A 56675-nucleotide genomic window follows, 5' to 3' on the forward strand; every position below is an offset into this window, starting at 1 on the left:
TCCAGGAGGGCGAGGCGGGCGGTGATGCGTTTGCCGACCGGTTCCCGCTGCGCCTCGAAGCCCTGGGCGACGGCCAGGACGATCTCCAGGCCGTGGCGGCTTCCCAGGCGGGCTGGCGGCCACCGGGAAAGCGGCCCGGGAGCAGGGGCGGTTTGCCCAGGGCGACGAGAAGGTCGTGGGCGAGGCCGGTTTCGCTGGTGGTGCCCGGGCCGGGGTGCAGGGTGATCCGGCCGGACGGCGGATGGTGGGCGGCCAGAGCGGTGTGCGTGTGCAGCGTGTCGTCGTGACGGTCGAGAACCACGGTGACGGACGGCAGCGGCGGGGCGGGAGGCATGGACGGTGTGGTCAGGCGAGGCGGCTGAAGGCCCAGCGCAGCAGCTCTTGGTCGACGCGGGGGCGGCCGGTGCGTGCCAGGGCGGTGCGGGTGTGGGCGGTCAGCTGGGCCCAGGCGCGGAAGTTGCCGTGTGCGGCGTGGCTGTCGGCGAACGTGATGTCCTCGGGGTCGGCGTCGGCCCAGACCGGGTGGAACAATCACCTCGAGGACCTCGCCGGGAGTCAGGCGGGTGAACTGCTGCCAGATGAAGACACGGGAGGACAGCATCGGTTCGCGGCGCAGCACGGTGTGGCAGCCCGCGCCGCCGACGAAAATGATGGCGAGCTGGGTTGAGGGTTCGTCCCAGAGGTAGCGGAAGTATTCGAACGCCTCCCCGTTGAGCCACTGGGCCTCGTCGACGAGGAAGGTACGGGGGCGTTCGGCCAGGGCCGTCTTCAGCAGTCGGTCGAACTCGCTGGGGTGGCGCGGTGGCTCGCCGGCCAGGTCGAGCGCGGTGAACAGCTCGTAGCGCACCGCTCGGGCGCTGGGGCGGGCCCGGAAGGTGATCTTGCGGACGTCCTCGCCGCCGGGTTCGAGTGCGCGCAGACAGGTGTTGACGGCGAGGGTCTTGCCGAAGCCGGCGCCGCCATGGATGCACATCATCGCGCGGGCAGCGACCGTGTCGGTGATGTTCTCCCGGGCAGTGAGCAGGGCGCGGGTGGTGACCACGGAGGCGTCGGGCAGGTCGACGTACTGGTAGGTGGCCGCAGTCATGAGGCGTCTCCGTCTTCGTCGCTGGAGGGAGGTGCGGCCCGCCCGCCCGGGCCGTCGAGGGCGGAAGCCCCATAACAGCCAGACTGGAGCGGGGCGGGCGGGCCTGTCGTGGTCAGCGCGGCCAGGGAAGCAGGGGTGCGCCAGTCGGCCGGTGGCGCGGCGGGCGGGATGACGTCCGGCAGCGCGAGCTGCGCGAGGTCGGAGTCGGCAGTCTGGGCGAGTTCGGCCTCGGCCTGCGCGGTGGTCAGCGCGCCGAGCCGCCGAGGGGGCTCGGCCTGGGTGGCGGCGGCGTAGCGCTCGCGCTGCGAGGCCTCCAGGTCCTTCTTCAGGCGGCGCGCACGGGCGGACCGTGCCCGCCGTACGACGCTGACCTGTTCCTCGGTGGCCTGATCGGCCAGATCCGCAGGACCCAGGTAGCGGCCGGTAGCGGCGTGGTAGACCTCGATGCGGTGGTCGGGGTGGGGCATGAAGCGGATACGGACCTGGATCCCGGCCTGACCGGTCATCCACGACCCCACGTAGTCGCGTTTCCTGAAGCGGATGCCGCGGGTGGTCAGCGTGCGGGTGCCGGCGTCCTCCAGGGTGAACGTCCACAGATCCGCCGCGGGCACGTCCCGCAGCGGGGTGGGATCGTCCTGCCACGCCTCAAGCGGAGTCCTGCCCCGCAACGGCGCCGGGCGGTGCTCGGTGTTCCACCACAGCGTCCAATCCAGCAGCCGAGCGGTGAAGTCCTCGAAGCCCAGCAGCACTTCGTCCTTCGGACGAGAAGCCCGTTTGCCGGGGCGCGACTGGCGGGCGTAGCCGGGCAGCGAGGCCAGGAACATGCTCTCCACCGCCCGGTTCAGCCCCTCTACGGTGCCCTTGAGGTGAGGGGTGTAGGCGGGCAGGTCCTCCACCGTCACTTCCAGGAGATCGAACGCGGCGGTCACCGTCCGGGACAGGAAGTCCTTGCCACGGTCCACCCGCACCTTCTCGGGCACGCCGCCGAACGGGCCGTAGGGTTCCTCACGCAGGACCGCGGAGCGCAGCGCAGCCAGCACCGACTCCCTCGACGGATCCCCCGGCGTGACCGCGACGCCGGTGACCGCGTTCGTCGCGCAGTCGGTAAACCAGGTGATCCACGGCCTTCGGGCCTTGCCCTCGACGTCGACCAGAACCGGGGCCTGCATGTGGTCGGTCTCCCACACCTGGTTGCGCCAGCCCCGCGGCCGGGCCAGGAACACATCATGTTTGCGCGCCGCCCGCTCCCCACCCGCAAGCCCCGCCCGCTCCCCCGGCGCCAGATCACGGCGGATCGCCCGGTGCAGCGTCGTCAACGACGGCGCGTCGGCAGGCGGAGACTGCCTGGCAGCACGCAGGACCAGCTCGCGATGGACCGCCCGCACGTTCCCCTTCCACAGCGCCAACAGTCCACGGACCTCGGGCGTGACCGTGAACCTCGCATCGACTCGAGAGCGTGCGCCGGGGTGGGCGGCCGCGGTCTCATCGCTCTGAGCGGCGACCAGCCATCGCCACACCGTGCGCTCTGACACCCCCAGCGCGTCTGCAGCCACTCGTACATGTCCTGCTGTCAGCTTTTTCCCTGCCCGCAGTGCGAGCAGCCGCCGCACGGCCGGACCGCGCAGTGCCGTCCTCGACGCCGCAGGCAGCCCGCCGCCTGCGCGGACCGCGTCACCGTCCTCCATGTCAGCTCCCCTCACGCGGGTGGGACGTCGTCTATTGCCAGGTGCCGGGACCGTACGATCGCCCTCCCGTCCGTGCAGAGCGCTCCGGTCACAGCGGCGGCGCGACCCGCTTAAACAGCCGCCCCAGCAAGGCCCGGTCGATGGATGCTTCAGTGGTGGTGAGCAGAGCGTTCTGCAGGTGCGCCGTCAAAGCGGCCCATGTGCGGAACGTGCCATACGCGCACGACCGGTCGATCCACGTCAGGTCCGGGGCCGGTACGGTGCGCCACAGCGGATGGAAGCCGGTCACCACGGTCGCCACTTCCGCTCCGGCCAAGCGTGGAACTTCCTGCCACGCGCCGATCCGTGATGCCAGCTGCGGCAGCCGGGACAGCGCCCGCTCGCTGCCCGCCCCGCACCAGCGTGATCCGCGTATCTGGGTGGTCCCACAGGCTCTGCAGGTACTCCAGACACGGCACCGGCAGGCGCTGTGCCTCATCGACCACCAGCACCCGCGCCTCACTCAAGGCGTCCGTGACCGCGGCGTCGGCCAGCGCCGACGTGTGCGGGAAGCGGCCCGCCAGCGCCAGAGCGTCGAATACCGCCCGCCTCATGCCGGCCACCGACGGGCGCACCGGCACCGGCACCCACGTCACCTTCCAGCCCGGAGGCACTGCGCTGAGCACCATCCGCACGGCGACGGTCTTGCCCCGGCCCGGATTGCCAAAGACACACACCGCGCCCTGGGCCGCCATCGCCTGCCCGACCGCCTCGGCCACCGCCCGCACCGACGACGTCCGCACCAGCTGCGCGCCCGCCGACAACGCCACACCCGCCACCGCACCGTTCTCCCCCACCGGCAAGCTCCCGGTCGCCTCTGGTACGAGACGCGGCAGCCGGAGCGCAGCCACTTTCGCCGCGCCTGCCTCACTCGGTCCGGCCAGAGCGAGGTCAGCCAGTGCCTGCCGCGTTTGCTGTTCTTCCCGCTCCCGCCGCGCCACCGCGCGGTCCGGCAGGACCCTGCCGACCTGAAGGTCCCGGCGCACCGCCCGGTGCAACGACGCCAGGGAGGGCACCTCGCCCCCGGCCGCCTTCAGGTGCCGGTGCAGCGCCGCAACGTTCCCGCCCGCCTGAGCCAGTGCCTCCCACATCTGGTCGGACAATTCCAGCCGGGCCCGCGGCCTGCGCTCGACGCGGCCCTCCGTCCGCGCCGCATCCAGCCAGCGCCACACCGTGCGCACATTCACCCCGCCGACCTGGGCGCCCGCACGCACATGCGCCGTGGTCAACGCCCCGGCCGCCTCGAGCTCCAGCAGCCGCGCAACCAGCACCGGTCTGGACACCCTTAACCCGCCGTGACCTCACCCCACGCGCCCGACTCCCCCACCCCGCCCCCTTCCGCCCGCGCAAGACCGACACCGGCCACCGTGCCGCCGCGCAGCCCTCGAAAGGATCAGAAGTGCCGTTCTCAAGACAGTGGAGCGGAGTGGGGTGTACCACCCCATGACAGCCGCGGCCGCCGCACGCACCGCCCCACGTCAGTGATCCCGCCCTTACTCAGCACCCCACCAGCGAAAACGCCCAGCTCTGACGTGCCGTCACTGACACCCACCCACTGACACCAAACCGGCACATCGCAGGAGCGAGCACGCTTGGGCGAGGACCAAGCCCGCCTCCTTCGAGACCTTGCCGAAGGAGGAGCGCTGGAGGCTCTGACGGCCCTGCAGACAGCCCTCGGGCGTGAAGAGGCCGCTCTCCAGGCGCTGCGTCACCGATTCGAAGCGGCGCAGACCCTCGAAGCGAGCGCCCGGCAGATCACCGCGAAGAGTGTGGAACTGCAGCAGGCCGTTGACACCGATCTCCAGGAGCGCCGCCGACAGACCGACGAAGCCATCCTGCTGTTCTCTCACTACGCCCAACGCCTCTACGGAGAAGGGCGCGAGGCCTACCTCGCCATCGAGGCCGGCCGCAACAGCCTGACCATCACGCCGCGCATCGACAGCGACGGCAGCCGCGGCATCAGCAACATGGGTCATCTTCTGCTTCGACCTGACCCTCGCGGTCCTGGCACACCGACACGGCCGTGGCCCCGACTTCCTCATCCACGACAGCCACCTCTACGACGGCGTCGACGACCGGCAAGTCGCCGCTGCCCTGAAACTCGCCGCCGAAGTCACCGAGGAAGAGAACCTGCAGTACATCGTCACGATCAACACCGACAGCCTGGGTATGGCCGCACAGCGCGGCTTCGATCCCGAGCCCTACACCCGCAGCCCCCGCCTCACCGACGAACATGAAACCGGCGGCCTCTTCGGCTTCCGCTTCAAAACCACCGGCAAGAGATAGACGAGGTGGCCGACACCAACAGGATTGCCCCCGGCTGCAGTCCCGCACCGGGGATCTTCCGTGTCGCTCCCCTCTCCGGGGAAACGACGTCGTCACTGATCTTCCGTATCGCGCGCCGCTACGGGCTGGAAGCGAAGGTGCTGCGGTCCTGCTGGCACTGGCGCAACTACCAGCCCGGGCACGACGGCGGGGGCGCGCGAGCAGATGCCGAGGTGCTGCTGAACACAGCCGGACGGCAGCTCCTGGCAGGCCTGTGCGGCGTCAAGGAAGACGTGCTGGCGCGGGCACTGCCGTCCTGGGGACAGGAAGACGCCAAACTGCCCGCCGAAGAGGACGGAGCGCCGGCGGCGGCGTGGCGGATTGGCGGGGCGCGCCGGGCCGGTGGCGTTCGGCTGCCGCCTGTGCGCCGCCCGGCGTACCGGGACTGCCGGGCGGGTCATGCAGTACGCGCCGCTCTGGTCCCGGGTGTGCGTCCGGCACGGACGGTGGCTCCTGGACGCAGACGCCGACCAGCCCCTCGAGTATCTGGACGTGCGGCACCTGCCGGAGGTGGTGGCGGCGCAGCGGCGGTGGGCCGGTGTGGCGCGGCGGGCGGTGCGGGCCGGGGCCGAGCCGGAGCGGGTGTTCGCGCTGGCGCATGCGGTGGTGGCCCGGTGGTGGGAACGGCCCTGCACTGGGAGCAGGAGAAGGTGTGGCCGCGGCGGCTGCACCAGGTCGCGGGCGGCGATGCCGGGGGTGATCTGGAGCGGTGGCGGATCGTGGGGCGGGACGCGGTCGTCTTCCCCGAGGTGGTGGCCGTCGCCGACGCGCTGCTGGACCCGGCCATGGCTCACCTGGTGTGGATGGACAGCGGTGCCGGGCGGCCGCGGGCACTGCCCGCCGACGGGATGTTCTGCCGCCGCCTCGGTGAGCGACTGGGGCGGGGATGGCTGGGGCCGCTGGCCGCGACCGACTACGGCGGCCCGCTGACCTCCTGGATGGGCGCCGTCATCCGCATCCGCCGCGGCGCGGGCGGGCCGCCCGGATACGACAACGACCCCTGGTGGCTGCGCCAGGAACACCAGAGCGCGACCATGGCCGGACAGCTGCGGGTGCTGGGCAAGGAGAAGAAGGCGCCCGGCACGGGCAGGATGTGGCGCGCGGCGGTGCCCGCCGAACAGTGCACGCTGATCACCCGGACGATCGAGAGCGCCGAGGAACAGCTGCTCCAGCTGCGCGGGGTGCAGACCGGGCCTACCGCCGACGTCGCCCAGCAGCTCCTGCGCGGGCTCGGTCACAGTGCCGACCTGATCGAGAACGCCTGGAAACGGACCGCGGTGGCGGCGGTGAACGGCGGGGTGCCGCTTGAGGAGGTGGCCCAGTGGGCGGACATGCCCGTCGAGGTACTCCGGGAGATGCTGACCGCGACCAGGCGGGAGAGCGGCAGCTGAGCACGATGCGCCAGGGAGGGGTCGGCTGTTAGCTGATACGGCACTCGTTCGTGGCAGGAACACTGAAAACGGCGGTCCGGACGAGCGGGAGCGGCTTGGCTGGCGCGGGTGACCAGCACAGGAGCGGCCCGGCCCCGCCGCCGGGCAGGGCGAGTGGCCATTGACCAGGGCGGCGGGTTCGAGGCGGTGTTCCTCGACCCGGTGGGACAGACAGTGCAGCAGCGGTGGGCGGATGCCGCCATGACCGTGGCGTTCGAGGGCTTGCCGCCGGTGTCGGCGTTCCCGGTGGTCCCGGGCAGGCGCTGAGGGCCGGGCCTGTGGTGGTCGGCGACCACAGGGCGGCACGTGGCCGCCGGGTCGAACGCGATGCGTGTCCAGCTGATGGTCCTGGACCGCGATGCGGACGTGACAGGCCTGGCGGGGCGGCCGGTACGGCTGCTGTGGCGTGATCCCCGCGGCCAGGTGCGTTCCTGGGTGCCGCAGCTCTTCGCCCGCCGTGCCGACGGCACCGCGCTGCTCGCCGACTGCCCCAGCCACCCCGACGCCGGCGGCGAGCGGGCGGTGACGGCCGCCGTGGCGGTGGCGCAAGCGTGCGCGCACATCGGCTGGACCTACCGGCGCCTCCCACCGCTCGACGACGTCCTGGCCGCCAACCTGAAATGGCTGGCCGGTTACCGCCACCCTCGCAACGCCGGCCGCCTGGGCCTGAAGGCGGCGGTCATCGAGGCGTTCACGCGGCCGCGGCCGCTGATCGAGGGCGCAGAAGCAATCGGCGACCCGGTCGAGGTCCTCCCCTGTGTCTTCCACGCCCTGTGGCACGGCGAGCTGACGGCTTGCCTGGACACGCCACTGCACGAACGCGTCCCGGTCGGCCCGCGGGGCTGGAGCGGCCCCGAGACGGGAGATGCTGGGTGACCGCGCGACGGAATGCCCGGCCGGCCGTGAAGGTCGGTGCTCACGTCCGGTTCCGTGGCGTGAAGTGGCAAGTGGTCGCCCTTTCGGGGCAGGACATCCGCCTCGTCGGCCCGGACGGCGGGGGTGAGGCCGTGCTCGCCGGGCACCTGTTCGCCGACCCCGGCTTCACCGTCATCGGCGCCGATGCGCTGCAGGCGGCCCCGCAGTGGGGGCTGTTCGAAACCGCCCCCGCTGCGGCACGCGAGAAAGCACTGGCCTGGCAGCGGCACATCAGGGAAGTCGAATGTGGCCTGCCCGGCGGGCCCGGCAGCGAAGGAGCCGTGCGGCCGCAGTACGACCCCGAGCAACACACGCTGGCCGAACGGGAGCAGGCCAAAGCCCAGGAGCTAACCGCGCTCGGGTTCGGACGAGTCTCGCGCACCACGGTGCAGCGCATGCGCCTGGCCTACCGCAAGCAAGGCCTGTGGGGGCTGCTCGACCACCGCACCACCCGCACCTCCAGCCCCACCGGGCGTTCCGACGAGCGGGTCGTCGCCGCCGTCCGCGAAGCGCTGCGCCGCCGCCGAGGCCGCTCCAAGGGCACCATCAACGGCCTGTTCCCCCTGATCAACCAGATCCTTGAAGACCGACACGGTCCCGGGACGGTGCCGGTGCCGTCCCAGGCCACGCTGTACCGCCTGGTCACCACCCTGGCCCGGCCCGGCGAACTGCCCTCCGGGCCCGTCCGGCAGGTGCCCGCGAGCGTCGACGGACGGGCCTTCACCCCCGCCACGGCGCTGCGGCCCGGCGAGCAGGTCCAGGTCGACACCACCCGCCTGGACGTCCTCGCTCTCTTCGACGACGGCCGCCTCGCCCGCCCCGAACTTTCGATCGCCGTCGACGTCGCCACCCGCGCCATCCTCGCCGCCGTGCTGTGCCCCAGCGCGACCAAGGCCATCGACGCGGCCCTGCTGCTGGCGGAGATGGCCGTCCCGCACCCCGCCCGGCCGACCTGGCCGGACATCCTGCGCATGGACCACGCTCCCGCACTCCCCCACCAGCGGCTGGCCACGCTGGATGAGCGCCTGGCCGGCGCGGCGGCCCGGCCCGTCGTCCTGCCCGAGTCGATCGTCGTCGACCGCGGCAAAGTCTTCGTCTCCGCCGCTTTCACCGCCGCCTGCGAGCACCTCGGCATCAGCGTCCAGCCCGCCCCGCCCTTCGCTCCCACCGCCAAAGGCATCGTCGAGCGCGCCTTCGGCACCATCAACCACCTGTTCTGCCAGCACCTGCCCGGCTACACCGGATCCGACGTCACCCGCCGCGGCCCCGACACCGAGAAAGATGCCTGCTACAGCGTCCCCCACCTGCAAGACCTCCTCGACGAATGGCTGGTCCACTACCACCACCGCCCCCACGAAGGCCTGCGCCACCCGATGATGCCCCGCAAAGCCCTCACCCCGAACCAGATGTGGGCCGCGCTCGTCGCCGTCGCCGGACACGTCCCCGTCCCGCTCACCCGAAGCGACTACCTCGAACTGCTGCCCGTGCGCTGGCAGGCCATCACCGCCTCCGGCATCCGCATCCACCACCGCACCTACGACGCGGACCTCCTCGCCCCCTACCGCGGCCAGCCCTCCCCCGTCGCCGGCCGAGGCGGCAAATGGGAGATCCACTACAACCCCCACGACGTCCGCCAGATCTGGATCCGCCTCCCCGACGGTGACCTCACCGAGATCCCCTGGATCCACCGCGACCACGTCCACCAGCCGTTCAACGACCACACTTGGCAGCACATCCGCACCCTCGCCGTGCACGGCAACCACAATGATGCCGAGCACTACGAAGCCGGCCTCGCCGACGCCCTCGACCAGCTCATGCGCCGCGTGACCACCGGTCACGCCACCAAGGCGGAACAAGCTCTCGTCGCCCGCGCCACCACAGCGCCGATCCCCGCCGCCCGACATCTGCAGCACGACACCGACCCCACCACCGGCGAGTCGGCGCAGCACGGCGAGGACGACAGCATCGACGATCTCGACGACGCGCCCGACGGCGACTTCAGCCCCGCCCCTGCCACCGGATTCGGGCTCTACGACGCACACGAGGAAGCCGACAGATGGTGAACCCGAACCCGCAGAGTGCGGGCAGCACACCAGTCGGCGCCGGCGACAGTGATGCGGCCGAGCCGTCCTGGCCCCTGACCACCTGGCAGGGCTGGCACCGCTTCGCCACCACCGACCCGCCCGCCCCGCCCCAGCCCGACGACCCGCCCCGCAGCACCGAAGAACGCCTGGCCTACCACTCCGCCTTCGTCACCATCCGCACCCCCGCCATCAGCCAGCTCGCCACCCAGGTCCGCACCCTGATGATCCTCGGCCGCCACCAGCAGACCACCGCACGGCCCTCCCTCATCGTCACCGGACCCGCCGCAGCCGGGAGAACCACCGCCTTGCTGAACGTCGGCCGCACCTGCCACCTCGCCCACATCCGCAAAAACCCGCCCCCGCCCGGATCAGCCCACGCCGCGGCACCCGTGGCGTACGTCCTGGTCCCGCCCGCGGCGCCACCGCGAAAACCCTCATCACCGAATTCGCCCGCTACCTCGGCATCCCCGTGGCCACCCGCATGACCCAGACCCAGATCACCGACGCCGTCTGCCACACCTACACCCAAGCGGGCGTCCAACTCATCCTCATCGACGAAATCCACCGCCTCAACCCCCGCACCACCACCGGCGCCCAAACCGCCGACCTGCTCAAAGACCTCACCGAACGCCTGGCCGCCACCTTCGTCTACGCCGGCATCAACGTCACCGACACCCTCTCTTCAGCGGGACACGGGGCGCTCAACTCGCCGGACGCGCCACCCTCATCACCTGCGGCACCCTCCCCGCCCGCCACGGCACCCGCCAACCCTTCCGCGACGTCATCACCGACATCGAAAACGCCCTCGACCTCGAACAACACAAACCCGGCACCCTCCCCCGCCACGCTGCTTACCTCCACCAGCGCACCGCCGGCCGCATCGGATCCCTCACCCGCCTCATCCGCCAAACAGCCATCACCGCCATCCACGACGGCACCGAACGCATCACAAAAGCTGCCCTCGACGCGGTACAACTCGACCACCTCGCCGAACAACACAGGCGCCCCACCCGCAGCCGCTAACCCCTGCCCGCCGACCAGGCAAAACAGCGCTGACCAGCACAAACACCAACCGAGCCTTTACACGCTAGCGAAACCCACAACGAGCCCGGTCCCACTCAGCGCACATGACACAACCCCAGCTCACACCCCGAACTGCCCGCTGGAACCATGCACCCGGCCTCTCTCAACGAACCCACAACACACCAGGCCAGCAAGCCCGCGATACACCAACAAGCCCCCCTCCGAGCGTCATCCTCGGCCACGCCCACATCGGCGTCACAGCCGGCATCTACGCCCATGTCCGACTCCGCCTCCAGCGCCAGGCCATAGACGCTCTGGGCGATGCCCTCGGCCGGACCGAGGACGACCCACCCGCAGCAGTTGTTCGCTGACGTTGCCGTCAGCGTTGCCGTCAAGGTACCCGAAAGCCCCACCGGCGCCAAAACCGGTAGGGCTTTCGAAATCCCACTCTGCAACTACCCCCGCGGCATCAGGAGAACATTTCGAACGCCTTCATCGGAAAACCACTCCTCCGCTTCGTGGAACTCCACGAGTGCGCGCATTTCTCCTTGAACACTCGACTCGGATGCCTGGATGGCCTCGTTGAAGCTATTCACGGCGACGGCACCCGCACGCGCCAGGATCAGGAGAACGTTACCGCTGCCATCCTTCGGGATGGAGACAAGCCCTCTCGCCGCCAACGCCACCCCCTTACCGAGGTCCGAACGAGGGAAGCGGGACAGGGCCGCGTGTGCCGCCTGGTATGCCCCGTAATCCTCTTCGGCCTTCAGCGAGGAAACGATTGCAGCGACGCCTTCCGCTCCTTCCTCTCCGGTCACGGAATCGGCCAACTCGACGTACCGATTCCAGCGCCGCGCAGCCTCCTCCGGGGGTGTGGCCTCGTCATCGTCTTGCACGAGGTCGCCGCACTCGACGATCTCAACTTTCCAATCCGCCGACATGTGACCCTCACTCTGTTTCCGCGCCAAATCTACTGACTCCGCTCCGCCGCCCATTTCCGCAGGGCCTTATTCGAACTGAGACTCATCCACATCTCTACGATCGCCTCGTCATACCGTGGTGCCCGTTCACGTGCTTACAAACAGATCGGTGTCTTCGCGGCCCTACGCCGCCGGCCATGGCAGAGCCCGCGTCGACCGCGAGCTACCTGCCCAAGTCCTGGACCAAGGATCGAGAGCGGTGCCGGGAAGCGAAGGTCCCCGACGAGCGCACCTTCGCGACCAAGGGCGAGCTGGCCAAGGGCCTGGTCCGGCGCTGCCTCGCCGCGGGCCTGCCCGCCGCGTGGGTGACTGCCGACGAAGCCTACGGACACGACTGGTCCTTCCGCCGCCTGCTCGAGCAGCTCGACGTCGGCTATGTCGTGGCGGTGCCGAAGTCCCAACAGATCAAGTCCCTGGCCGGGATCTGGCGCATCGACCAACTCATCGAGGAAGCACCCGCCCACGCCTGGCAGACCCTCTCCTGCGGCGACGGAGCCAAGGGCCCGCGCGTCTACGGCTGGGCCGCGGCCAAACTGCCCGCCAACATCATCTTCGACCCGGACCTACCCACCCATCACCGCTGGGTGATGGCCCGACGCAGCCTGTCCGACCCCAGCGAACTCGCCTACGCACCCGTCGGCGTCGAGATCGCCGAACTGGCCCGCGTCGCCGGCTCACGCTGGGCCATCGAAGAGTGCTTCCAGGCCGCGAAGAGCCAGTGCGGCCTGGACGAGTACGAGGTCCGACGCTACGTGGGCTGGTATCGCCACATCACCCTGGCCATGCTCGCCCACGCCTTCCTAGCAGTCCTCGCAGCCCGGGCCCTGGCCACCGCAAAGGGGGGCAGCAGAAACGACACCACCAACCTCATCCCCCTCACCGTGGCAGAGATCCGGCGCCTACTGGACACTCTCCTGCCCCACCCCCAGACCCCACCAGGACCGACAACTGCACGCTCTGAACTGGTCCCACTGGCGCAGACACCACCAAGCCATCGCCCGCCGCTGCCACTACCGAAGAAGAACCAGCTCAGGACACGATTAATGACTGGAGTACTAAGCCTGAGGAGACCCTCGTCTTCGTAGTCGACCTGCTCGCAGTCAACTGACCCGCCCGCCGCCGTCGGCTCCTAGCCGACGGCGGCCACAGGAGCTCCTCGGAGCAACTGGCCCATGGCCGCGCCATGCCCCATCGCAGGCCCGGGGGACACCGGCGCGCCTCGCCGGGGTGGCTCTCGAATCCGTTGCCGGACTGGCTCCCGAACCACCCGCCAAAAACAACCCGACCCAGGCATGAACACTCGGAACACCGGATAATCCCCCTCGGGGCAAGCAACACAAGCACGAAGGCCGGAAGACCGAGACCTATCCCGGACATCCGGCCTTCTGCTAGAAGCCCGTGGTTCCTGACGCAGACCGCGGGCTATTCGACGTTGATGTCCTCGAAGGTAAGCGTGATTTCCTCACCCTCCGCATCAACCGATGCGTTGGCGAGCTTGAGGACATGCACCGCCTCGCCCTCACCGTCGGAGATCGTCAGGACGGCGTCCTCAGAGCCGCCCTCAGCTGCCGCCGCAAGAGCCTGAGCCTGATCGGGCTCCAGCACCAGCTTGATCTGCCCGGGCTGCACAACCCCGGACCTCACCTGACTGATGGGCAGGTCCCTCGGACCCGGGACCTCACGGATGAGAAGGTCCCCCTTTGGAGTGTTCTGCTTCACCTCGATTGACTCTTGCCCGGATGCAATGCCGCTGACCGACTTGATGGTCCCCACCCGGAGATTCCCGAACTCAAGTGCGAACTTGTCGGCACGCGAGGCGTCACCAAGCATTTTCGTTCACCGCTCTTCCGTCTCATGCCCAGGGGGAGATCAGTCCCTTCCTGGACGCCGCGAAGCAGTCGAGGCCGGCCATGCCCGCCTGGCATCTGGCCATAGGGCCCTGTCATCGTGCATAACGCGCGAGCGTGTCCTGTGACACGAGGCTTGTGGACTGCCGCAATCGAGGCGCCGAACCCATCGCATCTGCGGCCTCAGAACCCACGGCCACCGACTGGTTCCGAGACGAACGGGCTCAGGAATCCAGGAACCCGTCGGCTTCAGGTAGGGCCGACTTCGACTGGATGGTGCGGCTCGGCTGGGGCCGCTCCCCGTAATCGATCGAGGTCTGCTTCGGCACGAGCTGGGCCGGGGCCGTCGACGTCGAGCTCTACACCACGGTCCGTCGACAAGGTCATCCCCGCACACCCGGAGGTCGACTGGAAGCACTTGTGCGCGGTGGAAAATGGCTGGCGCTCCCCACTCGCCGCGCTGGCGAAGCAGGCCGCCCCGGCCTGTCCCGGGCCGCTGCCGTCGGCGCCACCTCTCCCCCGTGTCCGGCGGGAGGGGCAACGTCGCCTGTGGGTTCAGCCGCGGCGGCGAAACAGACTTCGAAGCTTGCACGGCTCCTGACCGTGGTCGTGCTGCTATTCCAGTGGCGTGGCGGCCTGGAATCGAGCGGCTTCGGCGGCAGCTTCCTTGCAGGCGATGTCGTCGGCGCGACAGTTGCCGCACACGGCCCGCCTCCCCGGCCGTCCAGGCGCCACCGCACGCGGTGGTCTCTTCCCAGTGCTGGCCAGTGCACTTCTGCTCGCACCGCTTGTACACCAGCCGCCGCGCCTCCCGCTCAGCGGCTCGGCGCCGTTCTTCTTCCGCTTCGGCGCGGGCGGCCTTGCGGCGGTAGAGAGCGTCGCCGTCGGGGTGGTCGGGCGCGGCGGTCGGTATCTGTTCCTCCGTGTGCTCCGGGCCCCGCCATGCCGCCGTGTCCGCGCCGCGCTCCTGGAGCTGTTCCAGGGTGATGAAGACGACCGGCACAGCCTGGCTGTAGTACCTGGCCGTGATCGCATGGTGGTAGTAGGTCTCGTACTGTTGCGGCGGCCGGCTTCCTTGGGGACCTTCACGGTGTTATCGATCCTGGTTTTGGGGGTGTCGGCAAACAGGAACGCCACCGGCAGCAAACCCTCCGGCCAGTCGGCGGGTAGCCCCGGCTTCACAGCCGCTTCTCGTGGTCGATGCTGGCGATCGCGTCCGGGTGCCCAGAATCGGGCCGGGCCGGCCGCGCACCCGGTGGCGGCTTCCTGCGCCAGACCGGTGCAGTCGGCGAGCAGCCGTTCGCGCTGTGCGCGGTGCAGACCGCGCCGGGCGAGCAGCGGCAGCAGATCGACGGCCGTGGCCATGCCTTCCACGGCCGCGTCCCGTTCACGCCGAGCCGGATCGCCAGCCCGCCGCACGAGATGGCCGCCGCGATCCGGTCGGCCGCCGCAGCAGTGGACAGCCGCGGCGCTGACATGGCTGGTGAGGGGAAAAGAGCTGGAGGTGGTGCGGGCGCAGGTGAGAGCGTGACCCTTATGAGCATGATCGATGACGTCATCGCCCTGGCCGCTGCCCACGGCCCGCGCCTGTCCGCGCAGGGCGCCACCGTGAACGAAGCGGGTCTGGACTACCGCGTCGTCATGGCCTCCGACGCGACCGGCCAGAGGTGGGTGCTGCGCATACCGCGCCGCGCCGACGTCTCCGAGGGCATGGCCGCCGAGACGCGCGTCCTTGACCTGGTCGCTCCCGTCCTGGCCGAGGACGGTGTCGCGGTCCCCGACTGGCAGATCCGCTCCCCCGAGCTGATCGGCTACCCGGCCCTGCCCGGCTCCCCGGGCCTGACCCTGACCGACGCCGGGGAGCCTGACTGGCACATGGACCCTGCCAGCCCGGACTACGCCGAGCGCCTGGGGCGCCTGCTGGCCCGTCTGCACTCCATCACCCCGGAGCAGGCCGAAGCCGCGGGCGTCGAGGTCCGCACCCCGACCCAGGTGCGTCAGGCGTGGCAAGACGACATCGCCCGTGTGAGCGAGGCCTTCACCGTCCTCCCCGCCCTGACCGAGGCCTGGCAGGACTGGCTCGAGGACGACACCTGCTGGCCTGAGCAGACCGTGATGACCCACGGCGAGATCTACCCCGCGCACGTACTGTTCGACGAGAAGGGCACGGTCACCGGGGTCCTGGACTGGACCACCGCCCGCGTGGACGACCCCGCCCGTGACCTGACCGCCCAGTACGGCGCCGCGGGCGAGGAGATGCTCCAGGCCACACTCACCGCGTACGAGCAGGCGGGCGGGCACGTCCACCCCGGCCTGGCAGCCCAGACCAAACACCTGTGGAACGCTTCCCCGATCGGGTACGCCCTCTACGCGCTGACCACCGGCGCCGAGACCGACCTGGCCACCGCGGCAGCCATGCTCAACCCCCAGGCCTGATGCTCAGCCGCGGGCCCGACCCGCTTCACCCGGCCGCCATCATCGGTATCAGCGCTGGCTCCCCCATCCACTACATGGACGCGGCGCGCTCTCTCCTCGAACAGGACCAGAGGGTGCAGATCGCACATGGGTGAAGGGAGCTGCAGGGCCGACGGCCGCCGAAGACGGTGTCGGAACGGACGGCGGCGCGGCTGCGTGCTGGAGCACTTGGCCGCCACTTGGCGCCTACCTCTGCCCCCACGCTCATGTTTCCGCTCCCAGTGCCGGCGCCGGGAGTGCGGCAACAGTTCGCCGGGCAGGCAGGAACTGCAGAGGGTGGCTGATGCCCGGCCGCGGAGCGCAGGCGCTTACTGGCGCGACACGGCCGGGTGAGTGACACGGCCGTGCCACCCGGGGGTCGCGCAACGGTGCCTCGTGCGCTAGGGCCTGTTGTGAAAGTGCTGGTCACAACCACTCGTTGATGGCTGCGACCAGCACTGTCGCTTCGTAGCGGACGGCGAGTTTGTCGTACCGAGTGGCAACGGCCCGGTGGCGCTTGAGCCGGTTGATCCCGCACTCGACCGCGTGCCGTTGCTTGTAGTCGTCCTTGTCGAACTTCGGCGGCCGCCCGCCACGCGATCCACGCTTGAGGCGGTTGCGGACTCGGTCCGCCGGAACTGGAATGGTGGCTTTGATCCCGCGTCTGCGCAGGTAGGAGCGATTGCCGCGGGAGTCGTACGCCTTGTCGGCCCGCACACAGTCCGGGCGCTTGCGCGGCCTGCCGAGCCCCAGCCTCGGAACCCGGATGGCTTCCAAAACCGCTTCGAACTGCGGGGAGTCGCCCCGCTGCCCGGCCGTGATCACGACGGACAAGGGCTTCTGCCCCTGTTCGACTGCAAGGTGGATTTTGCTGGTCAGCCCACCGCGGGAGCGTCCGAGGCCGTGGTCCGCCGGCTCGACGAAGATCCCGCCGGGCGGTTCCTTCTGGAGGTCCCCTTTTTCGCCGCTCCCGCGGCGTGCTGATGAGCCCGGCAGACGGTGGAGTCGACGTTGACCTCCCAGGTGATCAGGCCCTTCGCGTCCGCCTCGGCCTGGAGCTGGGTGAGGATCCTTGCCCAGGTGCCGTCCCGCTGCCAGCGCCGGAACAGGTCATAGACCCGGTCCCACGGCCCATAACGTTCGGGCACGTCCCGCCAGGGAGCACCGGTCCGGGTCCGCCACCGTATGCCGTCTATCAGCTGCCGCCGCGTCCACACCTGCGGCCGACCCGGCTTGATGCCCGTCGGCAGCAGAGGCTCCAGCCGGGCCCACTGGCTGTTCGTCAGATCCCCACGTCCCACAGGAGGTGATCATCAACGAACAAGATCCACTTTCGCAACAGACCCTACCGGAGTCACTTGCTGTCAACCGGAGTCGCCGGTTTCAGGAGAGGATGCGGCCGATCACGGCGCGGGCCCTCTCCGGCTGTTCCTCAAGCCATGTGCCAAGGTGTTCTCGGACGGCCGCTGTGACGCAGTAGTGCACCACGGTGCCGCCCAGCCTGCCGCGCGTGGCTCCTTGAAACTCGAGACGCTCCAGCTTCACCGACACGACCGCCGTCAGGCCTTCACCGATACGGTCGGTGGACAGATCAGGGTCCTCCTCTGTCAGCAGCCCCCGCTTGCGGGCATAGGCGTTGACTGCGGCCGCCAGCCCTCCGCGAAACCCCGCCTCATGCGTGCCGCCCTCTGGGGTGGGCCAGCTATTGGCGAAGCTACGCAGTCGTTCCTCCTGGGAGCCGTACCACCGCAGGGCCACGTCGACCGTCCCCGCCATCCGCGCATCCGCCCGCTCGAAGCCGATGACGTCGTCCTGCTCGATGGACGTCCCCGGCATCCCTGCCCCCGCCGCCGCTTCCTCGTCGAGGAAGGTAACGAAGTCCCTTACCCCGCCCGGGAACCGGAAGCGTTGCGACCGCAGCCGACCCGGTGTGCGCTCGTCGGTCAGCGCGATGTCCAGTCCCCGGTTGGGAAAGGCGAGTTCCCGAAAGTAGCGCTCCAGTACATCGTAGGAGAGCTCCGTCGTGGTGAAGATGTCGGCGTCGGGCTGGAAGGTGATGGTGGTCGCGTTTGCTCTCGCCGGCCCTGCAGCAAGACCCACAACCTTGGCGAGCGGCTGACCGACGAGGAGTCCCTCGCCGCGGTGGCGGCGGAGCAACTCTTCCCCCCCGAACTGTGATGACACCTTCTCGACCCTGAGCATCCATGTTGACCGGTGTTGTCCTTGCGGGCCCACGTGCGCAGCGTCTCCCCGGTGATCCCGAGTTCCGCGGCCACCGCCGCGTGCATGCGTTTCCAGGCTCAGCCTCAGTTCACGGCGGCACGCGCAATGAGCATCGCCACCAGTGGGGCCGTGTCGGTCTGACTGTTGTTCTCCATGCCTGCTCCCCTTTCCTCGTAGCGAGGGGAGCCGATCCAGCCGTATCGTCACGGCCCGTGCTCCCGAGCAGGCTATGCTGCGGTACCCCAGCGAGAGGCCCTGACATCAGAGCAAGACAGCTGCTGTCTCAGCTCAAGCAGTAACCGAGCAGCGCGAGGCCGGCGGGCAGCGTCATCACCCTGCCTGGTTTTGTTCATGAGTTGGGGCAGCGGTTGTTCAGCTCTCTGGGAGGCACCCGAACTCTGCCGTGTTCGATGTTCACGAGAAACGACAGCATCCTGGCTCAAGGCATCCGACGACTGCTCGAGGCATGAGGGTGACGCCTACGGAGCCGGCACGGCCAGCCAGTACCTCGGCCACCGCCCAGTCGGTGACCGCGAACACCATGTGACCCAGGCCGCGTTCACCGGTCGACCCGATATACATCCCAGGCCGCCTGTGGACAGCTTCCCTCCCGTCCAACACCTGGATGCATGTGGCGTCGTACTTGATAGCTTCCTCACTCATGAAGTCCCCTCTCGATGACGTCTCGCAGCGCTTCCAGCGTAGGAGACCAGTCGGAAAACACCAGGTCAGGGCCCACTTCACGACGGGCTGCGAGAGGGTGTGGGGTGCTGGCCGGGACACGGGTGGCCCCTTGGGGCAGACTCCGAACAAAGTCGCAGCCGAGGGCTTGCCAAAGCCATGCAGAAGGGCGCTCCCGGCAGCCCCAAGGTCCCCAATTTCGGGCATTCAACTTCTTCAGCACACGACGTCCGGGGCCAGGTCGGGCGCGCCCGGTGGGCGCGTACGAGGTGACGCCAGCGGCCGGCAGCGTCGTGGGCGACGTCCACGGCGACCTCCACCACCAGCTGCGGATCGATGAGCGCGACGTCCAGGACGCCGCGGCTGCCCCACCCTGCGGTGAACCTGCGCCCCGCCCACGGATGCCCGCTGACGGCCGGCGCCAGCGCGTCCGCACGGGTGGCCGTCACGGTGCGCGTCGGTGTCAGACTCGGCGTCGCCGGGCCGTCGACCACCACGAAGCCTGCTGCCTAGGTCAGCCCCGCCCGGCACACGCCGGATGCGGCGGGAGTGTCCGCGAGACAGATCCCCAACTAGACCCTGGGCTGCGATAGGACCATCCACAACCTGCCCGTCCAGCGCCTCAAGACTGCGCGGGCCCGCAGCGGTTACTGAGCTTGAACTCGTGAAGTCTAAGGGCTGACGAAGCCTCGCCCCTGCGGTATCACCGGAGCATGCGGTATTCACAAGGGGGCGGGCTGACCGCCGAACGGCAGCACCGCGAGGAGTTACGGCTGAAGGCGGCCGAGAGGTTCGCCCAGGGCGAGGCGAGCTCGTTGATCGCCAAGGACCTGCGGGTCAGCGTCCGTATCACATAGGACACGGTCTTAGGCTCCGTCTGATGGAGACGTTCTGGATCATCACTGCTGCGGTGCAGGCTATGCTGCGGTACCCCAGCGAGAGGCCCTGACAACAGAGCAAGACAGCTGCTGTCTCAGCTCAAGCAGTAACCGAGCAGCGCGAGGCCGGCGGGCAGCGTCATCACCCTGCCGGAAGATCAGTCGTACCTGCGCGGCCAGTCATCCCGTGAGCTTGATAGATGTCTTAGCTGTCGGCCTGGGCGCCTCGGACCGACGGTGCCGGCCACCGGACCGTGCCGCTGATGCGCATCCGGGCGCACGACCTTTCAGTCCTTCCTCCCGGGTTCCGGCGAGGCAGAGCACGCCTGTCCGGCACGGAGCATGGCTTTGTAAAAGGCGCGGGGCTCGGGCGAGTCGGGCAGGGGGCCGCGGGCGGGGGCCTCGAAGGACTGGAGCAACAGGGCGACGACGCGTTTCCAGGCGTCGGGAGCGGCGTCGCCGGTGGCGTTGACGACGCCGGCAGTGGCCATGTGCAGCAGCACCAGGTCCTCGGGGCTGAAGTCCTCACGCAGACGTCCTGCGGCCTTGGCGCGGCCGATGAGCTGGACGACGCCCTCGTACGCCTGGTCTCGGCGCTCCTCCAGAGCCTTGGCTTTGGGGAAGGTCATGGTCAGCACGTCGGCGAAGCCGTAATCGGCGGCCTGCATCGCGCAGGCGGTTTCGATGAACCCCGCGAGACCGCGCCAGGGATCGGGGTCGTCGAGGGCGACGCCGACCGCGTCGACGTATGCGTCCATACGGTCGGCGAAGACCGCGGCGACCAGTTCCTCCTTTGTCGGGAACCGGCGGAACAGGGTGGCGATGCCCACCCCCGCCTCGCGGGCCACGGAAGCCATGGAGGCATGCAGGCCGTCACGCCTGAACACCGTGCGCGCAGCGCCGACGATCCGCGCACGGTTGCGCTCGGCATCGCTGCGCAGAGGTTGTGCGGCAGGGTCATTGCTGGGTCGGGCGCCAAGGTTCATGACACTCAGTCTATCGAATCGGAACGCCCTATCCAGTTTCAGTGTTATCGTGGGCGGCACGGAACCGGACAGGCCTTTCCGAATCGTGAATCGGATGCCCCTTTCTGAATCGAGCGATACCGATGCCATGGAGTTGATGATCAGTGCGCGCTGTGACATTGGCGCAGGTACCCGGCAGCCCAGAGGTGACCGACGTGGAGGTGCCCCGCCCGGGCGGCCGGTGAGGTGCTGGTGAAGGTGGTCGCGTCCTCGGTGAACGGGTTCGATCTGGCCACGGCGGCCGGATACCTGCAGGTCCGAGGCCTCGGAGGACCGCAAGCTGCACACCGCCGTGATCCGGTCCAACCCGACCGCCGGCACCCTGTCCACCCTCGCCGGGCAGGTAGCCTCCGGCGCCCTCAAGGTGTCGGTGAACTCAGAGTTCGACCTTGAGCGTGCCCCCGAGGCATTTGCCGCGTTCGACGCCGGCACCGTCGGCGAGATCGCGATCACCGTCGCCTGACCAGTCCGTATCTCAGACGCTTCCCCCACGAAAGGACTTCACCGTGCCCAGCATCGCCATCGTCGGAGCCGGTCCCGGCATGGGCCTCGCCATCGCCCGCACCTTCGGCTCGCGCGGCTACGACGTCGCTCTCATCGCCCGCAACCGCGCCAAGCTCGACGACCTCGTCGGCCGGCTCGCCGCCGAGGGCATCACCGCCGCCGCGTTCCCGGCGGACGTGCTCGACCACGACGCGCTGACCCAGGCCCTCAAGGACGCCGCCACCCGCTTCGGCGGCATCGATGTCCTGGAGCACTCCCCCTCTCCGGGCAACGGCTCCATAAGCTCCATGACCCTCACCTCCCCGTCCCAGACCAGCCCGTCCGATGTGCAGGGATGGATCGATTTCCTGCTCTACAGCGCCATCACCGCCACCCAGGCCGTCCTGCCCGCGATGTGTGAGGCCGGCGCGGGCACCCTGCTCTTCACCAACGGCGCCGGCTCGGTCGACCCCATCCCGATGCTCGGCAACGTCAACCCCGCTCAGGCGGCGCTGCGCAACTGGGTGCTCAACCTGCACAAGGAGCTGGGCACCGGTATCCAGGCTGCGCACGTCGCCATCGGCGTGTGGATCGGCGCGGGCGGCCCTCCCGAAATCCCGACCGCCGAGGCCGAGGAGATCGCCCCTCTCTACTGGGACCTGCACACCCAGCGCGACGAAGCCGAGCGCGTCTTCACCGTCTGACGCCTCCCAGCTCTCCCCCGTTGAATCGTGATCCGCTCAATCCACGTCCGCCGCGGCGATCCCCGCCGCGGCGGGACCGAAGAAGAAGGTTTCCGCTCCGATGAACGTGTTCCTGTGGATTCTGCAGGGCATCCTCGCCGCACTGTTCGGAACCGCCGGCGTCACCAAGTCCACCCAGCCCCGCGAAAAGCTCATGTCCCAGCTGCCGTGGGTCAGTGACGTCTCAACACCCGTGGTACGTCTGATCGGCGTCGCCGAACTCGCCGGCGCCCTCGGGTTGATCCTGCCGGGTGCTTTCGACATCGCCACCGTGCTCACCCCCCTCGCCGCCACCGGCCTGGCTGTGATCATGGTCCTGGCCATGGGCCTCCACGCCCGCCGCAAGGAGCCGCAGGCCATCGGGTTCAACGCGATCCTGCTCATCGTCGCCGCGGTCATCATGTGGGGCCGGTTCGGGCCCTACTCCTTCTGAACCCTTAGACGCCGTTTCTGATGGCGTGATCGCTCGTTGAGCCGTGCATGACGGGTCTGATCGAGCGGTTGGTACCGGACGAGTTGTGGGTGTTGTTTCGGCGGGTGGTCCCGCCGACCGAGGTCATACGTCCGCAAGGCGGCGGGCGGCGGCGGGCCGGGGACCGCGAATGCCTGGCCGCGATCATCTTCGTGGCCACGTCGGGCTGCACCTGGCGGCAGCTGCCGCCGGTGTTCGGGCCGGCCTGGCCCACCGTCTACCGGCGCTTCGCCCAGTGGAGCCAGGACCGGGTGTGGGCCCGGCTGCACCGCCTGATCCTGGACGAGCTCGGCACCCGGGGCGAGCTGGACTGGTCGCGGTGCGCGATCGACTCCGTCAGCGTCCGGGCGGCAAAAGGGGGCCCCTGACCGGACCGAATCCGACCGACCGTGGCAAGCCGGGATCGAAAATCCACCTCATCACCGACCGGAACGGGCTGCCGCTGTCGCTGGGCGTCTCCGGCGCCAACCTGCACGACAGCCAGGCTCTGGAACCGCTCGTGCGCGGGATCCCGCCCATCCGCTCCCGCCGCGGACCGCGCCGCCGACGTCCGGCCAAGCCCCATGCCGACAAGGGATACGACTACGACCACCTGCGGAAATGGCTTCGCGAGCGTCGCATCCGCCACCGCATCGCCCGCAAGGGCATCGAGTCCTCCACCCGGCTGGGCCGCCAACGCTGGGTCGTCGAAAGAACGGTCTCCTGGCTGGCCGGATGCCGAAGGCCGCACCGCCGTTAGGAGCGAAAGGCCGAGCACTTCCTGGCCTTCGTCGGCATAGCCGCAGCCCTGATCGCCTACCGCCGACTTACCAACTGAAACGACGTCTAAGAAGGCCGGCAACTACCACGGTTTCACCGAGGAAATGGTCACGGAGATCCTCAAGAAACCGGACGCGGTGTACCACTCGACGGCGGACAGCGGAAACCTGATTTGCCGTCAGGGGGAGGACATCGTGGTGGTCCGGGCCGACCGTCAGGGGGCGGGCAACGTCATCACGGCATACGGTTCGTCCGGTATCAAGGGTCCTTCCGGGGCCGAGGCACTGGGCGGCTTGCCCACCGATCCCGGTGCACCGATTACGCACGCGGACGTGGTGGAGGGCAGGATTCCCGCCAAGAGCGGCTACATGGCTCCCGCAGTGCAGGTCAGATAGAGGTGGCGTTCACCATGAGAATCACCATCGACGACAAATGGACCGCGACGGTGACGGGCGATCCGCTGCACATCACCCCGCGTTTCGATTTTCGGGACTTCCGTGTGCGCATCGCGACGTACGCAAACGTCGAGGAACGCGGGCGGTTCCTTCTGGACACCTTCGGCAGTCAGCCGTGGCTGTGGGACACGCCTGACGAGCTCCGGTTCGATCGGGCGAGCCGGCAACTGGTCGGCGCCGAGTTCCAGATCGCGGGTGAGGCCGCCGATGCCGCGGACTCCGCACGCGTTCCCGCCGCCCCCCTCGTCCACCCGGGCGGCCTTCGCGCGGACGAGGCCCAGGACTTCCGCCTGGAGGTGACCAGTGAGCTCTGCCGCGCCCCCGGGGACACCGTGCTGACCTGCCTGCGCGATCTCGACGTCCTCGACGAGCCGCTGGAGGCCCGCATCGGCATCGCCCCCGACGTGGCGCTCCTCGTCCAGCACGGCACCGTCGTCGGCTGGAGCCTCACCGACCCCGCGCAGTACCTGACCACCGGCTTCGCCGCCCCCGACCCGGCTCCCCCCGCCCCCGCCACCCGTCTCCTGCTCACCGAATGCCTGGACCTGGTCACCACGGAGCTGCTCGACGAGGTCAGGGACCGGGCCCCGGCCGCCCTGGACCGGCTCCGGGCACTGGACCAGGCCCTGCGGACCCAGCCCGAGGACCGCCACCGGGCCGACGCCCTTCTCTCGCTCATCGCCGACCTGGTCGAGGACTACGCCGACCGGCCACCCGGCCAGAAACCGTGAACCACCGACCTGCCCCACCCATGGCGACGACACGCACGGCGGGAGGCACGACGCGCCGTCCGGAGCCGCGGAGGGTACGCGCACGTGAACCTGCTCCTGAAGACCCCGAGCGCCCAGCTGACGGACACACCACTGCCCTTCACCTCACGCCTCGTCCCGACATCTCCAAGATGATCGGCGGGTACTTCGCGGACCGGGCGGGATTCGGGAAGCCGCGCTCCTGGAGTGCGCTGACGCATGAGGCCGCCATCGCCGCGGCCCGAGGCAGGCTGTGCGCCGCCGCCCCCGGCCACGCCATCACCGACGAGTTGCAGCACCTCACGCGCCTGGCCACGACGCAACGCGGCGAGCAAATCTGCCGTATGCAGAGAGACATGCACGCCCGCTCACAGCCAAGGCGGCTCGGCAATGCCCGGGTCACATAGCTTGTGACCTGGGCTTTTTGCTGCTGTCGAACTGATTACAGTGCATGGTCGGTGATGTGCTCGGCGTCAGGCTGACGCAGCGTCATTCCACGAACTTTTAGGGGGACTTGTGGACGACCTACCGCTGTCACCCGCCCAGATGCCGCACCGTCTGCTGGCCGACCCCACGTTCGTGAGGGCCCTGCGCGAGCGCGACTTCACCACGGTGTTCGCCATGGCGCACGACGAGGGGATCTCCTACAACCGGATCGCGGAGGCGTGCGCGCTCAAGTCCGAGCGAGTCAGCCAGATCGCCCGGGGCACCGCAGCTGTCACCGCGCTGGCAACTGTCGAGCGAATCTCCGGCGGTCTGCGCATTCCCGGTGCCCTCCTGGGGCTCGCTGCGCAACCCTGGGAGGACACCGCCGCCCTCGGCACGGAGTCCGACCATGGAGATGACCCGATGAAGCGCCGCAACATGCTGCGTGGCGCGCTCGCCGCCGGCCTCACCGCCCCGGCACTCGCCGCCCTCACCGCCGCCCGGACCGACGTCGACCAGACCCTCTGCCCCGACACGCCCCAGGACCTGGCCGACCTCGAGGCCGCAGCCGAGAGCTACGGGTACGGCTACCACGGCCAAGCCCCCACCCGTGTCCTGGCCGATCTGGTCTCGGACTTCGCCGGTCTGCGCCCGCTGCTCACCATCCCGCAGCCCGCACCGGTCCGGGCCAGGTTGTGCCGGACGGCCGGGCAGATGGCCCGGGATGACCGCGATCGTCTTACACGACCTGGGCAGCCGGAAGGAGTCCCGCGCGTGGTTCGCCACCGCCGCCCGGGCCGCCGCCGAATCCGGCGACCAGCAGCTGCACGCCTGGGTCCTCGCCCGAGAGGCGATGGTGCCGCTCAACTACGGCGCTCCGAGGGCAGCGGCCAGCCTCGCCGAACAGGCCCGCCGCATCACCGGCACCCGGCCGACCGCTGCGGCGACGCTGGCGGCCGCGGTCGCCGCCCGCGCCTACGCCCTCAACCACCAGAGCGAGCAGGCCCGCCAGGCGCTCGCCGACGCCGACGCCCTCATGGAACGGCTCCCCGAGGGCGAGCGGTCGGACACCTGGCTGACGTACGGCGAGCAGAAACACCACGTCCACCTCAGCCACGCCTTCACCACGCTCGCAGACACCCGCCGCGCAAACGAGAGTCAGCAGCGCGCCCTGGAACTGTCCGCGCCGACCAGCACCATGACCCGCACCCTGCTGACCATCGACGCCGCCGCCTGCTCCCATCACGACGGCGGCACCGAGCAGGCGTGCCGTCGTACGGTCGACGCCCTCACCGGACTGCCCGGCGACTACCGCACCGGCCTGGTCCACCGCCGCGCACTGGACCTGTACGAAGCGATCCCCGCCCAGCACCACCGCGAGCGCGCTGTACGGGAACTACGCGACGTCGTGGCCAGCTGACAACGACCGCTTCCACAGCGGGGACCCGACAGCCAGATGGGCTGGGCGGGTGAATGACAGGCCCGTGGCGTACCGGGGCTGGTGGGCTGCCGATTGTGGGTTCAGCGGACCAATCGGCCCGCGCACGGGCCACGTCTGCGAGGCACATCATGGGACGTCACAAGCAGCACAAGCCGCGCCGCCCACGGGGCGAGAGCGACCGGCCGGCCACGGAGTGGTTCGGCACGGCGTTCCACGCCACCGAGGGAATGCAGCACCTGGACGTTCGCCAGTCCGGCAACGGCATCCTGATCACCTCCTCCCCTGCGGAGATCGACGGCGCTCCGGCCTCGTGGGCGCTGCGTGTGCGCAACGATGACGACGGCCAGGGGTTGAACGAGCTGGGCGCGGCCCTGGCTTCCGGGCGAGGGCACGGTCAGGTCATGTCCGAGGGGCCTGGACACAGGACCGTCCTGGCGTTCATGCCCAACCACCCCCGAGGACGGCGTCGGTACGCTGGCCCGGGTCCGCACGAGCGACGGCGCGGACGGCGACGTCGTCTTCGAGCGGAGCGCGGAACGGCCTATGGGGCTGTGGGCCGAAGCCGGGGAGGGACTCCTGCGGATCGTGCCGCTGCTCGGTCCGGACGCGCAGCCGGCGGACGAACTCGAGGACTGCCGACTGTGCCCCGGCTGCTACCGGCCCGTCTACGAGAGCTCTTCCCCGCACACCCTGATCGGGGCCGGTCCGATGCCGGTGATCGGGCTGTGCAGGCTGTGCGCCGAAGGCACCACGCTTCGCTCGCTGCGCCAGGCCGACGTTCCCGTCGACCCGCAGCAGCGCGCCGTTCTTGAGACCGTGGCCGCCGCCATGGCGTAGCCGGGTCTTCGGTGCCCGCTCCGCCCACCGGGCCGGGCGTCGGGCAGCCCCCTTCGTGGCGGGGGCGTGCCCGGCGTCGCGCGCCGTCAGCGGCCAGCGGGTTCGGGGTAGCGTCGGCGGCGCCGGTCCGGGTCGTCGACGCCGATCTCGTACCAGGGCTCGCCGCGCTGGAGCCGGGGCAGGGTGTTCACCCAGACCGCGACGGCGATGCCCTTCACGTCGTCGGCGAGCGCCTGGAGGCGGTTGTCGAGCAGGTGTTCCTCCTTGCCCGCCAGGACGACGTGCAGCCGCGGGAAGGTCTGGGAGCGGGTGTAGCGGTGGCGCTGCCAGAACGGGAACGTGTTGCCAATCGTGCCGCGGGCGCCTTCCCAGACGCGGTGCCCGGCGTAGCGCTCGTAGTCCCAGACCTCCTTGGCGAGCCGGGCCTGGGACATGGTGCCGTTGTCGAGCTCGAAGAGGCGCACCTCGCTGGTCTTCGTCGGCAGGGCCAGGACTGCATCGGTGTTGAAGCTCAGGCCGGTCTCCTTGATGGCGTGGTTGACCTCCACCTGCCAGTCGGTCAGGTGCTTGCGGCCGCCGAAGGCCAGGATCATGTCCGTCACCGCGACGCCGTGCGGACCGAACCCGGCCTTCACCGCCTTCGCTCCAGTGCCGGCCTTCGGTCGGGGAGGCAGCTCGTTGCCGTCGGCCAGAGCCTTCTGTCCCGCCGGGGTCAGGTTCCAGATCGGGTGCTTGCCCGCCTTGCCGTTCGTCTCCGCCAGCCCGAGCCCCGCCAGCTTCTTCATCGCCCTGCGCACGTACGACCGGCCGTCCGACTCATCCTTCGTGATCACCTGAGCCATCTGCCGCACCGTGGCTATCCGCACGCACCCCAGCATCCGCAGCGCATCAGCCCGCACCTTCCCGGCCGTGGGAGTGGACTTCTTCCCCTTCGCTGACGTCTCAGGGGAAGGGGGAAAGGTGTCAGCGTGCCGGAACGTCCCGTGGCGGGCAGTGTGAGCTGCGGTGATGGGCACGACGTTGGAATCGTTCGCGGCACCGTTCACGGCACTGGATTCCGGGCCGCCCGGCGGGCGTTCAGCACCCCTTGTCCAGGTCGGACGTGGCTCCGGTTCGGGCTGCCGGGCGCTGCTGGTGTACGTCATGACAAGGCTCCTCACGCAGGTGACGCGGGGGTCCGGATGGAAGTCCCCCGTCACCTGGTAGAGGTGTGGCGAAAGTCGACGGTGTGACACTCCACTGAGTGCCGTTACCGAGCCGTGATCGTCAAGCAGGTGCGGCGGCTGTCCTCTGACGCTGGAGATGGACCCTGGGCACTGCGCCGACGGAAGATGCGCCGGTCACGCCCGCGCGCCAGTGCGTGCGCACGAGAACGGATAGTGTTGATTCGTGCGCTCTGGGTAACTAGGGCGAGTCAGCCGCGCTTCATGACGCGGCTGGCCGACGACATCCACTGGAGAACTCGTGTCGAACGCCTCGGGGCTGCTGCCCCCGATCGGTCTGGAAATCCCGATGAGCTGTTACGCGGTCAACGTGCCGCTGAAGGTCGAGAGTGCAGGAGACGTCAACCTGGACCTGAAGGGCGGGATCAGAGTCCGGGTCGAGGCGGACCTCGACAGTGGCCTTGGCGGGAGAAAGCTCAAGGTCATCGGCTTCGAGATGAACGCCGACCACCCCCAGCTCGGCAGGGTCACCCTCTCCCAGGCCGACGTCGACACCACGCCGCTCAGCTCGCTCGAGCTCCGCAGCAACCTGCCCCCGACCTTCCGCAGCACCTTCCTCCTCGACTGGACCCTTTCCATCGAGACGACCCCCGACGGACCGCGGGTTCTGTCCAACCCCCAGACGGCCACCATGCTCCAGGACCATCTCACCCCCTTTCCCCCGCAGGGTGCGATGTACCAGCTCCAGCAGCCCGTCGACTTCGCGATCATCGGCTCACCCGACCAGGTCCGCGCATCGCTGCTCCAGCTGCCCACGACAGTCAGCCACAACCCCTGAGTCGCAGACTCCGACAGCGGGCCGCAACCTCACACCAGAGCGGCCCGCTCCGCTGCTGCCACTCCGTGGGAGCCGGGCAACCCGCCTGAACCCGCCCGGTCAAACTTGAGTGGCAATCGGTCAAGGTTCGGTGTCAGAGGACAGCCGCGCAGAGCTCGAAGACGATCGCGAACAAGGTCGTCACCATCGGCACCGCCATGGCCAGTGGCATCACCGCGTGCGTGGTCTGGCCGTGCGCCATCCCCTTGCGGATCTGCCGGCCATAGTCGAGGTACTCCGCCTGCCTGGCCGTCAGAATCCCATCGGCCGCACCCTGCTTGATGAGACCGTGCAGTGGCTTCTTGCCCGCCTCCGGGATGCGGTCGCGCAGCACGATCTCCACCGCGATCAGGGAGTGCATGACCGCCACGGTGGAGAATTCGTAGCAGTAGTACGACTGGCGCAGCAGCTCGCGGGCCGTCCGCAGGACGGTCGCTGCGGCCTCGGGAACACCGGCGGGCACGACCAGGTCCTCAACGAGGTCGTGCATGTCGGCTTAGCTGTCGACGAAGAGGTGGGCGCGTTCGACCGGGACCGGGAACGGCAGCCGCTGCGTGGTCATCCCCGCAGTCTCCCAGCGGCACGCCCCGGACGGCAGCGGCTTTTCTTCCGACCGTCGCGCAGTGTCCCGGGACAAAGATTTCTCCCCACCGGAATGCGCGGAATGTCGCAGGTAGCGGAACTGGACAAGGGGCAAGGCAGGCGCCTGTGACGTTGCGCGACACATGGCGGACTGGCCCCCCGTCTCCCTGGTCAGGGGGCCCTACTAACTCCTATCGGGCGAGTTTGCACGATGGTTGGTGAGCCACTGGTCGGGAGACCAGTGGCAATCGCGATCAGGACCGTGCCGCTGCCACCAGCACGGCGAGGATGGTGACGATGAGCGTCATCGCCGCAAAAGCGCCGACCAGTGGAGCGGACAAGGCAGGGTGCGACATCAGCAGCGCCAGGACACCACCGCCGACCAAGAGCACGATGAGGGCGAACAGGAAGAGGATGACGAGTGCGGTGAGAGTCACGCGCGGTCTCCTTCTGAGTGCGCCAGCCACTGCCCACCACTCTGCTCGCGGCGCCGATGCTGCTCGGCGAGAAGGCGCCTGACCTTCCGCCGCACACTTCTAGCGACGATTTTGGCGTCGCGGGCGCCCGCATGCCATGCGGCGTCCTCCCAAGTGGCAACTTCAGGGTGAGCCCAGGCCAGGACCACCATGCGTTCGTCCGGCCGTAGATTCCGGAGCAGCGCTGCTGCCCGGACATCTTCCGGCTCCTCCCCAGCGACGCGACCGCCCTCGGGCTCCCTTCCCGCAACCAGGTCGTACAGCGTCATGTCCTCGCCCAACGGCATGTCGAGCATGAGCACCCGGGTTCGGTTCACACGGCGTCGCCAGACAGGAGTCAGATGCCGGTGGATCTCCCTCACCTCGGTCTTGAGGTGGTCTAGAGCGGCGGGCCCAAGCACGCCCTCGTCCTGCAAGGGGGAAACCCACTCACCCAGCAGCGCGGTCGACGCCGCCTCGCGCCATCGTCCTCCCCGCCACAACCCGAGCACGTCGGAGACGAATGAATCCAGGCGTGCTGTGTCATTCGCCAGGGCCGCCCTCCGCGCATCCAGCGCCTGCACCACGTCAGGGACGTTCATTCCAACGCTAAGGAGTCCCGTGCTCAGTAGGGGACTCATCGGATCCGAACTGGTCAGTGGAAGCCTGCGTACCTGGCTGTTTTCATCAGTTATCGACCAAAGAGCGGGCCCCATGGGGCGTGCAGCCACGGTGCCGTCGGAGTGAACAGCAAAGAAGCCGCTTCTCCCGGTCCGCCAGTCGGCGTGCACCAGGTACTCCAACTGCACGTTGGGCGATTCGCCATGGTGACACCCCCACTCCCGCATGAACTGCGCGGCCTGGGCCATGACGTGACTATGGAGAGTTACTGGGTCGGTCGCCTGTAGCCCGAGCTCTTCGGCAGCTGACGTGTAGAAAATCGACGTCGCGTCGTTGGCCATGAAGTCTCCTCGCGGAACTGAGTACAGGTTCTCCTCTCGGTCCTGGTCGAGCTCAGTTGCGACAAAAAATCTGGCCAGCGATCACGTGACGTGCATCACAGATCTGAAGTGTCGTCACTCCTACGAGGCTGACGAGCCGGTGGCAAAAGTGGCCAACTGCTGCGCAACGTCACAGCGCCGGCCAGGCGAGTCCGCTCACCGTCGGTGCGCGGACTCTATCCACAGGCATCTGCTCTGAAGATCGCTTTATGCGGCCGCCGCGATCGGCTCGGCGCCCCGTACGTGAGGAGCCATCATGCCCACCACCAACATGCCGCTCGCCCCGATGACCCCGGAAGCTGCCATCAGCGCGTTCAGCTACCTCCGGGCCGCCCAGGCCGACGACGTCGAAGCCGCCGGCGAGTTCGCCAACGGCGAGCCGCGGATGCCCGAGCTGCTCGTCGACGTCGTCGAACGGATCGTCGTCCCCGTCACCGCGCTGCCCGGCCCGGAGGCGGGCAAGCCGTGCGCGGACACCTTCGCCCTGGAGGCCCTCGGACGCGTCTTCGTGACCTCGCTGCGGACCTGGGCACAGGCCGGACCGGACACGGCGGAAGGCATCGCCCGCTCCGTCATCGACTTCGCCGCACAGTTCCTCACCGAGGACCACGAGGACGTCGCCGACACTCTGCGCCAGCTGGAGGCCGTCGGAGTGGGCCAGGCCCTCGACGCCCACCTCACACCGTCCGGCTCGCACCCGGTGCGCCTGACCGTCGTGTAGGCGCACTCATGCGCGCCACCGCCGCACGCCCCACCGCCCATCGTGGTGCGCTCCATCGGCAGCGCCGCACCGCACCGGGCGCGCGCCACGGCCGGGCGGGCTCCTCTATCACACACCCCCTTGACCACGACCTGATCGCCAGCCGAAAGGGGCTGTGTCAAGGGGAAACGTCCTCGGTGGCGGACCTGGTCAAGGGGGTAGCGCACGCCACCGACCGCACCTGGTCAAGGGGGCGGTCGGCGGTGGGCGCACCGGTGCGGTGCGGGACATCGGGTGCGGCGCACCGGGCGCGCGCGAGTGCCGGGCGTCGTCGGGTGGTGCGCCGCCGGATGCGGTGGCGGACATCCCGGTGCGCACCGCGTGGCGTGCCTCGTCATCCGGCGCACCGGAGTGGAGTCCACTCGGTTGAGCCCATCGGACTGGGGAAGAGTCGGTGTTCCAACCCTGCGCTATTCGGCCCGGAAGCTAGATGATCAATTCCAAGGGGTGCCTGCGGAGGGTGTGGGGTGGGCGGTGGCCGAAGCCACCGCGAGACGGTCAGGCGGCGGGCTGCAGGCCCTGGTGGTCGAGGTGGCAGCGGGCGGTCAGGCGTCAGGGTCGACTTCGGGGTGCGTGAACCGCACGGGCTTGCCCAGCGACCGGGCGTAGGCGATTTCGGCTCGGGTGCTGTCTCCGATGTAGTCGCCGACCACGAGCGCCTCATCAGCGAGTCGGATCTTCGCCCGGTGCAGACCGTCGAGTCGAGCCTTCAGCGCCTCGGCCTCGACAGGATCGGACCAAAGTTCGTGCGGCGACTTCATGTCAATGCCCGGTTTGACGACGATCTTCCGGCTTTGGTCTCCCGCAGATCGGCCTCGTTCATCTCGGTCATGAAGCGGGTGGAGCCGCAGATCGCGACGATATGCGGGAGGCTCAACAGCTTCTTCGCGTCGGCGAGCTTCTCCTCGGGGGTGAGCAGTTGCGGGTATGACACGGGTTCCTCCTGGCGGTGCGGTCCAAGGGGTGCCTGCGGAGACGAGAACGAGGGTGCCATAGTGGAGTACGCGCGGGTTCCTTTGGAGCTCTGACAGTCCGGAAACCTGCTCTGAGCGCACCGCGAAGTTGCCCCGGTAGCGCCAACCGCGCGCTGGGCGGAGCGTGCGCCGTACGGCTTCTGCCGCCGGGCACGGGGTGGTGTTCAGGTGTCGGCCGAGTGCCAGGGTGCGTCAGGGCTGGTACGGCGTGCTCCGACAAGAAGCGGCGACGGACCTGACCAGTGACAGCGGCCGGCACGGTGCCGGACCGGCCGGGGCCAAACCATGGCCGACCGATCCGGCGCCCGGCCGACGACCCCGACGCCGACCGTAGAAGGCTCGATCCACCCACGCTTCCGCGGCAACGCTGGCCTGCGTGCGATTGGCGTTGGCACGGAGCTCCCGTAGCCGCAGCCCGAACGCTCGACGGCGGACCACCAGGGCGGGCTTGGAAGAGGAGGCGGGAGACGCGTTCGGCATGGTCACACCGTCTTGGACGAGAGAGTCCGTTAAGGCCGGGGTGTGAGGTGGAAGACGCGGATGTCGCGGGTGGTGCGGGCGGTGTAGGTGTCGTAGACGGGCAGGGCGGCGAGGATGCGGTGGCGGTGGGTCGTCTTTTCCTCGGGGCTGAGCAGCCGGGCGGTCACGTCGTGGGAATGCCTGCCGGTGGTGATCCTGGCGGTGGGGGTGTGGAGGAGGTTGGTGCTCCAGGTGGGGTGGTGTGCTCTGCCGAAGTTGCTGGCGATGACGAGCCAGCTGCCGTCGGGGCTGTGGTGGGCGCACAGGGGAGTGCTGCGGGTTGTGCCGGTGCGGTGGCCGGTGGTGTGGAGGATGACGGTGGTGATGAACAGGCGGCTGGGAAGCAGGCGGCCGCGGGTGAGGCGGTGGACGGCTAGGTCGCAGGCCGGCAGGACGTGGGGGGCGATACGGGTGAAGAGACGGGTGCGGCCGAGGCCGACGATGAGCGGGTGGTTTGGCACGGGAGGGTGGGTGCTTTCAGCGGGGGCAGGGCTTGGTAGGGCTCGTCCTGGTGCGGTCGGGGGTCACGGGTGCCGGCCGGGGGCCAGGCGGCGAGGGCTCGTTCGGCCATGGCGGTGATGGTCAGCGACGGGTTGTGTCCCAGGTTTCCCGGGATCGCGGAGGCGTCGGTGACATGCAGGGTCGGGTAGCCGTGCACGCGGTGGTAGGGGTCGATGACGCTGCGGGCGGGATCGGTGCCGAGGGGACAACCGCCCATCAGATGGGCGGTGATCGGCACCCGAAGCAGCGTGGTCCACAGGCGGCGGGCACGGCCTCGGATGGCCGCCGCGTACGTGCGCGTGACGGTTTCCGCGGTGGGGCTGCGGACGGGTTCCGGGCGGGTGGTGCCGGGGCGGAAGACGAGTCGTCTGCCGAAGGGCCTGGGCCGGTAGTGGCTGGTGAGGGCGGAGTTCCGCAGTTCCATGGTGAACAGCAGTGCGGTGCGTCGGCCGAAGCTGCGGAACGGCAGAGGGAAGGTCCGGATCGCTGCGGCGAGGGGGTGTGTGCCGGGGCCGACGCGGCACAGCTGCAGGAGGGTGGTCGGGTCGGGGCGGATGGCGGAGGTGATGGCGGGGCCGGGGCCGGTGTCGAGGCCGGGTGCGGTGGCGGCGGTGATCACTTCGCGGTTGGTGCAGGTCCTGGTGCCCAGGGCGGGAGAGAGCAGGGGCAGGTCAGGCCGGGAGCGGTGGAGCAGTTCGGTGGTGCCCCAGGCGCCGGCAGCCAGTACCACCTGGCCGGCTGTCAGAAGTTCGCGTCGACGGCGCGGGATGCCGTGGTCGAGCACGGTGCGCAGGGTCTGGACCTGCCAGGTTCCGTCCGGCTGCGGGTGCAGGGCGACGGCGGTGGTCAGCGGGCGGATCCTGACGCCCGCGCGTTCGGCCAGGTAGAGATAGTTCTTGGTCAGGGTGTTCTTCGCACCGGTGGGGCAGCCGCTGGTGCACTGCCCGCACTGGATGCAGCCCTTCCTGGCTGGCCCCTGCCCGGCGAAGTAAGGGTCACCGGCCAACTGACCGGGCAGTCCGAAGTGGATGCCGACCCGGGTGGGGTGGAAGGTCGCTCCCACGCCGAGCTCGACGGCGGTCTGTCGCAGCAGCAGGTCCCCCGCCGACATCCCCGGGACGGTCGTTGTTCCGAGCATGCGCTCGGCCTCGTCGTAGTGCGGGGCCAGTTCGGCGGCCCAGTCGACCGCCGGATCCCAGCCCTCCGCATCGAATGCCTGAGGGGCGGGGCGGTAGTGGACTGCGGCGTAGGCCAGTGATCCTCCGCCGACTCCCACCCCGGTCAGCGCCAGGAGCCGGCACCGCAGATGAACCCGCATGATGCCGCGCAGCCCCAACCGGGGAGCCCACAGCAGGCGCCGAAGTTGCCAGGGCGAGGTGGCAAAATCCTCATCGGCAAAGCGGCATCCGGCCTCGATAACGGTGACGTCGTAACCCTTCTCGGCCAGGCGCAGCGCTGCGACACTGCCGCCGAAACCCGAGCCGACCACCAGGACGTCGAGCGCGGCAGCCGCTGTGATTGAAGGCTTGGGCATGCTGAAGCCCTATCCGGTAGGGGAATCGTGACGGCCGCAGCGCTCTGCCGGCCGCTCGTCGCAAGGGACGCTGCGTGGGCCGGTGCCGGGCCGGGATCCGGCGGCAAGGACAGCTAGGCCGGGCACGCCCACGCTGCCGTCATGCAGGCGATACATGCGGTCCAGGCGGGAGGCATCGTAGGCGAGGTGGGACACGACCAGCGCTGAGCAGCCGCGGTCCCGCAGGTTCTGGGCCAGGCAGAAGCGCAGGTAGGTCTCCCGGTCGAAGTCGGTGCTTTTACCCGCGCCGTTCTCGCCGACGATGCCCGCCAGCTGCCCCGGGAGCAGATCGAAGTTCACTCCTTCGAGTACCCGGCGGCGCCGGTAACTCTTGGGCACATCCCGTACGCGCAGAACCGGTTCGCTCCCGCTCATCACTGTTCTTGCAGGCCCGTGAGGGCGTAACGCCGCAGCGCAGCGGGCGGCAAGGCTGACGAGGCAGGACAAAAAGGGTTCATCACGCAGGGCACACTATGTGTCACCCGCTGTGATAGTCCATTTTGGCGTCAACGACGAGGACCCATGACCAGACCAGTCACCACCCGCCCTGTCCCTACCGCCCCGGGCGCGCTACCGCTGATCGGCCACGTACACCAGATGCTGATCAGACCCCTGGCCTTCACCGCCTCACTCCACGAACTCGGTCCCGTGGTACGCATACTGGCCCCCGGCCCCGACATCTACCTGGTCACCTCACCCGAACTGCTCCACCGCATCCTGGTGACCGAAACGCGCGACTACGCCAAGGGCCGGCTGTCAGAAGGGGTCGGATCGCAGTTTGGTCCCAGCGTGGGGATGGATATGCGGTTCGAGGGACTGACGCTCTTCGAGTCCCATCGCCGTCATCGCCGTGCCGTCCAGTCCGGATTCCACCGCCGGCGCATCGCCGCTCAGATTCCCACCGTCCGCCAAGTCACTCAAGAACAGGTCGCACGGTGGCAGCCCGGGAAGACCGTGCGGGTGGACCAGGAGCTGAAACGGTTGGCCTGCACGGTCAATGCCCGCACCCTGTGCGGTGGAGGGCCCACCGCACAGGCGGTGTCCGACGCCCTGGCCGCCCTCGTCCCGCAGGTCACCCGCGGCCTGTACTGGCGTGTGGCCCTGCCCCGCTGGGCGTACCTCTCCCACGTCCCGGGCACCGGGTCCTTCAACAGGGCCAGAGCCCGTCTGCAGCAGGCGATCACCGCCTCGATCGAGGCCCGCCGCGCCACTGACGACCAGAACACCCCCGACGTCCTGTCCCAGCTCCTGGCCGCCCGCTACGCCGACACCGACGAGCCTCTGGAGGACACCCAGATCGTCCGCGAGGTCATCTTCTACCTTTTCGCCGCGGTCCACGGCATCAGCGACGTCCTGCCCCACACCTTCCACGAACTGGCCCTCAACCCCCATATCGAGCAACGCTTGCACGACGAGCTCGACACTGTCCTTGCCGGGCGCCCCATCCAACCTGAGGACCTGCCCCGCCTTGATTACACGCGGCGTGTCCTGCAGGAAGTGCTGCGTCTGTACCCGCCGGTGTGGATGCTCGCGCGCCGCACGCTCGTCCCCGTCCAGCTGGGCGACGCCCACCTGCCGTCCGGTGCCGAGATCGCCTTCAGCCCCTACGAACTGCACCGCAACCCCCAGGTCTTCCCCGACCCGGAAGTCTTTGACCCAGACCGCTGGTTGCCCGAGCGCGCCAGAACCCTCGCCCCCTCCTCCTACCTCACCCTGGGGACCGGGCCGCGCAAATGCATCGGCGACAACCTCGCCATGACCCACATGCTGACCGCCCTGGCCAGCATCAGCACCCGATGGCGTCTGCGCCCCCGGCCCGGTCGACGAATCCGCCGGCCGACGCCCCGGATCTTCCTCTCCCCCGGCCCCCTGCCGATGACCCTGGAAGAGCGCAGTGGGTCATGACTCGATGCAACGACCAGGTCACTTCCCCTGCCCGCACAATCCTGGTCGCGCCGGACCTCACGGCAGAGCTCCTGGCCCTCGTGGCAGCTGGCGGAAGGTGAGGGCCGGTGAGCGGCGTCGCCGACGGTCCGCACCCGCTCACTCCGGCCGGAAGTCCGGCCGGAGTGAGCGGGTGAGAGTGCCGACCTGCTGCGGCTGTGGCGCCTGTTCGGCATCAACGAGCAGACCGCCATGCGTGGCGCAGGTGTTTCCACGCCGGCGGCCAGCCCTTCGCCAGGTCTCGCTTCCCTGTGCGTTTACCAGCCTGCCTTGGCGGTGTTGTAGGACGTGCGGCAGGCGGGGTCGGCGGCCGTGGTGGAGAGCTTGGTCATGACGTCCTTCCAGATCCTCTTGGCTAGCGTCTGCTGTGCCGCGTACTCGGCGGGGAACTCCGGGGCGTGCTTCTTGATCGTCGCAAGGGTGGATACGGCCCACTTGTTGCAGGCGGGAGCGGCGGCGTTGCGGTAGCGGTTGTCGAGTTCGGTGGTCACAGCGGGGCCGTTGGTGACGGCCCACTTGTTCCAGGCCGCGCACGCGGGCTCGGTGAGCAGGGCCTGATCTTGCTCGCTCAAGTTGCCCAGGGCGGCCAGAGTGGCGTTCCACGGCTCGTCGGGAATGGCGTAGTGGGTGGTGGGGAACTTGTCTCCAGTTTTGAAGATCGCCTCCTGGCAGGCGGGCGGCAGCGGGGCTGCCTGCAGGCGCGCTCCCTTGGCCAGGAACTGAGAGGTGTCCAGAACATGGCCGGGCTGGGCGCTCGCCTGCGTGGAGGTCATGGCGAGGGAGCATGTGCCCAGGAGGGCTGCGGAGAGGACCGTTGCGGCGATGGCGGGGCGCTTGAGGATACGGGTGGGGTTCATAGTGGTCAGCAGGCTCCTTGGTGGGAAGGACAGGGCGAGCGCCGGCCCGTACAGACCACTGCTCGGTCGGAGAACGGCCGCCGTGCTGCACAGGACACGGAAGATCACCCGGAAGAGGAAGGCCCGGTCACTGCGGGTGCCTTCTGGGGACCCGGCGGGCGGTTGCACCGGGGTACTGCCGCTGGTGACGTTCACGCGGCAGTACTGAAGCACCCATGTGGGCCAGGGAGACGCGCTTCTAGGGGTGGCTTGCAATGTGGGCGTCGTGGTCGAGTTCCCCGGCCTGCAGCCCAGGGACCGCGCCGTAGCGGCGGGCGCGATGGGTGTACTGGGTCATGGCGTGCCACAGGTCGCGGCGGTCGACGTCCGGCCAGAGTTTGTCCGAAAAGAGGATCTCGGCGTAGGCAGTGTGCCAGGGCAGGAAGTTGGAGATGCGGTGCTCACCACCGGTACGCCACAGCAGGTCGACGTCGGGCAGGTCACCAAGGGGCAGGTGGGAGCGCAGCAGATGTTCCGAGACCCTGCTTGCGTCGAGCTGTCCGGCGCGTACGTCGCTGACCAGGGAGTCGGCGCCTTGGGTGAGTTCGTTGCGGCCGCCGTAGTTGAGGCAGACCGTCAGGCTGAGACCGGTGCGGTCCTTGGTGGCCTGTTCATTGCTGCGCATCAAGTCGACGAACTCGCCCGGCAGGCCGTCAGGGGCGCCGGCCCAACGAATCCGCACGTCGTGACGGAGGAGCTCCCCGGACAGTAGCTGTTCCCGTGCACACGTCAGCACGTAGTCGACTTCCTCCCGCGGACGCTTCTCCAGGTTCTCGGTGGACAGCACATACACGGTCAGGTGAGGCAGTCCGATCTCCAGCGCGCCGTGTACGACATCAACCAGCATGTCCCCGCCGATCTTGTGACCGTCGCTGCGCATGAGGCCGCGCTCAGTGGCCCAGCGGCCGTTGCCGTCCATGATGATCGCGACATGCCGAGGCATCCGCTCGGCACGGAGCTGCGGAGGGCGGGCCCCACTGTGATGGGGTCGAGGTGGCAAAAGTTCGGAGGATGCCGCTCGGGGCGCCGGGAGCACCACGGGAGTGGGCGGGGCCGTGGTGGGGAACGCGGGAAGAGGGAAGAGACGCCAGGCCGCGGCCGCCAGGAATCGGGCCTGGCCGGCGGTGCGCCAACGTGTGAATCGGGACGGGCGCACCACGGTGTGGTGCAGCAGCGTGGGTCCGGCCTTTTCGGCGGCGCGCAGGCGGGCGTGGTAGAGACTGCAGCCCGTACGCAGCATGATGGCAGGACCGGGGGGCAGGCTGCCCCAGATCTGGGGTTGGTTCAGCCAGCTTCGGGCTTGGCGGAGGTGGCTGTTGATCAGCGCTTGGACTTGCGGGGTCCAGCGGCGCTCCAGGAGGTCTTCCTCGGTTACGCCGAAGCGTTGCAGTTCCTCTGCGGAAAACCTGATGTCGCCTTGGTCGAGGTCCTCGGCGAGGTCGGTCAGTGAGTCGGTGAGGAACAAGCCGTCGGACAGGCGCTGGTAGGCATCCAGGCGGGTGAGGTGGAGAGGGACGTCCAGGCCGGCGTGCCGCATCATCGTCAGGCACTGCTCGAGGAAGGGCAGGTAGCTGTTTCGGCTTCTGGCCCGCCACTCCTGCCACGGCGCCGCGATCGAAGCGGTCCGCAGAGCATCCAGGTGGTAGGCCGCGAACGTAGCGTCCAGCTTGCGCATATCGAGGTTCCAGTGGCGGGCGGCATGGATCAGCGCCCGGCGGGCCGGGTCCTTGCTGGTGCCGCGCAGCAGATCGATCGCCAAGGCGTCCTGCCACGCGCGCAGACGCTCGGAGCCGTTGCCCTCGCTGATATCCGCCAAGTCATCGGTGATGCTGATAGCGGCCAGCACAGCCCAGCACGCCGGGCGCAGCATCGAGGGCATCAACAGCGAGGCCAGGAAGTCATCAGCCCTGGTCGACCGCACATAGTTACGGCAGACCGCGTAGGCGGCCTTCAGTTCCGGATCGTCGATTCCGGCCCGCGCGCAGTCGGCAGCGAACACGGTGCTCCTTGGGTAGGGGGTGGGGACTGGCCGGTCACCGCGGACCGGGTGCGCCAGCGAAAGGCGAGCAGACTCAGGGCAGCGGCACCGGTGAACCACGCCAGCTGCACGCCCAGGCAGCTGAGGAGCACGGAGTGGGAGAAGCCGGCGGCCGAGGCGGACTGCATGGCGCCGTAGGAGGGCAGCAGGCGCACCATGGCGCTGCCGGCCCCTTTGCTGGCGATGGGGTTCTGCAAGGCGAGATCGATGACGCTGATCATCACGATGAGGAAAGTGCCCTCCAGCTCCCGGCGTACCACCGTGCCCAGGACCACGCCGACGGTCCCGTAGGTCATCGCGGCGCTGAACAGCGAAAGTGCCAGCACGCCGGGCTGACGGGGCGACCAGTACACGCACATGACGGCCGTGGCGTAGCCGCTGACGACGGCCGAGGCCAGAATCAGGGAGGCGACCTTCGCCAGCAAGAGCTGAGGGCGGGGATAGCCGGCCATGGCCAGTCGCCGGTCGAAGGTGCCCGAACTGAAGGTGGCCGAGAACATCGCGAAGCCAACGATCAGCGTCACCGCGTTCAACGCGCCACTGATCTGCGTGAGCTCGTTACCGGCCGCGATGAGATTCTGACCGGTGGCCCAGAGCCTGAACGACACCCGCACATCCACGATCATGAACTGCCCCAGCGAGATCCACAGGGGCACGAACAGAATCACCAGCGCCATCGCGAACTGATTGCGCACCTGCTCAACCGCCGCGAACCGTGTGGCAAGGACGAACCGCGCCACGGAGGGGGAGGGGCTCACGGCGCCACCACCGCTCCCGGGCGCAGCACGCCCTCCTCCAGACGCCACAGGACGTCCAACCGATCGACATCGTAAGCGAGATGCGAGACCACCAACACGGACTGGCCGGCGGCACGCAACTGGGCGGACAACTCCCAAAAGCGCAGATAGGTTTCCCAGTCGAAGCCCTGGTAGGGCTCGTCCAACAGCAGCACATCCGGATCGTGCATCAGCGCCAGGGCCAGGTTGAGCTTCTGCCGGGTCCCGCCGCTGAGCACCCCGACCCGCTCCTGCGCGAACTCGCGAAAGCGCAGCGTCTCCATGATTTCCTCGGCCCGGCACAGGTCGGGCAGCGAGTAAGCGGCCTTGAACAGTTCGAAGTGCTGGTGGACGGTGAACGCGTTGTTGAGTACCACTTGCTGCGGGCAGTACCCGAACCGTCCCTCGTGCCGCACCACCCCACGGTCGGGGCGCAGCTCACCGGCGAGAATCTTCAGCAGCGTGGACTTCCCCGCCCCGTTCTCCCCGACGATACCGACCAGGGCGCCCCGCGGCAGCTCGACGTCCACCCCACGCAACACAACCCGGCTGCCGTAGGCGTGATGGATACCTGCCACCTTCATCAACGCCCCCTGTGATCAAAGCCGTCTCCCACCAAGAACGCCGCAGACAGCGAATGGTCACGCCGGACGGCAGATACGCGGTCGGAACAGGCGGCGTGAACCCACGCGTCACCGCACTCAAGCAGCAGAACGTCGTGCCGGTTCTGTCACTCCTAGGTTCGGGAATCGAGGAACCCGTGCGCTTCCGACCGGGCGGCACAGAAGATCCGCCGCGCGGAGCAGGGCCACGAGTACGCCGCTGCTCAGCTCCTTGCGCTCGGAGCTCCGCGGCCGCAGCCCGGCTGCGACCCGGCCCTGTGGCTGCGTGAGGCCCTGGCCGCGGTTGGCGCCCGCAACGTCCGGCACCGCGGTGTGCACCGCTTCTGCGATCGGTTGTTGCGTGTTGCCGCTCGGCTGACGACGCTACCAGGGCGACGGGCCTGCGGCTGATGACTCCAGTCCAAGAGACCCTTCCGCCGACTTGGCCGAGTTCCCGGCCGCCTCCGATTGGTGCCAGCGGTGGAACGGCCGACGGCACTCCTTCCGTCTCGTCGGTGAGGGCGGGGTCGATGCCCGGCGGCACGCGGTCGAACTGCTGCCGGAGAAGGAGGTGAACGAGCACATCGAGGCGGCCCGCCGTCGCCAGGACCGCGCGGTGAGAAGTGACTCGCGCTGGCGCTAAGGCGCCGTTTCTGATGGCGTGATCGCTCGTTGAGCCGTGCATGACGGGTCTGATCGAGCGGTTGGTACCGGACGAGTTGTGGGTGTTGTTTCGGCGGGTGGTCCCACCGACCGAGGTCATACGTCCGCAAGGCGGCGGGCGGCGGCGGGCCAGGGACCGCGAATGCCTGGCCGCGATCATCTTCGTGGCCACCTCGGGCTGCACCTGGCGGCAGCTGCCGCCGGTGTTCGGGCCGGCCTGGCCCACGGTCTACCGGCGCTTCGCCCAGTGGAGCCAGGACCGGGTGTGGGCCCGGCTGCACCGCCTGATCCTGGACGAGCTCGGCACCCGGGGCGAGCTGGACTGGTCGCGGTGCGCGATCGACTCCGTCAGCGTCCGGGCGGCAAAAGGGGGCCCCTGACCGGACCGAATCCGACCGACCGCGGCAAGCCGGGATCGAAAATCCACCTCATCACCGACCGGAACGGGCTGCCGCTGTCGCTGGGCGTCTCCGGCGCCAACCTGCACGACAGCCAGGCTCTGGAACCGCTCGTGCGCGGGATCCCGCCCATCCGCTCCCGCCGCGGACCGCGCCGCCGACGTCCGGCCAAGCCCCATGCCGACAAGGGATACGACCACGACCACCTGCGGAAATGGCTTCGCGAGCGTCGCATCCGCCACCGCATCGCCCGCAAGGGCATCGAGTCCTCCACCCGGCTGGGCCGCCACCGCTGAGTCGTCGAAAGAACGGTCTCCTGGCTGGCCGGATGCCGAAGGCCGCACCGCCGTTATGAGCGAAAGGCCGAACACTTCCTGGCCATCGTCGGCATAGCCGCAGCCCTCATCGCCTACCGCCGACTCACCAACTGAAACGACGTCTTAAGCTCACCGTGCATGTGCGGGCCATGCACGCGTTGGTCAACGACCGCTTCGAGAAGAACGGTCGATGGGACACCGACCAGTTGGGACTGCCCATCAACCGCAGCGACCAGGCGGCGACCCTGGGACTGTTCAACTCCACGCTGCTGCTGGGTGCCCGCGCCTCGGCTGGATGGTGAGCTCAGACGACTCCCTTGCCGTGATGCACCTGTGGAAGTACGTCGGCTGGCTCCTCGGAATCGACGAGGACTGGCTTTTCGACACCGAACGAGAACAGAACCGCTTCAACTACCACGCGTTGCTGTGCCAGGACGGCCAAACGCCGGCCGGTAGCGCACTCGCCACAGCGCTCGTCGACGGCGAACGCGCTCTGGAGCAAGGCCGGCCGCAGGCTATGCGCGCTCGGTACTCGCAGCTTCGCATGCTCAGCCTGCTCAGGTACTTCCTCGGCAAGGAGAGCCTGCGCGACTTGCAACTGCCCGTGACGCCCATCTGGGCAGTGCCACCCCTCATCGTCAAGAACCTGATCGTGTCGACCACGATCAATCGCACCGAGGCCGGCCGCCGCTACCTCGACCGTACCGGCGTCGAGTGGCTCGACAATCGGGCCGAGAAGCTTCTGGAAGGTGAGCTGAACCGGATTCTGTAGCGGGCCTGACCAGGCGTGATCGCCTCGGCAGATGGGAAAGCACGAGTCCGCTGCCGGCACCACGTAAGTACCCCAAGACCACGGAGTTAGAGCGGGTTCGCGGTTGTCAACGGGATCGAGGGGGATGATCTCCACTCAGGGGTGGTCGGTCAGCCAGGCCGCGCACGTCGCCGACTCCCGGTCGGGCAGCAGGTCAACTGGAGCGTGGGTCTCGCAGTCGACCAGCACGGTGCCGTACTTGTGGCCCTTGCGGGTGGCGAACTCATCGACCCCGAGCACCCGGGGCGTTGCGGCGTACGGATCGGGCAGGGCCATGACCAGGGCCAGCAGGGTGGTGCGGCTGACCGGCGCCGGCAGCCGGGCCGCGAGGCGCTCCCCGGCCCGGCCGGCCAGGGACACCGCGATCGCGCTCAACAAGCACCCCAGCTGCGGCGTCCGACGCCCGTAGCGCACAGTCAGCCCGTCGACCTGTTCGGCGAACGTCACTCGCGGGCACCCTGGGCCGTCACAGAACAGGCGGCGGATGGTCAGCTCGATGGACACCTGCCGACCGTCGGCCGTGCCGTCGGCGACACGGCGCTGGTATCCGCTGTGCCGTCGCACCGACGGCGTTGCGCAGTCCGGGCACGGCATCGGAAACCGACTCCGCCGTCCTCGCCACTATGCGCAACACCCCGCCCTCGGGGCTCACTTCTTCCACCAGCGCCCCTTCGAGGTGCGCAAACACGGCCTTCAGTAGCTCCTCACACGCGGCAGGCATCGCGCCGAAAGTGACGGAACGTCACCGGCGCACAGGGGCAGGATCGGCTTCACGGAAATCTTGACTGAGCCAGCGTTCGGCCGTCGTCGAGAGACGCGAAGGCAGAACCGGTGAGGCGCTGTCGCGCCTCACCGGTTTTGCATCATGCTCCTGTGGTGGAGGTCAGTTGCGGGTCCATTTCTGGTTGTTCTGGCCGTTGCAGGTCCACAGGATCAGCTTGGTGCCGTTGGCTGTTGCCGCGTTCGTGGCGTCCAGGCAGAGGCCCGAGAGGTTGTTGGTGATGGTGCCGTTCGAGTTGGCGGTCCACTTCTGGTTGGTGCCGCCTGTGCAGTCCCAGATGATGACCTTGGTTCCGTTGGTGGTGCCGTTGTTGTCGGCGTCGAGGCACTTGTTGCCGTAGACGACGAGTTCGCCGCGCGAGGTCTGGGTGAAGGTCTCGTTGCGTCCGCCGGAGCAGTCCCACAGCTGCGCCTGGGTCGCGTTGATGTCGGTGTTCTTGTCGATGTCCACACATCGGTTGGAGGCGGAGCCGACGAGGGCGACACCGTCGGTGCCGGGGATGCCCTGGACGCGGAGGGCGTCGACGTCGGGGGCCGTGCTGCCAGAGACCGTCGCGAACTTCACGGTGTTGGCACCCTTGGCCAGGTGTGCGAGCACGGACACGGTGCGGTAGGTCGTGGCCGAGCCGGTCGGCGGGAAGGCCACGACGTACTTGTACTGGCCGTTCACCTGGATGGTGGCCTTGCGGGTGGTGCTGCCGCCGTTGGCGTAGGTGATGTCCACCAGCTTCGTGCCCGCCGTGGAGGCGGTGATGTTGCTGAAGGTCGGGGTGGTGGCGGTGGTGGCGTCCTCGAAGGTGGAGCCGGGGGCCTCGGTGCCGGAGACGGTCAGCAGGACCGCGTCGTTCGCCGGGACGGTCGTGGTGTGGCTGGTGGCGAAGGAGCCGGCATCGGTGCCCGTCCAGACATTGCGTACGGACGCGGTGGCCGAGGTGAGGCCGAGGTCGGCCCAGCGCACGGTCATCGATGCCGCCGAGCCCGTGCGGTTGAGCAGCAGCACGGCACGCTTGCCCGTGCCGGAGAGGACCTTGCCGTACACCTGCAGGTTCCGGGTGTCCTCGGCGACCTTGACACCCTGCAGCCCGCGCGGGTCCTGGTCGATGGCGATCATTTCGCGGTTGGTGAGGATGTCACGGGTCTCGGTGCTCATCGTGGCCAGGTTGTTGCCCGCCAGCAGAGGGGCCCCGGAGATCACCCACAGGCCCATGTGCAGCCGGTTCTGGGCGGCGGTCAGGCCACTCATCCCGGTCATCAGCATGTCGGGGTCGTTGTAGTAGCCGGTGTGATGGGCGGCCGGCTGCAGGCCGCGGTCGAAGTTGGTGAGCATCATGCCTGTGGTCGGCTTCTGGCCCCACAGGATGACGTCGCCGCTGGTGCGCCACAGGTCGCCGTAACCGGTCGCCCAGTTCCAGGGCAGTCCGGTGCCCCACTCGCAGAAGGACAGCACGAGCCTGCGGCCGGTCACGGCCGAGGCGGCCTCGTTGGCGGCGGCGATCTGCTTGTACTGGGTCTCCTGGTCGAGGCCCTCCACGCGGCCGCCACACCAGTCGATCTTGACGTAGTCGAAGCCCCAGCGCTGGAAGGCCTCAAGGTCCTGCTGGTAGTGGCCCTCCATACCGGTGTTGGGGGCGGCCGGGCGGGTGGTGGGGTAGTAGTAGCCGCAGCCCTGTTTGCCGGCGTCGGTGTAGATGCCGGCCTTCAGGCCTTTGCTGTGGATGTAGTCGGCCATGGCCTTCATGCCACCGGGGAACAGGTTCTCGTCGACGACGATGTTGCCGTTCGCGTCGCGGTCGCCCTGCCACCAGCCGTCGTCGAGGTTGACGTACTTGTACCCGGCGTCCGCCATGCCGGAGGAGACCAGGGCGTCTGCCTGCTGTTTGATCACGTTGTAGTCGATGCTGCTGGCGAAGCTGTTCCAGGACGCCCAGCCCATCGGCGGCGGTGTGACGCCGATCTGGCTGGTGCTCACGGCGGCCGGTTCGGCGGACAGGGGCACCGAGGGTTCCTGTCGGTCGAGGGCCGCCAGACCTATGACGCCGAGTCCGACGGCGAGGACCTGGGCGGTGACGCGTCTGGCCCATCTGCGAGCAGGGGTGTGCGACATACGGCTCTCCAGCGGGAAGGGAGGGGGAAAACTGACATCGCGAGGACACTGGGTCCCGTCCGAAATATCGCACGGGGTTCGCTGGGTCGGTCAGAAAGTAGAGGTGGGGCACCGACAGGTCAATGGTTCTGTCGTTTCTCATAGGTTTCTGTGTGGCTGAATCAGCTGGAGGCTTCCACGCGCTGTGGCGAGGCCGACGATCCGGCTGCCGGATGGGGGCCGCATGCTGCGGGCGCCGTTCGAGGACTCACGCGGACTCCGCCTGCCCGTGCCCGATCCATCCGCCATTCGGCTGAGGGTCCACCTGTCAGGGCCGGTTGTTCAGGCCGTTCGACCGAGGCGGTGGTCCCCGCGGCGCGGGAAGACTGCAGCGCGGTCTCCGCCCCGCCTGCAGGAGCGCGGCGATGTCGCCGCAGCCACGCTTACGCGCCGCGAGGCGACCGGGCCGCACCAGTTCGTCAGAGGAGCCGGAAGAGAGAGATGGGCATGACTATCCGAGTGGTCGTCGTGGACGACCAGCCATGGTGCGTTCGGGGTTCCCCGCGGTGCTGTCCGCGTAGAGCGACATCGACGTGGTGGGTGAGGCGCCCAACGGCCGGCTCGGCATCGACGTCAGTGGCAGCACGTACCCCGACGTGGTCCTGATGGACGTACGGATGCCGAGATGGACGGGCTGGAGGCCGCGCGGCGGCTGCTCGACCCGCCGCCCGGTGTGGTCCACCGCCCCAAGGTGATCATCCTGGCCACCTTCGACTGTGACGACTACGTCTACGAGGCTCTGCAGACAGGAGTCAGCGGTTTCCTGCTCAAGGACGCGCCCATCGCCGAACTCGTCCAGGCGGTACGGGTGATCGCCGCCGGAGACGCGCTGCTCGCCCCGTCCGTCACCCGCCGCCTCATCGAGGGCGTCTCCCGGCGCCGCCCCGCTCTCAGCCGGAACGCCCGCCTGCGACTGAACGGCCCCACGCCACGGGAGAGGGAGGTCCTGCTACTGGTCGCGCAGGGCCTGTCGAACACCGAGATCGCCGCGAGGCTGGTGGTGGCCGAGCAGACCGTCAAGACCCACATGACCCAGCTGAAACGTGGACCATCGCCCATGCCCGGGACCATGAAAGCGGGGACTCGGGCTCACCGGGCTGAAACAGTCTGATTCCAAATTCAACGACTTTCCGACAAACGACGGTTGGCGCCGCAGGTTACCAGCGAGGATGCGGCGGCCCCTTGCCGGACGGATCGCCGTAAAGCGCTCTGCCGAACTCATCGCCACGGCAGCCCGCCTCTCTTCCCCCAGCCGTCTTGACACCTTCTTACCATCCGTATAGCGTCTGGCCGAATTTCCGAACGGCATTCTAAATTTCGAACCAAATGGGCCCGCTGCTCTCACCTCGCTCGCGTATCCGACCTACGCAAGCGACTGCGTTGGACGGGTTCTGGTCGTCCGCCACCACCTCAATCGGACGAACGGCACAACCACCCCCGACATCCCGGGTCGTGACAGAAACGCGACAGCGTCCGAGCGCACGGCCCGGCACGACAACGCGTTTGGAAAGAACACCACGCTTACGCTCCCCGACGCGAACAAGGATGTTTCTGTCATGGGCAGTTCAAATAATCGGGTGCGGAAAAGCTCTTCTCTCCTCCGGCCGCTGTGCGCCACGGCGACGGCTCTCGCCGCCCTCGTCGGTGGTCTGACGTTCGGGACGGTGGTGACCGCACCCGGCGCGCAGGCGGCCACGGCGACGTTCACGAACCCACTCAACAGTTCCGGCGCGGACCCGTACATGACCTACTACAACGGCAACTACTACCTGATGACGACGCCGTACAGCGGGGCGTTGACGATGCGGAAGGCGCCCACGATCGAGGCGCTGAAGGCAGCGGCGCCGGTGCCGGTGTTCAGTGCCCACGCCGCCGGCCGTGACCACTACATATGGGCGCCGGAGATGCACCTGCTCGACGGCCCCAACGGCAAACGCTGGTACATCTACTACTCCGCCGGTACGGGCGACATCGAGGACCAGCGCGTGCACGTGCTGGAGAGCGCCGGCACCGACCCGCTCGGCCCGTACTCGTACAAGGGCATGATCTTCGGTGCGAACGACTGGTGGGGCATCGACGGAAACGTGGTCACCATCAACGGCCGGCTGTACTTCACCTGGTCGGGGGTGCCGACGCCGCAGTGGGCCGGATCCGATCCGAGCATCTACATCGTCGAGCTGAGCAATCCGTGGACCGTGAGCGGATCCCGTACGCAGATCTCCACCCCGACCTACTCCTGGGAGAAGCAGGGCACCCCGATGAACGAGGGCCCGGTCGCGGTGCAGCACGACGGAAAGACGTTCCTCACCTACTCGGCCAGCGCCTGCCAGGGCCCGGACTACAAGCTGGGCCTGCTCACCCTCACCGGCAGCGACCCGCTGAACGCGAGTTCCTGGGTCAAGAGCACGGAGCCGGCCTTCCAGCGCAGTGACACGAACAGCGTGTACGGTCCTGGCCACAACGGCTTCTTCCGGTCCCCGGACGGCACCGAGGACTGGATCGTCTACCACGCCAACTCCTCGTCGTCCCAGGGCTGCAGCACCACCCGCACCACCCGGATCCAGAAGATCACCTGGAACGCGGACGGGTCACCGAACCTCGGCGTGCCGGTGGCCACGGGCACCGCGCTGACCGTTCCGTCCGGCGAGCCGGTGGTGACGTACTACCGGCTGACCAACCGCAACAGCGGCAAGGTCATGGACGTCCAGGCACCCAACACCGACAACGGCGCGAAGATCGGCCAGTACACCTCGAACGGCAGGCCCTGGCAGAAGTGGCGCTTCGTCGACGTGGGCGACGGCTACTTCCAGATCGAGAGCCTCAACAGCGGCAAGTGCCTGGACGTGAACAACGTGTCCACCGCCGACGGGGCCAACATCATCCAGTACCCCTGCCACTCCGGCCGGAACCAGCAGTTCCAGTGGGTCGCCGTCGACGGATACAACCAGCTCAAAGTCCGCCACAGCGGCAAGTGCCTCAACGTCGTCGGCGCCTCGACCGCGGACGCCGCCCTGCTTGAACAGCGAACCTGCGGCACAGCCGCCAGCTTCCAGTGGTCACGAACGTGAAAGCCACACACGCGCCTGGCCGCCGTCATCACTGATCCCCCGGGCAGACCCAGACGTCCCTGGAAACAGCACCGGCCGCCTGCTGGACGGTCCGCTGAACCTCACTCTCATGTGATCAAGGCACTCGAAGAAAGACAAAAAATGTACATATCCGCCCTGTTCTCACGGCTGGCGACCCTCTTGGTCGCCGTCGGCCTTCTCCTCACATGCCAAACCCTGACCGCACCGCAACGGGCCGCCGCCGCTGATCCGGGCTACCTGATGGTGCACTTCACCGGGGAGGGGTCGACCAATCAGCAGATGTACCTCTCGCGCAGCACGGACGGCGTGAACTGGAACGACCTCAACGGCGGAGGCATGGTTCTGCGCTCCACGGTCGGTACGAAGGGGGTGCGCGACCCCGCACTGGTGAGATCCCCCGACGGGAGCAAGTACTGGATCATCGCGACCGACCTGTGCATCGACTGCGGGCAGACGTGGGGCTCCTCCCAGACCGATGCCAGCCGCAACCTCGTGGTGTGGGAGTCCACGGACCTGGCCACCTGGTCGCAGCCGCGGCTGCTCAACGTCGCCGGCGCGATCCCCGACGGGCGTAACGCGTGGGCGCCCGAGGCGATCTGGAACCCGGAGACCAACGACTACGTCCTGTACTGGGCGACGAACGCGACCCTCAACGGCGTGCTGAAGCACCGCATCTACTACGCCCGCACCACCGACTTCCGCACCATCACCACCCCGCAGCTCTACATCGACCGCGCCGGCACCCAGGGCATCATCGACACCCAGATCATCGAGGTGCCGTCCGGCGTGGGGAACTACCGCTACGTGCGGGCCTCCGGTGACGGCCAGATCACCCTCGAAGGCAGCAACTCGATCCTCGGGACGTGGACCAACCTCGGCAACCTCTCCGGCATCGGCCTCACCGGCTCTCAGGTCGAAGGCCCGATGTGGATGAAATTCAACGGCACCAACAAGTGGGCCCTCTACCTCGACCAGTACGCCACGGGCGGCGGGTACATGCCGGTCCTGACGACCAACCCCTCCGATCCAGCCAGCTACCAGACGCAGGCGTCGGGAAGCTACAACATGGGCGGCACCAAGAAGCGCCACGGCTGGATCCTGAACATGACGGCTGCCGAGGAGAGCCGCGTGCTCGCACGCTGGCCCAACACGACGGCCAACAGGCTCCAGTCGTACAACTTCCAGGACCGGTACGTGCGGCACACCAACTTCGACGTGCGCATCGACCAGAACATCACCAGCGACGACGCCAGGTTCCGGATGAGGACCGGCCTGGCGGGCACCGGCACCGTCTCCTTCGAGTCGGTGAACTTCCCCGGATACTTCCTGCGCCACACCGACTTCGACTTCTCACTGGCCTACAACGACGGCACCACCGCGTTCGCCCAGGACGCCACCTTCCGCCAGGTCGCCGGACTCGCCGACTCCACATGGTCGTCGTTCCAGTCGTACAACTACCCCGACCGCTACATCCGCCACTACGCCTACCAACTCCGGCTCGACGCGATCACCACCGCGACGGGCCGCAGCGACGCCACCTTCCGCGTGACGAGCTGACCCGCGCCGACAGGGATGCAGGCCCCCTCACGGCGACCTCCCGCCCGCCGCCCGCCCCCCAGCGGGCAAGGCGCCGGCATCCCACCCACAAGTCATCCCGCGCGTCACATGTGGCGCGCGGGATGGCTCACGTTCACGAGGCGGCAGCCCCGGGCGGTGAGCGTGCGCAAAATCCGCGGGACGGCGCCGACCGACGTGACGTGGATGTCGTGCATGAGGACGACGTCGTTGCGCTTGGCCTTGTCGAGGACGCTCCGGGTGACCTTCGCCGCGTCGGGGGACTTCCGATCCTCGGTGTCCAAGGTTCACGGCACCGGGAAGAGGGGGGTGCAGCAGACCGGCGATTTGTGCCGGACCCCACCGCCGTAGCGGCCGTGCCTTGATGATGCGCCGCTCGGTGCGGGTCGGCGTGCGACGCGGACTGTGGTGCGGTCGGCTGGAGCGGTAGGCTCACCGCTTGGCGGTGGTGACCGACGCCGGGAGTGTCGTCGAACCTCCCCGTTTCGGTTGGGAGGGGTCAGACGGGCGTTGTCACGCCCATCCGCAGCCTCTACCCGAGGCACGCCCCCGCTCGTGCAAGGGTCGAGGCCAGTGAGGCTCATTGGATCTGCACCCAACGGCGTTCGTGGCCTGGGGTTCGTTCATCCGCCGCGGTTCAGCCAAGAAGGTGGTTGACCAGCCCTGAGCGGTAGGCAAGGACGACAAGGCCGGCGCGGTCGTGGACCCCCAGTTTGGCCATGGCGCGGTTGACGTGGGTCTTGACCGTGAGGACGGCGAGGTTGAGCCGTTGCCCGATCTGCTCGTTGGAGAGCCCTTCGGCGGCGAGCGCGACCATCTGCAGTTCGCGTTGGGTGAGCTCTTCCAAGCGCGGATCGACGGCCGTGGTTGTCCCATCGGGTGTGGCGAGGAAGTGCTCTACAAGCATCTCGGTGGCGACCGCGGACAAGAGGGGGCGACCCTGTGCGGCTCGGCGGATGCCGTGGACGACCTCTTCCGGGTCGGCGGTCTTGCCAAGGAATCCGGTGGCGCCGGCGCGCAGCGCCTCGGTGACGTACTCGTCGGTCTCGTAGGTGGTCAGGATGAGGACCTTCGCCGGGGTGCCCAGACGGGTGATCTCCCGGGTGGCTTCGATGCCGTCGAGACCGGGCATGCGGATGTCCATCAGGACAACGTCGGGCCACCGGGCCCTGACCTGCTCGACGGCCTCCCGTCCGGTGGCGGCCTCGCCGACCACTTCCAGGTCCGGTTCGGAGTCGATGAGCATCTTGAACGTCGCTCGCAGCAGTGTCTGGTCGTCGACGAGCAGGACGCGGATGGTCACGAAGCCACCTCCAGCGGCAGGTGGGCCTCGACCAGGAAGTCTCCTCCGTCAAGGCCGGCGTTCAGGGTGCCGCCGACGGCAGCGGCGCGTTCGCGCATGCCCGCGATGCCGTAACACGCCGGATCGGGTGGGGCCACCGGCCCGAGGAGGCGGTTGCGCACGGTCAGATGCAGGGCGGTGTCTCGGTACTCGACCGTCATCCGCGCCTCGGCGCGCGGTCCGGCGTGCTTGGCGACGTTGGTGAGCGACTCCTGCAGGATGCGGTAGGCGGCCAGCCCGACTCCGGGCGGTGGCCGGCGGGGCGCTCCGGAGTGCTGCGACCGTACCGTGATGCCCATTGCCTCGGCCGAGGTGATCAGCTCCGGCAACATCGTGAGCTCCGGCAAGGGCGTGCGCGGCGATTCACCGCCGGATTCGGCGCGGAGAAGCCCCACCGCGGAACGCAATTCGCGCATAGCGGCCTGGCTGCTGCGGTGCGCCTGGTCGATGGTCGGCGGCGGGACGGCCCTGCCGCGGGCGAGTAGATAGCGGGCAACGCCGAGTTGGGCGGTGATCGAGACGAGTTGGTGGGCGACAGAGTCGTGCAGTTCACGGGCGATGCGCAGCCGTTCGTCGAGGACCCGCCTGCGGGCCTCCTGCTCGCGGGTGGCTTCGGCGTGGGCGGCGCGTTCCTGCAGTGCTTCCACGTATGCCGTGCGGTTGCGTGCGGAGTCGCCGAGGGCGGTGGCCAGACCGATCCAGCCGATGATGATCAGATATCCGGTTCCGAAGAGGGGTGCGGGGCGTCCGATTGAGGCGCAGGCGGTCAGGCAGAGCGCGGCCGCTGCGGCCGCCGTCCAAGTCCTGTGTCGTGAACTGTGCAGGGCGGCCGAGTGCAGCGCGCACATGGTGGTGATCGGAATGGGAAAGACGAACGGCAGCAGTGCCATGTAGGCGGACTCGATGGCGGTGGTCGCGGCGACCGTGGCCAGGGGCGCACGGGTGCGCAGGACCAGCGGTGCGAAGGAAAGGATGACCATCGCGGCCAGCGCCAGCAGCTGGCGCCAACCGCCGTGCGGTGGCAGTGCAAGAAGGACCAGGACGACGGCGAGGAGGGCGGCGCTGGCCGGTGAGACATTGTTGATCATTCGGTGCAGCACAGGACCCGGCCGGCTCCTGCCGGCTGGTGTCGTGTGCCCGGTGTCACCCCGGCCGTCGTCCATCCATCACTTCCCGATGTGCTTGTTGAGGAAGCCGACCATCTTCGTCATGTAGAGCACGGTGTTGAAACCGGCTGCACCGTGCCCTTCGCCCTCGATCACATAGCGGTTGCTGCTCACCCCGGCCTTGCGCAGGGCCGTGTGCAGGAGCAGGGTCTGGCTGGGTGACACGATGTTGTCGGCGCTGCCGTGCGCCAGCATGAAGGCGGGATCCTCACCGTCAATGTAATTGATCGGATTGGCGGCCTTGGCGGCGGCAGGGTCGGCGGCGATGGTCTTACCGCTGTTCTTGCCGTTGACGAACTGTGCCTCGGTGATCGTGGCGGTCTGGTGCTCCTTCTCGGCCGCCTCGTCGAAGTCGGCGCCGACCTTGGTCAGGTCGGACAGGCCGTACTCGTCGACGACGGCTTGCACGTCACTGCTCTGGTCGAGGTTGGCACCCTTGTCGAACTTCTTCACCCCGTTGGTGGTGCCGACCATCGCCGCGAGCCAGCCGCCGGCGGACTGACCCCACACGGCTACGTTCGCGGCGTCGTAGCCGTACTCGTTCGCGTGTGCGCGCAGGAACCGGATCGCGGACTTGGCGTCGACGACCGCGTCGGAATAGATGCCGTCCTCCAGGCCGCGGTAGACGATGCTCGCCACCGCGTACCCCTGCTGCGCGAGGTACGTCTGCACGCCGGTCGCGCCGCCGCCCTTCATGGGGGTGTGGAAGCCGCCGCCGGGAATGTACACGACCAGCGGCTTGTCGCCGCTGCCCTGCGGGATCAGCAGGTCGAGCTTGAGCTGCTGCTTGTCGCCGTAGCGGGTGGTGACCGTAGAGAACGTGACGTCCTTCTTCGTCGTCACCTTGACCGACGACGTCTCACACGTGACCAGCCGCTGCCCCTTGGTGTCGAGCACCGTACTCGTGCTGTCGTCGATGGGCTTGACCGTCTTGCCGAAACCTTTCATCGCCTGTGCCAGGCCGCCCGGGCCGACGCTGCTGCCGGGGGCCCCGGCACTCGGCTCCCCCTGCGAAGCAGCGGCGGGCGGCGCTGCGGGCGGCTGGCTGCTTCCCGTGTCCGTGCAGCTGTCGCCAGCCGACGACGACGCGGTGGCCTTGGATGCCGCGATGCCGGACGACGTGGACGAACACGCGCCTGTGAGAGTGATCGCCAATGCCGCGCACACCAGGGCCGGGACCCTTCCGAGCCTCATCTGTACTCCTTGAAATCGACTGCTGGGCCGGCAGTGTCGCAAGGATCACCGGTTGGACTCGTCCCTCATGCGCAGGCTCTCACCTACCGCATCAGCAGGCTGACGGCCGTGTCCTACTGCGGATGCGGTAGGACACCGTCTCAGCTGCGACCAGGGCCGTACGAACATCACCTACACCGCAAAGCGCTGACTGCGAGCCGCTGCTCCCGCACGCAGGTCGTCGATGGTCTGGTCGGTGCCGTCGTCGCGCCACTCGGTGAAGCAGTGCATCACCGCGCCGCGCGGCGGCAGCCGTGCGGAAGCAGTCCGCCGGGCGGCGCCGCCGTTGCCCTCACTTTCTCGCGCGGTTGCGGGCCGCTACCACGAAGTCGCCGGCGCTCGGAGCACCGCGCCGGTCTGTGCGGTGACGGCGAGAGTATTCACCGAAGGGACGAATCCTCCCCGGCGGCGGATGCCGACGACGGTGAAGACCTCTCGTGTTTGTCCGGCGGTCGGACGTACCAAGCGTCCGCGAGCGGCTGCGAGTCGCCGAGCCGGAAAGAAATGGTTCGACCTGTCGGACGCTGTTCGAAAACTATTGACGCTGACTCATGCCCCAATTCACACTCACGCAACGCGATGTCATACGGGCGGAACGTCAGGGCCTCGGCCGAGGTCTCCAGCCCCCTCCTCAGGCATGTCTTCTTCTCTTCATCAGGGGATGTGAACCCATGCACAGCGTGAGACCTCAGGGCCGCCGAAGTTTCCGGCCCGCCGCTCTGGCCGCCGCGGCCGCCGCCTCGCTCCTGGTGGGCGTCGTCGGCCCGGCGGCCCCCGCCCAGGCGGCGGAGATCACCGACGGCCTGGCCCTCTGGTACAAACTCGACGCCACCTCGGGCACCGTGGCGGCGGACGCCTCCGGCAACGGCCGGAACGGAACCGTCAACGGCACCGCGGGCTGGTCGGGTGCCGAAGGGCTCACCTTCAACGGCTCCGACACCTACATCAAGGTGCCGGACAACATCATGAGCGGCATGAACTCGATCACCGTCTCGATGGACGTGCAGATCGACGCCGCCCAGGCCACGCCGTACTTCCTCTACGGCTTCGGCAACACCGCCAATGGCGTCGGCAACGGGTACCTGTTCACCACCGGCAACTCGTCCCGGACCGCCATCGCCTCCGGGAACTTCTCCACCGAACAGAACACCCAGAGCTCCGCCCCGCTACCGCGCTCGGTCTGGAAGCACGTCACCTACACCCAGACCGGCACCACGGGCGTCCTCTACCAGGACGGCGTGGAGGTGGCCCGCAACACGTCGGTCACCCTCACCCCCGGCTCCATCGGGTCCGGCATCACCACGGCCAACTCCATAGGCAAGTCGCTCTACAGCGGTGACAAGCTCTTCAAGGGCAAGATGCGCGACTTCCGGGTCTACAACCGCGCGCTGGCACCCGGCGAGGTCCTCGAACTCAGCGGGAACACCACGGGCATCGCCACGGCCACCCACCCCTC

50 protein-coding genes and 11 pseudogenes (1 of these 61 running past the window's edge) are annotated in these 56675 nt (G+C 68.7%); 30 read left to right on the top strand and 31 right to left on the bottom strand.

Going from position 1 to position 56675, the window contains the following annotated elements:
- The 4 genes and pseudogenes from ACIBBD_RS28455 to ACIBBD_RS28470 all read right to left on the bottom strand — a co-directional run.
- Positions 1–116, bottom strand: a pseudogene (locus tag ACIBBD_RS28455) (ATP-binding protein); the annotation flags it as partial.
- Between the two features lie 557 nt (positions 117–673).
- Positions 674–1087: pseudogene (locus ACIBBD_RS28460) on the bottom strand (AAA family ATPase); the annotation flags it as partial.
- Positions 1084–2697 (bottom strand): Mu transposase C-terminal domain-containing protein, encoded by a 1614-nt coding sequence (locus ACIBBD_RS28465; RefSeq protein WP_399422582.1) that lies wholly within the window; start codon positions 2695–2697, stop codon positions 1084–1086. The gene ACIBBD_RS28465 and the pseudogene ACIBBD_RS28460, both read right to left, overlap by 4 nt.
- Positions 2698–2921: 224 nt before the next feature.
- Positions 2922–4082: an ATP-binding protein gene (locus tag ACIBBD_RS28470; RefSeq protein WP_399422435.1), complete on the bottom strand. Its 1161-nt coding sequence runs from the start codon at positions 4080–4082 to the stop codon at positions 2922–2924.
- A gap of 321 nt (positions 4083–4403) precedes the next feature.
- On the opposite strand from ACIBBD_RS28470, the pseudogene ACIBBD_RS28475 reads away from it, so the two are divergent.
- From ACIBBD_RS28475 to ACIBBD_RS28510, 8 genes and pseudogenes are all read left to right on the top strand, one after another.
- Positions 4404–4490, top strand: a pseudogene (locus ACIBBD_RS28475) (hypothetical protein); the annotation flags it as partial.
- Between the two features lie 325 nt (positions 4491–4815).
- A complete protein-coding gene (locus tag ACIBBD_RS28480; RefSeq protein WP_399422583.1) occupies positions 4816–5097 on the top strand; it encodes a DUF2326 domain-containing protein in 282 nt (93 codons plus the stop codon).
- 653 nt (positions 5098–5750) lie between these two features.
- A complete protein-coding gene (locus ACIBBD_RS28485; protein WP_399422436.1) occupies positions 5751–6527 on the top strand; it encodes a hypothetical protein in 777 nt (258 codons plus the stop codon).
- 153 nt (positions 6528–6680) lie between these two features.
- Positions 6681–6833, top strand: coding sequence for a hypothetical protein (locus ACIBBD_RS28490; RefSeq protein ID WP_399422437.1), 153 nt, complete (start codon positions 6681–6683; stop codon positions 6831–6833).
- Between the two features lie 60 nt (positions 6834–6893).
- Complete coding sequence (locus tag ACIBBD_RS28495) at positions 6894–7442, top strand: TnsA-like heteromeric transposase endonuclease subunit (protein ID WP_399422438.1); 549 nt, start codon at positions 6894–6896, stop codon at positions 7440–7442.
- Positions 7443–7501: 59 nt separating this feature from the next.
- Positions 7502–9544 (top strand): Mu transposase C-terminal domain-containing protein, encoded by a 2043-nt coding sequence (locus ACIBBD_RS28500; protein ID WP_399422439.1) that lies wholly within the window; start codon positions 7502–7504, stop codon positions 9542–9544.
- Positions 9538–10050, top strand: coding sequence for a hypothetical protein (locus tag ACIBBD_RS28505; protein ID WP_399422440.1), 513 nt, complete (start codon positions 9538–9540; stop codon positions 10048–10050). Before ACIBBD_RS28500 ends, ACIBBD_RS28505 begins: the two co-directional genes overlap by 7 nt.
- Positions 10035–10169, top strand: a pseudogene (locus tag ACIBBD_RS28510) (ATP/GTP-binding protein); the annotation flags it as partial. The gene ACIBBD_RS28505 and the pseudogene ACIBBD_RS28510, both read left to right, overlap by 16 nt.
- A gap of 44 nt (positions 10170–10213) precedes the next feature.
- On the opposite strand, the gene ACIBBD_RS28515 reads toward ACIBBD_RS28510, so the two are convergent.
- Both ACIBBD_RS28515 and ACIBBD_RS28520 read right to left on the bottom strand, forming a co-directional pair.
- Complete coding sequence (locus ACIBBD_RS28515) at positions 10214–10564, bottom strand: hypothetical protein (protein ID WP_399422596.1); 351 nt, start codon at positions 10562–10564, stop codon at positions 10214–10216.
- A 479-nt stretch (positions 10565–11043) separates the two neighbouring features.
- A complete protein-coding gene (locus tag ACIBBD_RS28520; RefSeq protein ID WP_399422597.1) occupies positions 11044–11529 on the bottom strand; it encodes a hypothetical protein in 486 nt (161 codons plus the stop codon).
- A gap of 176 nt (positions 11530–11705) precedes the next feature.
- On the opposite strand from ACIBBD_RS28520, the gene ACIBBD_RS28525 reads away from it, so the two are divergent.
- The gene (locus ACIBBD_RS28525; RefSeq protein WP_399422441.1) at positions 11706–12653 is read left to right on the top strand and encodes an IS701 family transposase; all 948 of its coding nucleotides are present in this window, start codon (positions 11706–11708) and stop codon (positions 12651–12653) included.
- A 337-nt stretch (positions 12654–12990) separates the two neighbouring features.
- Here ACIBBD_RS28525 and ACIBBD_RS28530 read toward each other — a convergent pair whose 3' ends face one another.
- The gene (locus ACIBBD_RS28530; RefSeq protein ID WP_399422442.1) at positions 12991–13398 is read right to left on the bottom strand and encodes a hypothetical protein; all 408 of its coding nucleotides are present in this window, start codon (positions 13396–13398) and stop codon (positions 12991–12993) included.
- Positions 13399–14951: 1553 nt separating this feature from the next.
- Between ACIBBD_RS28530 and ACIBBD_RS28535 the strand changes: the two genes are divergently transcribed.
- On the top strand, positions 14952–15851 hold the full coding sequence (locus tag ACIBBD_RS28535; protein ID WP_399422443.1) for a macrolide 2'-phosphotransferase: 900 nt from the start codon (positions 14952–14954) through the stop codon (positions 15849–15851).
- Between the two features lie 444 nt (positions 15852–16295).
- On the opposite strand, the gene ACIBBD_RS28540 is transcribed toward ACIBBD_RS28535, so the two are convergent.
- Both ACIBBD_RS28540 and ACIBBD_RS28545 read right to left on the bottom strand, forming a co-directional pair.
- Positions 16296–17170 (bottom strand): IS5 family transposase gene (locus ACIBBD_RS28540; RefSeq protein ID WP_399422444.1). Its coding sequence is split into 2 segments (ribosomal slippage): positions 16296–16780 and positions 16780–17170, totalling 876 coding nucleotides; the frame shifts between segments, so codons are not numbered across the junction.
- Between the two features lie 82 nt (positions 17171–17252).
- Positions 17253–18071 carry a hypothetical protein gene (locus ACIBBD_RS28545; RefSeq protein WP_399422445.1) on the bottom strand — a complete coding sequence of 273 codons (819 nt, stop codon included), beginning with the start codon at positions 18069–18071 and terminating at the stop codon, positions 17253–17255.
- Positions 18072–19486: 1415 nt separating this feature from the next.
- Here ACIBBD_RS28545 and ACIBBD_RS28550 point away from each other — a divergent pair.
- Complete coding sequence (locus ACIBBD_RS28550; RefSeq protein ID WP_399422446.1) at positions 19487–19630, top strand: hypothetical protein; 144 nt, start codon at positions 19487–19489, stop codon at positions 19628–19630.
- Between the two features lie 308 nt (positions 19631–19938).
- On the opposite strand, the gene ACIBBD_RS28555 is transcribed toward ACIBBD_RS28550, so the two are convergent.
- Entirely contained in the window at positions 19939–20637 is a 699-nt protein-coding gene (locus ACIBBD_RS28555; RefSeq protein WP_399422584.1) for a TetR/AcrR family transcriptional regulator, read from the bottom strand.
- 140 nt (positions 20638–20777) lie between these two features.
- Entirely contained in the window at positions 20778–20912 is a 135-nt protein-coding gene (locus ACIBBD_RS28560) for a hypothetical protein (protein ID WP_399422447.1), read from the bottom strand.
- On the opposite strand from ACIBBD_RS28560, the gene ACIBBD_RS28565 reads away from it, so the two are divergent.
- The 8 genes and pseudogenes from ACIBBD_RS28565 to ACIBBD_RS28600 all read left to right on the top strand — a co-directional run bounded on the left by ACIBBD_RS28565 (position 20903) and on the right by ACIBBD_RS28600 (position 27041).
- Complete coding sequence (locus ACIBBD_RS28565) at positions 20903–21139, top strand: zinc-binding dehydrogenase (protein ID WP_399422585.1); 237 nt, start codon at positions 20903–20905, stop codon at positions 21137–21139. The two genes, ACIBBD_RS28560 and ACIBBD_RS28565, sit on opposite strands and share 10 nt — an antisense overlap.
- Before the next feature lie 43 nt (positions 21140–21182).
- Positions 21183–21863 (top strand): SDR family NAD(P)-dependent oxidoreductase, encoded by a 681-nt coding sequence (locus ACIBBD_RS28570; protein WP_399422448.1) that lies wholly within the window; start codon positions 21183–21185, stop codon positions 21861–21863.
- A gap of 100 nt (positions 21864–21963) precedes the next feature.
- Positions 21964–22335, top strand: coding sequence for a DoxX family protein (locus tag ACIBBD_RS28575; protein WP_399422449.1), 372 nt, complete (start codon positions 21964–21966; stop codon positions 22333–22335).
- 47 nt (positions 22336–22382) lie between these two features.
- Positions 22383–23191, top strand: a pseudogene (locus ACIBBD_RS28580) (IS5 family transposase).
- Between the two features lie 46 nt (positions 23192–23237).
- A complete protein-coding gene (locus tag ACIBBD_RS28585) occupies positions 23238–23528 on the top strand; it encodes a hypothetical protein (protein ID WP_399422450.1) in 291 nt (96 codons plus the stop codon).
- A 14-nt stretch (positions 23529–23542) separates the two neighbouring features.
- A complete protein-coding gene (locus ACIBBD_RS28590) occupies positions 23543–24319 on the top strand; it encodes a hypothetical protein (RefSeq protein ID WP_399422451.1) in 777 nt (258 codons plus the stop codon).
- Positions 24320–25487: 1168 nt separating this feature from the next.
- Positions 25488–26183 carry a hypothetical protein gene (locus tag ACIBBD_RS28595; protein ID WP_399422452.1) on the top strand — a complete coding sequence of 232 codons (696 nt, stop codon included), beginning with the start codon at positions 25488–25490 and terminating at the stop codon, positions 26181–26183.
- Between the two features lie 564 nt (positions 26184–26747).
- On the top strand, positions 26748–27041 hold the full coding sequence (locus ACIBBD_RS28600; protein WP_399422453.1) for a hypothetical protein: 294 nt from the start codon (positions 26748–26750) through the stop codon (positions 27039–27041).
- Positions 27042–27127: 86 nt separating this feature from the next.
- On the opposite strand, the gene ACIBBD_RS28605 is transcribed toward ACIBBD_RS28600, so the two are convergent.
- A complete protein-coding gene (locus ACIBBD_RS28605) occupies positions 27128–28186 on the bottom strand; it encodes a replication-relaxation family protein (RefSeq protein ID WP_399422454.1) in 1059 nt (352 codons plus the stop codon).
- 319 nt (positions 28187–28505) lie between these two features.
- On the opposite strand from ACIBBD_RS28605, the gene ACIBBD_RS28610 reads away from it, so the two are divergent.
- Positions 28506–29042, top strand: a complete 537-nt coding sequence (locus ACIBBD_RS28610) for a hypothetical protein (protein WP_399422455.1) — start codon at positions 28506–28508, stop codon at positions 29040–29042.
- A 133-nt stretch (positions 29043–29175) separates the two neighbouring features.
- On the opposite strand, the gene ACIBBD_RS28615 is transcribed toward ACIBBD_RS28610, so the two are convergent.
- The 3 genes from ACIBBD_RS28615 to ACIBBD_RS28625 form a co-directional block, all read right to left on the bottom strand.
- Positions 29176–29571: a hypothetical protein gene (locus tag ACIBBD_RS28615; RefSeq protein WP_399422456.1), complete on the bottom strand. Its 396-nt coding sequence runs from the start codon at positions 29569–29571 to the stop codon at positions 29176–29178.
- Between the two features lie 346 nt (positions 29572–29917).
- A complete protein-coding gene (locus tag ACIBBD_RS28620) occupies positions 29918–30100 on the bottom strand; it encodes a hypothetical protein (RefSeq protein WP_399422457.1) in 183 nt (60 codons plus the stop codon).
- Positions 30097–31080, bottom strand: a complete 984-nt coding sequence (locus ACIBBD_RS28625) for a hypothetical protein (RefSeq protein WP_399422458.1) — start codon at positions 31078–31080, stop codon at positions 30097–30099. Before ACIBBD_RS28625 ends, ACIBBD_RS28620 begins: the two co-directional genes overlap by 4 nt.
- Before the next feature lie 295 nt (positions 31081–31375).
- Here ACIBBD_RS28625 and ACIBBD_RS28630 point away from each other — a divergent pair, with 295 nt between their 5' ends.
- Positions 31376–31840: a hypothetical protein gene (locus ACIBBD_RS28630; protein WP_399422459.1), complete on the top strand. Its 465-nt coding sequence runs from the start codon at positions 31376–31378 to the stop codon at positions 31838–31840.
- Between the two features lie 584 nt (positions 31841–32424).
- Here the strand turns inward: ACIBBD_RS28630 and ACIBBD_RS28635 are convergent.
- The 4 genes and pseudogenes from ACIBBD_RS28635 to ACIBBD_RS28650 form a co-directional block, all read right to left on the bottom strand.
- Positions 32425–32813 (bottom strand): annotated as a pseudogene (locus tag ACIBBD_RS28635) (hypothetical protein).
- A gap of 549 nt (positions 32814–33362) precedes the next feature.
- The gene (locus ACIBBD_RS28640; protein WP_399422460.1) at positions 33363–33833 is read right to left on the bottom strand and encodes a nitroreductase family deazaflavin-dependent oxidoreductase; all 471 of its coding nucleotides are present in this window, start codon (positions 33831–33833) and stop codon (positions 33363–33365) included.
- Positions 33746–35407, bottom strand: a complete 1662-nt coding sequence (locus ACIBBD_RS28645) for an FAD-dependent oxidoreductase (RefSeq protein ID WP_399422461.1) — start codon at positions 35405–35407, stop codon at positions 33746–33748. Before ACIBBD_RS28645 ends, ACIBBD_RS28640 begins: the two co-directional genes overlap by 88 nt.
- A 123-nt stretch (positions 35408–35530) precedes the next feature.
- A pseudogene (locus ACIBBD_RS28650) lies at positions 35531–35821 on the bottom strand (ATP-binding cassette domain-containing protein); the annotation flags it as partial.
- A gap of 147 nt (positions 35822–35968) precedes the next feature.
- On the opposite strand from ACIBBD_RS28650, the gene ACIBBD_RS28655 reads away from it, so the two are divergent.
- On the top strand, positions 35969–37351 hold the full coding sequence (locus ACIBBD_RS28655) for a cytochrome P450 (protein WP_399422462.1): 1383 nt from the start codon (positions 35969–35971) through the stop codon (positions 37349–37351).
- Between the two features lie 296 nt (positions 37352–37647).
- Here ACIBBD_RS28655 and ACIBBD_RS28660 read toward each other — a convergent pair whose 3' ends face one another.
- The 4 genes from ACIBBD_RS28660 to ACIBBD_RS28675 form a co-directional block, all read right to left on the bottom strand.
- The gene (locus tag ACIBBD_RS28660; protein WP_399422463.1) at positions 37648–38247 is read right to left on the bottom strand and encodes a hypothetical protein; all 600 of its coding nucleotides are present in this window, start codon (positions 38245–38247) and stop codon (positions 37648–37650) included.
- A gap of 238 nt (positions 38248–38485) precedes the next feature.
- Positions 38486–40285: a polyprenyl diphosphate synthase gene (uppS, locus tag ACIBBD_RS28665; RefSeq protein WP_399422464.1), complete on the bottom strand. Its 1800-nt coding sequence runs from the start codon at positions 40283–40285 to the stop codon at positions 38486–38488.
- Positions 40237–41064, bottom strand: a complete 828-nt coding sequence (locus tag ACIBBD_RS28670) for an ABC transporter permease (RefSeq protein WP_399422465.1) — start codon at positions 41062–41064, stop codon at positions 40237–40239. The genes uppS and ACIBBD_RS28670 overlap by 49 nt, the downstream gene beginning before the upstream one ends.
- A gap of 14 nt (positions 41065–41078) precedes the next feature.
- Positions 41079–41684 carry an ATP-binding cassette domain-containing protein gene (locus ACIBBD_RS28675; RefSeq protein ID WP_399422466.1) on the bottom strand — a complete coding sequence of 202 codons (606 nt, stop codon included), beginning with the start codon at positions 41682–41684 and terminating at the stop codon, positions 41079–41081.
- A 460-nt stretch (positions 41685–42144) separates the two neighbouring features.
- On the opposite strand from ACIBBD_RS28675, the gene ACIBBD_RS28680 reads away from it, so the two are divergent.
- The 4 genes and pseudogenes from ACIBBD_RS28680 to ACIBBD_RS28695 all read left to right on the top strand — a co-directional run bounded on the left by ACIBBD_RS28680 (position 42145) and on the right by ACIBBD_RS28695 (position 43852).
- Positions 42145–42345: a hypothetical protein gene (locus tag ACIBBD_RS28680; RefSeq protein ID WP_399422467.1), complete on the top strand. Its 201-nt coding sequence runs from the start codon at positions 42145–42147 to the stop codon at positions 42343–42345.
- A 40-nt stretch (positions 42346–42385) separates the two neighbouring features.
- Positions 42386–43194: pseudogene (locus tag ACIBBD_RS28685) on the top strand (IS5 family transposase).
- A 35-nt stretch (positions 43195–43229) separates the two neighbouring features.
- Entirely contained in the window at positions 43230–43382 is a 153-nt protein-coding gene (locus ACIBBD_RS28690) for a hypothetical protein (RefSeq protein ID WP_399422468.1), read from the top strand.
- 23 nt (positions 43383–43405) lie between these two features.
- Complete coding sequence (locus ACIBBD_RS28695) at positions 43406–43852, top strand: hypothetical protein (RefSeq protein WP_399422469.1); 447 nt, start codon at positions 43406–43408, stop codon at positions 43850–43852.
- Between the two features lie 135 nt (positions 43853–43987).
- Here ACIBBD_RS28695 and ACIBBD_RS28700 read toward each other — a convergent pair whose 3' ends face one another.
- From ACIBBD_RS28700 to ACIBBD_RS28710, 3 genes and pseudogenes are all read right to left on the bottom strand, one after another.
- A complete protein-coding gene (locus ACIBBD_RS28700; RefSeq protein ID WP_399422586.1) occupies positions 43988–44338 on the bottom strand; it encodes a transposase in 351 nt (116 codons plus the stop codon).
- A 78-nt stretch (positions 44339–44416) separates the two neighbouring features.
- Positions 44417–44485, bottom strand: a pseudogene (locus ACIBBD_RS28705) (hypothetical protein); the annotation flags it as partial.
- 289 nt (positions 44486–44774) lie between these two features.
- Entirely contained in the window at positions 44775–46775 is a 2001-nt protein-coding gene (locus tag ACIBBD_RS28710) for an RICIN domain-containing protein (RefSeq protein WP_399422470.1), read from the bottom strand.
- A gap of 486 nt (positions 46776–47261) precedes the next feature.
- Here ACIBBD_RS28710 and ACIBBD_RS28715 point away from each other — a divergent pair.
- From ACIBBD_RS28715 to ACIBBD_RS28725, 3 genes and pseudogenes are all read left to right on the top strand, one after another.
- A pseudogene (locus ACIBBD_RS28715) lies at positions 47262–47844 on the top strand (response regulator); the annotation flags it as partial.
- Positions 47845–48370: 526 nt separating this feature from the next.
- On the top strand, positions 48371–49882 hold the full coding sequence (locus ACIBBD_RS28720; RefSeq protein WP_399422471.1) for a family 43 glycosylhydrolase: 1512 nt from the start codon (positions 48371–48373) through the stop codon (positions 49880–49882).
- 141 nt (positions 49883–50023) lie between these two features.
- Entirely contained in the window at positions 50024–51460 is a 1437-nt protein-coding gene (locus ACIBBD_RS28725; RefSeq protein ID WP_399422472.1) for a glycoside hydrolase family 43 protein, read from the top strand.
- Positions 51461–51564: 104 nt separating this feature from the next.
- Here the strand turns inward: ACIBBD_RS28725 and ACIBBD_RS28730 are convergent, their stop codons facing one another.
- From ACIBBD_RS28730 to ACIBBD_RS28750, 5 genes and pseudogenes are all read right to left on the bottom strand, one after another.
- A complete protein-coding gene (locus ACIBBD_RS28730) occupies positions 51565–51762 on the bottom strand; it encodes a hypothetical protein (protein WP_399422473.1) in 198 nt (65 codons plus the stop codon).
- A 22-nt stretch (positions 51763–51784) separates the two neighbouring features.
- A pseudogene (locus ACIBBD_RS28735) lies at positions 51785–51910 on the bottom strand (IS481 family transposase); the annotation flags it as partial.
- Positions 51911–52115: 205 nt separating this feature from the next.
- Positions 52116–52781, bottom strand: a complete 666-nt coding sequence (locus tag ACIBBD_RS28740) for a response regulator (protein ID WP_399422474.1) — start codon at positions 52779–52781, stop codon at positions 52116–52118.
- Positions 52778–53908, bottom strand: a complete 1131-nt coding sequence (locus ACIBBD_RS28745; protein ID WP_399422475.1) for a sensor histidine kinase — start codon at positions 53906–53908, stop codon at positions 52778–52780. Before ACIBBD_RS28745 ends, ACIBBD_RS28740 begins: the two co-directional genes overlap by 4 nt.
- 78 nt (positions 53909–53986) lie before the next feature.
- On the bottom strand, positions 53987–55180 hold the full coding sequence (locus tag ACIBBD_RS28750) for a prolyl oligopeptidase family serine peptidase (RefSeq protein WP_399422476.1): 1194 nt from the start codon (positions 55178–55180) through the stop codon (positions 53987–53989).
- Positions 55181–55899: 719 nt separating this feature from the next.
- On the opposite strand from ACIBBD_RS28750, the gene ACIBBD_RS28755 reads away from it, so the two are divergent.
- Positions 55900–56675, top strand: the beginning of a protein-coding gene (locus ACIBBD_RS28755; RefSeq protein ID WP_399422587.1) for a family 43 glycosylhydrolase. The gene runs 1537 nt beyond the window's last position; 776 of the gene's 2313 nt are visible here — the first part of the coding sequence; its start codon is at positions 55900–55902; the stop codon falls past the right edge of the window.

The organism is Streptomyces sp. NPDC051315, from assembly GCF_044455165.1.
Classification (GTDB): domain Bacteria; phylum Actinomycetota; class Actinomycetes; order Streptomycetales; family Streptomycetaceae; genus Streptomyces.

Bases quoted from the DNA above. Each gene is read 5' to 3' on its own strand.
- ACIBBD_RS28495 (WP_399422438.1), top strand. From the start codon at position 6,894: ATGCGTGTCCAGCTGATGGTCCTGGACCGCGATGCGGACGTGACAGGC.
- ACIBBD_RS28505 (WP_399422440.1), top strand. From the start codon at position 9,538: ATGGTGAACCCGAACCCGCAGAGTGCGGGCAGCACACCAGTCGGCGCC.
- ACIBBD_RS28520 (WP_399422597.1), bottom strand. From the start codon at position 11,529: ATGTCGGCGGATTGGAAAGTTGAGATCGTCGAGTGCGGCGACCTCGTG.
- ACIBBD_RS28525 (WP_399422441.1), top strand. From the start codon at position 11,706: ATGGCAGAGCCCGCGTCGACCGCGAGCTACCTGCCCAAGTCCTGGACC.
- ACIBBD_RS28530 (WP_399422442.1), bottom strand. From the start codon at position 13,398: ATGCTTGGTGACGCCTCGCGTGCCGACAAGTTCGCACTTGAGTTCGGG.
- ACIBBD_RS28535 (WP_399422443.1), top strand. From the start codon at position 14,952: ATGAGCATGATCGATGACGTCATCGCCCTGGCCGCTGCCCACGGCCCG.
- ACIBBD_RS28545 (WP_399422445.1), bottom strand. From the start codon at position 18,071: ATGCTCAGGGTCGAGAAGGTGTCATCACAGTTCGGGGGGGAAGAGTTG.
- ACIBBD_RS28550 (WP_399422446.1), top strand. From the start codon at position 19,487: ATGCGGTATTCACAAGGGGGCGGGCTGACCGCCGAACGGCAGCACCGC.
- ACIBBD_RS28555 (WP_399422584.1), bottom strand. From the start codon at position 20,637: ATGAACCTTGGCGCCCGACCCAGCAATGACCCTGCCGCACAACCTCTG.
- ACIBBD_RS28575 (WP_399422449.1), top strand. From the start codon at position 21,964: ATGAACGTGTTCCTGTGGATTCTGCAGGGCATCCTCGCCGCACTGTTC.
- ACIBBD_RS28585 (WP_399422450.1), top strand. From the start codon at position 23,238: ATGGTCACGGAGATCCTCAAGAAACCGGACGCGGTGTACCACTCGACG.
- ACIBBD_RS28590 (WP_399422451.1), top strand. From the start codon at position 23,543: ATGAGAATCACCATCGACGACAAATGGACCGCGACGGTGACGGGCGAT.
- ACIBBD_RS28595 (WP_399422452.1), top strand. From the start codon at position 25,488: ATGACCGCGATCGTCTTACACGACCTGGGCAGCCGGAAGGAGTCCCGC.
- ACIBBD_RS28600 (WP_399422453.1), top strand. From the start codon at position 26,748: ATGGGGCTGTGGGCCGAAGCCGGGGAGGGACTCCTGCGGATCGTGCCG.
- ACIBBD_RS28605 (WP_399422454.1), bottom strand. From the start codon at position 28,186: ATGACGTACACCAGCAGCGCCCGGCAGCCCGAACCGGAGCCACGTCCG.
- ACIBBD_RS28615 (WP_399422456.1), bottom strand. From the start codon at position 29,571: ATGCACGACCTCGTTGAGGACCTGGTCGTGCCCGCCGGTGTTCCCGAG.
- ACIBBD_RS28625 (WP_399422458.1), bottom strand. From the start codon at position 31,080: ATGGCCAACGACGCGACGTCGATTTTCTACACGTCAGCTGCCGAAGAG.
- ACIBBD_RS28630 (WP_399422459.1), top strand. From the start codon at position 31,376: ATGCCCACCACCAACATGCCGCTCGCCCCGATGACCCCGGAAGCTGCC.
- ACIBBD_RS28645 (WP_399422461.1), bottom strand. From the start codon at position 35,407: ATGCCCAAGCCTTCAATCACAGCGGCTGCCGCGCTCGACGTCCTGGTG.
- ACIBBD_RS28655 (WP_399422462.1), top strand. From the start codon at position 35,969: ATGACCAGACCAGTCACCACCCGCCCTGTCCCTACCGCCCCGGGCGCG.
- ACIBBD_RS28660 (WP_399422463.1), bottom strand. From the start codon at position 38,247: ATGAACCCCACCCGTATCCTCAAGCGCCCCGCCATCGCCGCAACGGTC.
- ACIBBD_RS28675 (WP_399422466.1), bottom strand. From the start codon at position 41,684: ATGAAGGTGGCAGGTATCCATCACGCCTACGGCAGCCGGGTTGTGTTG.
- ACIBBD_RS28690 (WP_399422468.1), top strand. From the start codon at position 43,230: ATGCACGCGTTGGTCAACGACCGCTTCGAGAAGAACGGTCGATGGGAC.
- ACIBBD_RS28695 (WP_399422469.1), top strand. From the start codon at position 43,406: ATGCACCTGTGGAAGTACGTCGGCTGGCTCCTCGGAATCGACGAGGAC.
- ACIBBD_RS28710 (WP_399422470.1), bottom strand. From the start codon at position 46,775: ATGTCGCACACCCCTGCTCGCAGATGGGCCAGACGCGTCACCGCCCAG.
- ACIBBD_RS28720 (WP_399422471.1), top strand. From the start codon at position 48,371: ATGGGCAGTTCAAATAATCGGGTGCGGAAAAGCTCTTCTCTCCTCCGG.
- ACIBBD_RS28725 (WP_399422472.1), top strand. From the start codon at position 50,024: ATGTACATATCCGCCCTGTTCTCACGGCTGGCGACCCTCTTGGTCGCC.
- ACIBBD_RS28745 (WP_399422475.1), bottom strand. From the start codon at position 53,908: ATGATCAACAATGTCTCACCGGCCAGCGCCGCCCTCCTCGCCGTCGTC.
- ACIBBD_RS28750 (WP_399422476.1), bottom strand. From the start codon at position 55,180: ATGAGGCTCGGAAGGGTCCCGGCCCTGGTGTGCGCGGCATTGGCGATC.